The organism is Salmonella sp. SAL00672 (genome assembly GCF_046552175.1).
GTDB classification, from domain to species: Bacteria; Pseudomonadota; Gammaproteobacteria; order Enterobacterales; family Enterobacteriaceae; genus Salmonella; species Salmonella enterica.
This window is the reverse complement of the sequence record NZ_JBGDUQ010000002.1, coordinates 738,950-792,948: the sequence shown is the minus strand read 5'-3', so window position 1 is coordinate 792,948 and position 53,999 is coordinate 738,950. Positions and strand designations below refer to the sequence as shown.

Below are 53,999 nucleotides of genomic sequence, written 5' to 3'. Positions count from 1 at the left end.
ACAAGAGGTAAAATTTATGACAATGAACATTACCAGTAAACAAATGGAAATTACTCCGGCAATCCGCCAACATGTCGCAGACCGTCTCGCCAAACTGGAAAAATGGCAAACTCACCTGATTAATCCTCATATCATTCTGTCTAAAGAGCCACAGGGCTTTATTGCTGACGCCACCATTAATACACCGAACGGACATCTGGTCGCCAGCGCAAAACACGAAGATATGTACACCGCTATTAATGAATTGATCAACAAGCTGGAACGGCAGCTCAATAAAGTGCAGCATAAAGGCGAAGCCCGTCGTGCCACCGCATCGGTGAAAGATGCCAGCTTCGTCGAAGCAGAAGAAGAGTAGTCCCTTACATTGAGTGTATCGCCAACGCGCCTTCGGGCGCGTTTTTTGTTGACAGGATTAAAACAGTACGGGTACTGTACTTACGTACACAAAGGAAACAGTTATGAAGCTAACCCGGTTTTTCTTCGCATTCTTTTTTATCTTCCCCTGACCGGGAGGCGTTTCGTCATGTGATAAAGAATGCGAAGACGAACAAGAAGGCCTCCCCCACCGGGAGGCCTTTTTTATTGATAACAAAAAAGGCAACACTATGACATCGGAAAACCCATTACTGGCGCTGCGAGATAAAATCAGCGCTTTAGACGAAGAGTTACTGGCCTTACTGGCAAAACGACGCGCGCTGGCGATTGAAGTGGGACAAGCAAAACTACTGTCGCATCGTCCGGTTCGGGATATCGATCGTGAACGCGCGCTGCTGGACAGACTCATCCATCTCGGTAAAGCCCACCATCTCGACGCACACTACATTACCCGTCTGTTCCAGCTTATCATTGAAGACTCCGTGCTTACTCAGCAGGCGCTGCTGCAACAACATCTGAATAATACTCACCCTCATTCGGCACGTATTGCGTTTCTTGGGCCGAAAGGCTCCTATTCTCATCTCGCGGCGCGCCAGTATGCTGCACGCCATTTTGAGCAATTTATTGAGAGCGGTTGCGCAAAATTCACCGATATTTTTCATCAGGTCGAAACCGGCCAGGCCGATTACGCCGTGGTTCCGATAGAGAACACCAGCTCCGGCGCTATCAACGATGTGTACGACTTATTGCAACACACCAGTCTATCAATTGTCGGTGAGATGACCGTCACTATCGATCACTGCGTGCTGGTTTCCGGCGCTACGGATCTGAATACCATCGAAACGGTGTACAGCCATCCGCAGCCGTTTCAGCAGTGCAGTAAATTTTTGAGCCGCTATCCGCACTGGAAAATCGACTATACCGAGAGTACGTCGGCAGCGATGGAAAAAGTCGCGCAGGCAAACTCTCCGCGCGTCGCGGCGCTCGGCAGCGAGGCAGGCGGCATGTTGCACGGTTTACAGGTGCTGGAACGCATCGCCGCAAACCAGACGCAGAATATCACCCGCTTTCTGGTACTGGCGCGCAAAGCCATCAACGTTTCCGATCAGGTTCCGGCAAAAACCACTCTGTTAATCGCCACCGGGCAGCAAGCTGGCGCGCTGGTCGAAGCGCTGCTGGTGCTGCGTAACCACAATCTCATCATGACGAAACTGGAGTCGCGCCCCATTCACGGCAATCCGTGGGAAGAGATGTTTTATCTCGATATTCAGGCGAACCTGGAGTCGCAGGTAATGCAAAGCGCGCTAAAAGAGCTGGGCGAGATCACGCGCTCAATGAAAGTGCTTGGCTGCTATCCCAGCGAAAACGTCGTGCCGGTAGAACCTGCCTGACGTTCAATAAAACGGCTTTTCTTCATCCCTGCGACGGCTACCTGCAGGGTGAAGATGGCGCCGGAGAGCGGATAATCCGCCACTTCCTGAGCAGACATATTTTCTCTGGTAGTTGTAATAAACAGCGTTTTCATATCTGCGCCGCCAAAGCAAACCATCGTCGGACAACGTACCGGCAACCGGTACTCTTCCAGCTGCTCTCCTTGCGGTGAGAAACGCGCCACGCGCCAGCCGTCAAACATCGCGCTCCAGTAGCACCCTTCGCTATCCATCGCCGCGCCGTCGGGAAGTCCTTCTCCTTCGCCAAAATGGCGAAAAAGTTCACGCTTGCCCGGTTCGCCATGCTTATCAAGTAACGTGCGGTATATCACGCCATTCGGCGTATCGGAGGTATACATCCACTGGTTATCCGGGCTGAACGCCAGGCCGTTGTGTCCCTGGATATCGCACTGGATCACTTTTGCCGTCAGGTCATGATCGATCCGCATCAGCAACGCGCCATTATAGTCACCTGGCGCCCAGAACGTTCCGGCATAAAAACGTCCATCGCCATCAGTGCCGCCATCGTTGAAACGCGCCAGTTTCGTATTAGAGGGATTGTCGCAAATCTTACGCTGCAATAATCCATTTTTATCGGCCAGCCAGATAGCATGACGCATGGCCACAATAAATCCGCCCTGCTCACGCAAGGCAAAACAGCCCACCTCTTCCGGAAACGCCAGCACGCTATGCGTCCCACTCGCCGGATGGTAACGATGGATCTCCTGTTCCAGGATATCGGTCCAATACAGCGCGCTTTCATCCTCGCTCCATGTGGGGCATTCTGGTAAATGTCCGGCATAATCAAATAAAACGTGCGGCGTAGTCATAACGGTTCCTTAAACGAAAAAAGCCAGCAAAGCTGGCTTTTAGTATAGATGTCATCATTATGGTCGGCTGTCATTCGCCTGACGCAATAACACACGGCTTTCATTCTGGAAGCGTCTGGCATAATCGCCAAACCAGTGTTCAACTTTGCGAAAACTGTCGATAAAAGCCTGCTTATCACCCTGTTCCAGTAACCCGATCGCATCGCCAAAACGTTTATAGTAACGCTTGATAAGCGCCAGATTGCGCTCCGACGACATAATAATGTCCGCATACAGTTGCGGGTCCTGGGCGAACAGACGCCCGACCATCGCCAGCTCCAGTCGATAAATCGGCGATGATAGCGCCAGAAGCTGCTCAAGCTGGACGTTCTCTTCCGCCAGATGCAGCCCATAAGCGAAGGTAGCAAAGTGGCGCAACGCCTGGATAAAAGCCATGTTCTGATCGTGCTCGACAGCGCTAATTCGATGCAACCGCGCGCCCCACACCTGGATTTGCTCAAGGAACCACTGATACGCTTCCGGTTGACGCCCGTCACACCAGACCACCACCTGCTTCGCCAGGCTCCCGCTGTCCGGACCAAACATCGGATGCAAGCCCAACACGGGGCCATCATGGGCCGCCAACATTGCCTGCAACGGACCGCTTTTCACCGATGCCAGATCGACCAGAATACAGTCGGACGGCAGGGGCGGCAGTTGCGCTATGACCTGTTCAGTAACATGAATCGGCACGCTGACGATCACCATTCCGGCATCGGCGACAATGTCCCTGGCGCGCGGCCAGTCCTGCTGTTCCAGAATATGGACCTGATAGCCCGACAGCGTGAGCATTTTTTCAAACAGACGCCCCATCTGTCCGCCGCCGCCCACAATGACGACCGGACGCAGAGAAGGACAAAGCGTTTTGAACCCCTTATCATTTTCGCTGGAGTAAGATTCACGCATTACCCGGCGCAGGACATCTTCAATGAGATCGGGCGGGACACCGATCGCTTCTGCTTCCGCCCGTCGTGAAGCCAGCATAGAGGCCTCACGCTCCGGCACGTAAATAGGCAGGCCAAAACGGCTTTTCACCTCGCCGACTTTGGCAACCAGTTCCAGGCGCTTAGCCAGTAAATTCAACAACGCTTTATCGACATCATCTATTTGATCGCGTAATGCGGTCAATTCAGCAACCATAACAACCTCTTATGCGACGCGCACCGCCAGCTGGCCGCTCAAATCTTTATGAATTTCACGTAACAGGGCATCGGTCATCTCCCAGCTAATACAAGCATCGGTGACGGAAACGCCATACTTCATTTCGCTGCGCGGCTGTTCGGAAGACTGATTACCCTCATGAATATTACTTTCAATCATTAAGCCAATGATTGAACGATTGCCATCTTTAATCTGCGCAACCACAGATTCGGCAACGGCTGGCTGGCGGCGATAATCTTTATTGGAGTTACCATGACTGCAATCTACCATCAGCGAAGGACGTAGTCCCGCCTGTTCCATCTCTTTTTCACACTGAGCGACATCTGCCGGGCTATAGTTTGGCGCTTTGCCGCCACGCAGAATCACATGGCCATGCGGATTTCCCTGGGTTTGCAATAACGCAACCTGACCGGCCTGGTTAATGCCAACAAAGCGATGGGGTTGCGCAGCGGCGCGCATAGCGTTAATCGCTGTCGCCAGGCTGCCATCCGTGCCGTTTTTAAAGCCGACCGGCATAGAAAGACCAGACGCCATTTCGCGGTGGGTTTGCGATTCGGTTGTGCGCGCGCCTATCGCCGACCAGCTAAACAGATCGCCCAGGTATTGCGGGCTGTTCGGATCCAACGCTTCGGTCGCCAATGGCAACCCCATATTCACCAGTTCCACCAGTAGCTGACGCGCTATTTTCAACCCGGCTTCCACATCAAATGAGCCATCCATGTGAGGATCGTTAATCAGCCCTTTCCAGCCGACGGTAGTTCGCGGCTTTTCAAAATAGACGCGCATTACCAGATAGAGGCTATCGCTGACCTCTGCGGCAAGGGCTTTAAATCGACGGGCATATTCCAGAGCGGTTTCAGGATCGTGAATAGAACAAGGACCGCATACCACCAACAGACGCGGATCGCGCCCGGCAATAATGTCAGAAATGATTCCCCGGGACTGCGCTATCTGCGCTTCCTGCGCCAGGCTCAAGGGAAAGGCCGCTTTAAGCTGCTCCGGCGTCATTAATACCTGTTCATCGGTGATACGTACGTTATTCAGCGCGTCTTTTTGCATGATGGCGATCCTGTCTTTTCTTGTTTGCGATAGTTGATCCTCCACGAGGATGTTTAAACCATACCACAAAAAGTAAAGATTTCAATCCATATTACGTAAAATAAACTTTACACCATGCGCAATCATCGATTAAACCCCCTCATTTCGTATCAAAAACTTTACACAACAAGTGAATTATTTTATTCCCAGCCTCAGAAAAGCGGTAAAATGAGCGATGCTCGCTATTTTTTGATTATTTTTTCTCCGCACACATATTTTTACTTTCTGATATAGGGTGATTAATACCATTATCACAAGAATTTAATATCAGGGATATCACTTAAATTATTCATATTATCAATAAGACATAATGACGATATGGCAAAATAATGTTATTTTGCTACAAACAATCACGGATGTATTTTAATGCTTTACGACTGAAGATGGTGGGGACTTGTTAATGCGTTTTTCTCACCGATTTATCCTTCTATTATCGCTATTATTAGCAAGCTTGCCTCTGTATGCTCAACGCGTCACGGAAGAAGAGAAATCCGTACGCGCCATCGTCTCCGGTATCGTCAGTTATACACACTGGCCGGCGTTATCCGGGCCGCCAAGGCTATGCATATTTTCATCTGCGCGTTTTGTCAGGGTACTTAGCGAAGAGGCTGACTGGGCTTTCCCTTATCAACCGCTTGTCATCCGTACCACACAGGAAGCCCTGAGCGCCCGCTGTGATGGTTTTTACTTTGGCAATGAATCGCCAGCTTATCAGGTGGAGTTAACGCGTCATTATCCAGTTAATGCCTTGTTATTAATTGCCGAGCAAAATACCGAATGTATTATTGGCAGCGCATTTTGTCTGATCATTAACAATGATGAAGTCAAATTTTCCGTCAACCTGGACTCCCTCTCGCATAGCGGCGTGAGAGTGAATCCAGAAGTATTAATGCTTGCACGGAATCAAAAGCATGAATAAGGAATTTTCTCTGTCCAGACCAACATTTAAACGCACACTACGGCGGATTAGTATAATCAGCGTGCTGCTTACAATGACATTGATCTGGCTATTAATTTGCGTTGCGTCTGTCCTTACGCTCAAACAGTATGCGCAAAAAAATCTCGATTTGACCGCCGCCACAATGGCCCATAGCCTTGAAGCGGCACTGGTATTTTCCGATAACGCGGCCGCAGCGGAAACGCTCGCCACACTGGGACGCCAGGGACAATTTTCAGCGGCGGAGGTCCGCGATAAAAATGGCCGTACTATCGCCTCATGGCGCTATGATGCGCGAGCCGCAGACGATAAGCTCATCGGCTTAATTAGCCACTGGCTTTTTCCATTGCCGGTATCACAACCCGTCTGGCACAACGGCAGGGCCATCGGCGAAGTACGGCTTGTCGCCCGCGACAGCCTTATTGGTCATTTTATCTGGCTATCGCTGGCAGTGCTGACAGGATGTATTCTGCTGGCATCCGGCATTGCCCTGCTGCTCACGCGTTATTTGCACAATGGCGTTGTGGATGCGCTGCAAAATATTACTGAAGTTGTACACGACGTTCGCACTAACCGAAATTTTTCACGCCGGGTACCTGATGAGCGTATTGCGGAATTTCACCTGTTTGCGCAGGATTTCAATAGCCTTCTGGATGAGATGGAAGAATGGCAGCTACGGCTTCAGGCTAAAAATGCCCAGTTACTACGTACCGCGCTGCACGATCCGCTGACGGGGCTTGCCAATTGCGCGGCATTTCGCAGCTGTATTAACGCGCTGATGAAGGACAATTCCGCTCGTAGCAGTTCGGCATTGTTATTTCTGGATGGCGATAACTTTAAATATATTAATGATACCTGGGGACATGCGGCAGGCGACCGCGTACTTATAGAGGTTGCCAAAAGATTAGCGGAATTCGGTGGTAGCCGTTATCAAACTTACCGACTCGGCGGCGATGAATTTGCGATGGTGCTTTACGATGTACATTCGGAGTATGAAGTACAACGTATTTGCGCAGCGCTATCCCAGGCGTTTAATCGACCTTTTGAACTGCATAACGGCCAGCGGATAACGATGACCCTGAGTATTGGCTTTGCGCTGACATGGGAACATGCCACTGCCGAAAAACTACAAGAACTGGCCGATCGAAATATGTATCAGGCTAAACACCGGCGTGCGGAACGCTCGCTAAATTAAGGAACGGGCCTGGCCGTTTCTGACTCAGCGTTGAGACCACAGACCCGGCCTAATCATGCAACCGTCCATGGCGTGGAGCAACCCCATAAAAAAGGGGCCAGCGTAATGCCAGCCCCTTCTTTTCTACAAGCTTTCGGATGTTGCGAAAGCGCGTTCTTAGTTAAGACGCTCCTATTAACACCCCATCAAAAACATAAACTTACATTTAAAATCAATTAGTTAAAGTAATTTTAAATGCAGTGAATTGCAGTGTTATGCAACCTCTGCCGCCATATTGTCGCCAACATACAGCGATAACGGATTGAGGGTTACAGCTTGTTCAAGGTGGTCAGGAGCAAAGTGCGCATACTTCATTGTTTCTCGAATATTGGCGTGTCCGAGAATTTTCTGCAGCACCAGTATATTTCCGCCGTTCATCATAAAATGCGCACCAAAAGTATGACGCAAAACGTGAGTCTTCTGCCCTTCCGTTAGCTCAATGTTCGTTAGTTTGAGCATCTTTTTAAACTCCTGATAGCAGGGCTTAAACATTCTGCCCTGACGTTCGGACAACTCGTCGTACAGCCATTTAGGAATCGGAACCGTGCGATTCTTCTTACCTTTGGTTTTGGTGAACGTCAGTTTATGTGGAGAAAGTTGAGGGCGGGTCAATCTCTCCGCTTCCCCCCATCGAGCGCCGGTTGCAAGACACACCTTAACAATCATGGTGAGGTCTTCTTTGCCGTATTGCTCGCAGGCTCGAAACAGTTCCGGGAGCTGAGACAAAGTTAGCCAGGACATTTCTTTCTCAGCTTCTTTGAATACTCGAATCCCATCGAGCGGATTAGGCAGGCTCCACTCACCTAACCGGCGGAGCTCATTAAACACTGCTTCGAGATATTGCTGTTCGCGATTGACAGTTATCGGTTTGGCGATCCATTTTGCAGGGTCTTTGTGATATCCATTATCTATTTCACCACGAAGCCGTTTATCACGATAGTGAGCCCAATCTTTAGCAGTAAGGCGGGATGCGATAGGGTCACCAAGACCATTGCATACAATCTGTAATTTAGCCAATCGTGACTTGCTTGCAACTAAAGCCTGTCCATGCAGATTATGCCAAAGCTGGATTATCTCACTTAAACGCCGCCGGTCTTCTTTCTTGCCAAGCCACGGCTTATCCTCATTCTCACTTTTCGTAAATGCTTCGAATGCCTCGGCCTCACCTTTGGTATTGAATTGCCGACGTATACGCCGCCCTTCTCGACCATTTGGATAGAGTTCACACAACCATTTTCCACTTTTTTGTTTACTTACAGTCATTGCGATACCGAGGCTAAAAGAAAATTAATTACAAAGGGCTGTAGCGGCATCAATCACCGGTGAAATTGAAATTTTAACGCCGTCATACTCAGGGTCATCCTTCCATACGTCATCTAAGTTAGCCCCCTCCAGCTTTCCTGATTTAACAGCATCTACCGCCATGCCATTCAGAGGATATCTATCATCAGTTTTGATGTCATACACAAAAGCATAAGCACGGTTAACACATGATACCTTTGCCTTTTCAAAGGTTAGAGGCCACTTGTCACCATATGCAGCGCCGTCTATCTCTTTAAACTTCTCAGCGGCTATGGCTGAGGAAGAAAGTGCAATGCAGACCATCGCAAATATAAACCTTTTCATTACTGCTCCTTAAACATGCTTTTCCAAAGTAAAAATAACCGCACCTGATGGTGTGATATCTGAAAGATTACATTCAAACTCAGCAGACTTATTTGATAACCTGACCTTTCCACCTGGCAACCTGATTACGTCAAAAACATCGAGTGCGCCATCAATACCAATAAGCCAGCGACCATTTCCTATCTTCGAGTTAGAACTATCAACAAGCCAAGATGTGCTCACACCATCGATAAACACTAAATCATCAGTATTTGATGGAGCCATAGATATATCAGGAGTCCAGCGTCCGATATCTTTGAGTTCGCCCGCCTCGAGGCGGCACTTTCTAATCGTTAAAACATTTGCCGGTTCACCATCATTACTATTACGCATCTGGCCTTTTCCGGTTGATAACCATTCTAACGATACGCCAGTATCAAGGGCGCAAGTGACAACCACGTCACCGGGGAAAAAATCACGTCTAACCCAAGTGCTTATAGTGCCGGAAGATATACCTAATAAATCTCCAAGCTCTTTTTGCAGAGTAAAACCATACGCATCGAGAATCCGACGCAGAACCGCCCTCCCTCCATTTGCCATGATTTCATCATAGAGTTGCTTACCTTTAAGCTTAGTTTTCGCCACTTCAAATCTTGCATTTGCAAGCTCACCATTAATTAGCCATCGCAGGTCAGCTCCAGTATCAAGAGCACACTCAACGAAAACGTTGCTAGGGATTACGTTTCTAGCAAGCCAGCTACTCACGTTGTTTGCATGTATGCCAAGCCTTTCGGCTAGTTCCTTTTGCTGCTTAAAGCCGTATGCAGAAAGGACACGTTCCAATGCGGCAGACGCATTAACATCATTTTTAGACATATGACACCAACAAGAATTTTGTTTACAACCAAAATTTAGCGATCTATATTGGTGTTCATCGACCAAGATGCACACCACTGCACTACATTTCAAATAACAGGAGATAATGCGATATGTCAGATGCAAAATCAATCTCGACGCACGACACGCAAAACTCACAAAATCAAACTGTGCTGTTAGATCCAACACAATTTGATGCCATCGTTACCGCCATGCTGCCAGCTCTGCAGACAATGATTCGCTCCGCTATGTCAGACACAATGACAGTGAAAGACTTTGCTGCCACTCGCGGTGTAAGCGAGCGTCTGGTCTGGCAATGGCTCGATGAGGGCATCCTTTTAAAAGCTCCGACCAAAGACTTTTCCAACAAAGAGGAAGCAGCTAAACGAAGCCGCACCCTCGTAAACGTAAAAGCATGGCGTGACAAGCTGACTCAACAAGCGATTGATTGTCGCTACATCGACCAGCGCACCGCTCTTAACTGAACTTGATTATGCAAGTTGATGGAGATTTCAACATGTTTGATTTTCAGGTTTCCAAACATCCCCACTATGAGGAAGCGTGCCGGGCTTTTGCGCAGCGTCACAACATGGCGAAGCTGGCCGAGCGTGCGGGTATGAATGTTCAGACGTTACGCAACAAACTCAACCCGGAACAGCCTCACCAGTTCACGCCGCCTGAATTGTGGCTACTGACTGACCTGACCGAAGACTCAACCCTCGTTGATGGTTTTCTGGCACAGATTCATTGCCTGCCATGCGTGCCGGTTAATGAGCTGGCTAAAGACAAATTGCAGTCTTATGTCATGCGTGCAATGAGTGAACTCGGCGAACTGGCAAGCGGTGCGGTATCTGATGAACGTCTGACCTCTGCCCGTAAGCACAACATGATTGAAAGCGTTAACGCTGGCATTCGCATGTTGTCATTGTCGGCACTGGCGCTGCATGCACGTCTGCAGACTAATCCCGCTATGTCGAGCGTGGTCGATACCATGAGTGGTATTGGCGCATCGTTTGGTCTGATTTGAGGTGCGTATGCTGAAAAGTGAACCGTCATTCGCGTCTCTGCTCGTAAAGCAAAGCCCCGGCATGCACTACGGCCACGGCTGGATCGCAGGTAAGGACGGCAAGCGCTGGCACCCGAGCCGCTCACAGGCTGATTTACTGGCTGGCCTCTCTACTCAAAAGCAGGGGGAATCATGGCTATCGAAGCTGTTTTCGCGACTGTTCCGCTAAAAGCAGGTGAACGTCTGGCTGGTCTCAATCATGTGGCTGAATTGCGCGCGAGATATTGGGGCGATAGCTGGAAAGAGGTTGAGCGTTTTGTCGATGATATGCGCGATAAACGTGACCCACAATTTGAAGAAAATAATCGGGCGCTGGCCGCTATTTTCTTTTTGGCAAAAATACCGGCGGCTCGTCATGAGCTCGAATTAAGTGAGCTGACTACTGACGAGAAAAAAGCGCTTATTACAGCGATGAATCATTTTCGTGCAGTAGTGAGCTTATTTCCAAAACGGCTAACCATGCCGAATTAACCAACGGCAGAAATTAATGGCGTAAACCCGCCGGGTATTCTTTTGCCTAAATTCAGGAGGATTTATGAGTCGAGTTGTTTATTTTTCAACACCGAGAAATGCAGGAAAAAACACGCTGGATGAATTGTTTAAAGAAGCCAAAAAAGAAGAGCGTAAAGACCGCGCGCTCGCTGTTTCCATCCGCCTTGAGGCACTGGCTATCCATATCACCAAAGAGGGTATGAGTGGCACCGAAGCTGCCGAACTGCTGCGTCGTGAAGCAATCCGCTTTGAGAATGAATCACAGGAGCTGCACTAATGGCCGACGCAATGGATTTAGCACAACAGCGCGAGCAGGAAGACCGCGAGCGCCACATCAGCAACGCGCGCAGCCGTATCGCTGCGCCTTCCCGTTTTCTTTGCGAAGAATGTGACGCACCAATCCCGGAAGCTCGCCGCGCTGCGATTCCGGGCGTGGCTTTTTGCGTGACCTGCCAGAAAATCGCCGAACTTAAATCAAAACACTACAGGGGCGTATAAATGGCTAATAACCAGTTATCAGAGTGGCGCATGGCGCTGAATAAGGCCGTTGAAAACTATCAATCTGCCCATGCATGGTATGAAGAAAATCAGAGCAGCCTCTCAGTTATGCAGGATGTGGAAGAAGCGGAGGGGGTGATTGAAAAGCTGATAAGGCAGTACGGGGTACTCATCGTCTTAAATTTGCTTGATGAGATAGATGAGCTTAAAGAACTTCAGGAATACCGAAAGGCTCGTATTGTTCCAGATGGCTGGGTAGCAGTACCCGCAGAACCTACTGGCGATATGCTGGCGCGCATCAAGCTTTCTAAAGTTTGGACAACCGAAGCGCTAACCGCCAGATACAAAGATATGCTCCGTGCCGCTCCTCGCGCTCCATATATGGAGATAAACAAATGAGCATTCATATCACCATTGGCGACAAATGGGTTATTACCAGCGACCAGTATCAATTCATCCTTAATGAAAAAAAAGTCGTTAAGTCTGGTAAAAAAGCTGGCGAGGAGTGGCTCGACACTATCGGCTATTACCCTAAGATTAACCAGCTTATTTCCGGCCTGATTCATCACCATATTCAGCAGTCATCAATTACCACTCTTGACGCAATGGCCGCTGAAATCGAGCGTATCGGAGAAATGTGCGCCTCCTCAATCAAGGCGGCGGCATGAGAAAAACACATCAACTAAAAATTCGGCCTGAGTTTTTTCAGGCTGTCCTCAATGGAACGAAAAAAGCCGAATTTCGTCTTGCTGACCGTGATTTTGCTGTAGGGGATTTACTTTGCTTAAACGAGTATGGCCACTGCGAATATGATCCGCAAAAGGTCGGTTTTACCGGCGCTTTTGTCTACGTGCTGGTGACTCATGTAACTGACCTTAACGAGTGGGCTCCCGGATATGTGATGTTAAGCATACAGCGCAGGCAAATGGGGGAACTATGCGGGTAAGCGTTAACTATGCTTACCCGTGGAACGCTCCACGGTCGGCAATAGCCAGCCCATATCTTACCTATGACCAACAGTATCGCCGCGACCGTATGTTCGCGGCTTTGCTGCATGCGAAAAAGGTGCTTTCTCTCCAGCCTGAGTGCGTGCGTTTTGATGTTTATCGAACCGCTGCGGTGTTGGAGCAAAATCAGGGCAGTCAACGAGCCAATGCTTTTTTAATCAGCTTCTGCAAAAAGGCATTGCCGCGTCTTGAACTGGTCGCAAAAAAATACGAGTGCGCGGGTATTAACAGCAATGTATCAGCCGCTGTTTTTGGCAGTCATTTTGATACTGAACTTATGCAATATCTGGCGTCACGCATGGTCAATATGGTCGCCAGATTTAACCGCCTCCCGGACATGTCACGCGCCGATATCGACCTTTTGGCCGCTGATATCGCTAATTTCATTCGTGCTGAACTGGCTGACATTGATGACACCGGATTTAGCGAGCTTAAAACGCTGTACACCTGGTACATGCGCGCCGGTTTTATTTCTATGCAATTCAATGTTACCCCTCCGCATTGGGAGCGGGTGACAAAGAAATATGTCGGAGAAGATGAAATTGCCCCGGCCATCGCTCGCATGTTTAACGATGTGTGGTGGCGTGGTCGTCTGCGTCGCATTGCGGCTGCATGGCGCGAACATCTGCAAATTGCTGTCGGCAACGTCAGTAAGAAAAAGCATGCCTATGCGAGTAAAAACTGCGTGACTGACTGGCGTGAACAAAAGCGCCGCACTCGTGAATTTCTCAAAGGTCTGGATCTCGAAGACGAAGACGGCAACCGTATCAGCCTGATTGAAAAATTTGACGGCTCGGTCGCTAACCCTGCGATACGCCGCTGCGAGCTGATGACCCGCATCCGTGGGTTTGAAAATATCTGCAATGAACTCGGATACGTCGGGGAGTTTTACACCCTGACCGCACCGTCTAAATATCACGCCACGACTAAAGCGGGATACCGTAACAGCAAATGGAACGGAGCCAGCCCATCGGACACGCAGAGCTACCTAACCGGCCTTTGGGCGCGCATTCGTGCCAAGCTACATCGGGAAGAAATTCGCATTTTCGGCATACGTGTTGCCGAGCCTCATCACGACGGAACGCCGCATTGGCACATGCTTATATTCATGTTGCCAGAAGACGTCGAGCGCGTGCGCCTCATCATCCGCGATTATGCATGGGAGGAAGACCACCACGAACTTAAAAGTGATAAGGCTAAAAAAGCCCGCTTTCATGCTGAGGCTATCGACCCGGAGAAAGGCAGTGCTACCGGCTATGTCGCGAAATACATCTCTAAAAACATCGACGGTTATGCTCTCGATGACGAAACCGATGACGAAAGCGGTGAGCTGCTAAAAGAGACGGCACCCGCCGTTTCAGCATGGGCGGCTCGCTGGCATATCCGTCAGTTTCAGTTTATCGGCGGTGCTCCTGTGACGGTATATAGGGAGCTTAGAAAAATGGCTGACCCAGAAACGGCAAGGGTGCTTAGTGTTGAATTCGCCGAAGTACATGACGCCGCTCATTATGGCCGCTGGGCTGACTATGTTAACGCTCAGGGTGGGCCTTTCGTCCGTCGGGACGAATTACAGGTGCGCACTCTTTACGAGCCGCGAACAGAGCTTAATCAGTATGGTGAGGAAATAGTCTGTATCAAAGGTGTGTACGATTCCACCATTGGTGCAGGCACTCCGATTTTAACCCGGCTTACGCAGTGGAAAATTGTGCCGAAGCGTGCCGTTGATTTGGCCGTTGACGTTAAGGGCGCACCTGCGCCCTCTCGGAGTTCTGTCAATAACTGTACGGGAAGCGAAAGCGATCCACCGGAACTCGATTTATCTAAACCCCTAAGTCGACGTGAAAAACGAGAGCTGACAAACCGACTCAGGAAGCAAAAGCCAGCAATACGGCGAAAATTTATCCACGGAACGGATGAGCAAAACGCAGCTATAGCGAAAACTATCGACGAGATACATCTGACTACCGGCATCACAATCAGCCGGGGCGAAGCCCTGCACCTGATGGCCGGTGGTAAAAGTTGTTTTGATGGCAAATGGCTACGCGGAACGTCCAAAGGTGAAATATTTTCCGCAGCGCCATCGCATCAGGCTAAAGCCAGGAAAATCCTTAATCGTGTTGCTGCGATGGCTGAAGCAGCAAAAACCAATATCTGAGTAATTCACATCCATATCATGAACATACAACAATCACCCTGTTCATTTTTTTCTTCCCATCTTTTACCAATACGTGCTACTGTATAAATATACAGTACACCCTATGGGAGGGATTTCATGGTTGGCGAACATTTCAGCCGAACGCAGCAAAAGTGGGCTTGTGTGCAATTTATTGCCGAGGTATCTCTGATTGCAAACTGCAAGCCATCAGACTTAAAGCTCGCGCTCACTCTCATTGCAGACCTAGCAAACAGCGAAAATAACGAAACCGAAGATGATATTTTTTATAAGGCTGATTAGATTATGAGAATCAATATCACGTTGGATAAAGAACAAAAAATTAGTCAGGCAACATTGGATGCACTTGAGGCAGAACTGTACCGCAACCTTCAACCTATTTACCCAAAGACTGCTATCCGCATTCGCAAAGGCTCCGCAAATGGCGTTGAGCTAAGCGGTTTGAAACTGGACGAAGATAAAAAACGAGTAATGGAAATCATGCAGCAGGTATGGGAGGACGATAGCTGGCTGCATTAACAAACGCCGCCGGCGCCGAAACTTGCTTCCAGTGCTGGCGGGGTTGAACAACTCGCACCGCGAGGCGTTAGTTCTACCTTTCAAAGTTTCTCGATGTGTTATTGGTTACACACCCGTGATGAATGGGACGTTACCTTATCGGATTTTATAGTGGCGTCTTGAGGACACTAAATAAAATTCATTGAGGGCGATAATATGCATCGACTACCGGGCGAAATTCCGCAGCACAAAACTAAAAGCATAAAACTTATGGCTATCGTTCATCGTCTGCAGACGATAATGGTCAATGAAAACCTGACTCCAGCAGAGTTGGTCGGGTGTGCAGAAATCGTCAGGGATAACTATGGCAAACTGGATAATATCAGCAGACCGGCACATTATGCACCGCCACCACGTAGACCATAGCAAACGCCGTCGGCGCTGAAACTCGCTTTCAGTGCTGACGGGGTTGAACAACGAGCTACGCGAGGCGTTAGTGTTAATTTAGTTTTAATGAATGGTACTCTACCGAGTCGACCTTAGATTTGATATATGTACAATCATTTACAGAGAGTAATGCTGCTAGTAGGCGACATACCAGAGCCTGCATTTCTCGTAATATATCATCACCATATTGACCGCTATTAACACTGGAGAAACAAAGCGGTTGACCATAGAAAATAGCCTCATGAAAATTATCATTGCGGATAGTTGTAATATTTTTTTTGCCTGTGACCCATGAAGGCCGTGGTATGCCATAAGTTTCGCACAGCCACTTTAACCGCCTGGAGTGATTTAGCGTTTTTTCAGAGCACTTGTTTTTTTCTGCCCACGCTAAAGCAAAGCAACCATCCAATGCCATATAAAGATACTGGAATTTTTCAAAGGAAAGGTATTGTGGGTTGTGAGATAAAAATAGCGCGTGCATCACCGCCGCTATTTTTATTGGTGAGTTCTCAGTTTTTTGCTCGCTAGATATGTAATTGAGAGCCAATTCTATGATTGCTTTTTCAGAGCATCTGCCGAGAATAAAGTCTGTTAACTTAGCAGGCTTGATAGTGGTTGCATCTAAAAAACCAGCATCGGTGGTTGTTAATCTCATTCCACTGAAAAAAGACAGACACCACACAACAAAGTTGATAGTTTCTAGCGAGGATGTATTTTTTAATTTTAGCATGTGCGTTTTTGGCAATCCGAATACTCGGCAACTATAAGGCATTATGGATATGCCGCCATTAAAGTTATATACCTCTTGGTTTCCGGGGTATATCCAGCCATTAACAACATTTTTGTCATTGTTAACGCGCTCTACTTTCTCAGCGAGGCCGGGTAAAGTAAGTAAAGAAAAATTTTCAGACTCAATGTTAACTTCTACTGGATAGTATCCAAACTCAGATCCAATCTCATCGGGTTGCTGTTCGTCAACTTCACCTTGCATATCTTTCTCCGTTCAAAAATAGGCTCGATAATTATCGAGAGGATATCATGTTTGGAAATAGCTAATGTCCGTGATTTTTGTGAATTTAAGGTGATTTATCAATAAATAAGCTGTGCATGCAACAGGTGCATGGTTTTGCATGCTTCAGGCTTGCCCGTTCTGGCCCTGCGCCGCCAGAGCTGGCGCGGATCCAGAATGGTCATGCAACTGCATTAAAACCGACCCATAAAGCGGGCAGGCGTGGCGGGGAAAGCATTGCGCGCCAGCGGTGGTGCGTAATATTAAAAATTATCGTCTGAGCGCGTCGTGATGGCGCTTTCGTGGTCGCTGTCGGTTCGTTGGTGGGCTGGTGTGGTTGTGCGCGTGTGGCGCGTCTGAGGCGTGATGGTGGCGGGGTATGAAAAAGCCGCCAATACTGGCGGCTTGAGGGGGGATTATTCCGGGTTGTCGAGGGTGTACTCTTTGAACCTGATGACCTCCATACCGAGCCAGTCGTTTACCTCCCTGAACCTGTCCTGTAGCGGCGATAACTCGTTACGCACAAAGACCTTTGCCACCTTCTCAACGTCACCCATTGAGCCAATATTCTCAGGCTTGCCGCCCATGAGCTGGAACGGTACGCGGTGCGCATCCATCAGGTCGGCAGCGCTGGCTTTCTTGATGTTAAAAAAGTCATCCTTTGTGGCGACTTCGCTCAATGGCACGATTTTTATGCCGTCCGGTTTCCCGTTCGGTGAGTAGAAAAACAGGTTTTTAAAGTTGCCGAGCCCTTTAGAGTTACGCATTGCATCGCGCAGCGATTCGACGTCAGTCGCGCTTTGCGCCGGGTCAGTCACATACATGATGTAACCTGCGTGCGCGCCGTTCTGGTAATACTTGCGGCGGAACAGCGTTGCGGATTCATTCAGCCAGGCGGAATTAAGTGCGCTGAGATATTCAGGCAGGCCGTAAATCTCCTGATTAATATCAGGCTCCAGCAGGTGGAACACGGTATCGGGTGCGAATTCATGCGGCTGAGTGAAGTTTTCCACAAACCAGAAAACCGAATCATCGACCCCGCGTCGGGTGTATTTTGCCGGTGAAGTCAGCAGTTTGATTAACTGGCCGGTGACGCTGTGGCGCTGCTCAAGAAAGGCGTTACCGAATACCAGATAGTCGAGTGCAAAGCGGCTGAAATCCTGACGGGACAGCAGCGGGTGCGGAATGTAGGTGCTCGCGAGCACGTTGCGTTTAACGTAAATCGGTGAACTGTGATGCACTGCAGAGCGCAGGCTTTTTGCCAGCCCGGAGAAGCTGACCGGCGGCTCGTACCATTTGCCGTTACTGATGCACTCGACGTAATCCAGAATGTCGCGCTTATCGAGCACCGGCACCGGCTCACCGAAGGTGAACGCCTCCATTTTTTGCGGTGCGCTGGCTTTTAGTTGCTGTGGTGCGCGGGCTTTCTGCGCGGCGGCTTTACGGGATTTTTGCTTACCCATTAGTTGAACTCCAGAATAGATTTAGGCTGCATGCCGCTACCGGCAGAAAGCGGTTCGTTTAACAGGGCGTGCATGGTGGCCCATGCGATATCAGCGTGACTGGCCTCCTCGGTGCGACTGGCCTCATAGGTGGCGCTGCGCCCGCTGCTGGTCATGGTTTTGCGGATGGACATAAACGACTGTGTGACGTCAGTTGCACCGGCGTCGTACTCCAGACAGCCACGGCGAATCGTGTCTTTCGCCTTGAGCACCATTGCGGTTTTCATTTCTGGCGTGTAACGGATACCGCGAGCCGCCGGGTAGAATGAGCGCACCAACTGGAATACGCCGAGACCGAGGCCGGTCGCGTCAATGCCGATGTATTCGACGTTGTATTTCTCAGTGAGCCTGCGGATGCCTTCTGCCTGCGCGGCAAAGTCCATGCCTTTCCACTGGTGACGCTCCAGCATGCGAAACTTGCCACCCGAAACCACCGGCGGCGCGAGTACGACACATCCGGCACTGTCGCCGGTGTGGGACGGGTCGTAGCCAATCCAGACCGGGCGCGAGCCGAATGGATGGTCGGCGAACGGGGCGAAGTCCTCCCATGTTTCCATCACGTCGACCATGCAGCGCTGCAGCTCCTCGAACGGGAATACCGATGCCTTATCGTCGACAAACTCGCACATAAACAGGTTCTTAAAGTCCTCATCACTGTTTTCGCGTCTGAGCTGGTCGAGGTCGAACAGGGTGCAGCCACCGGCAAGGGCGTCCTCAATAGTGACAATCTGCCGCCACTGTCCGTCAGCGCAAAGAAGCCCACCGGCGAGCGCGCTGTGACTGATGTCGATTTCGATGCGGTCAGCGGCACTGGCGCGCCCCTTGTTGAACAGCTCGCCAGACCAGAAGGGGTAAGCGCCGTGCGCCAGCGTGGAAGGTGTCGAAAAGTAAGTTGAGCGCAGATGCTTTTGCGAGGCCATGCCCGATGCGACTTTGCGCAGCTTCTGAAAATTCGGGATCCAGAATATTTCATCGACATACAGGTCGCCGTTATGGCTCTGTGCGGTGTTGGAATTGGTGCCGAGAAAAATCAGCTTTGCGCCGTTGTTGCCGATGACAATCGGGTCGCCGGTCAGGTCGACGTCAACCAGTCGCGCAAACTGGATGATGTATTCCCGGAACACGTAAGCCTGAGTTTTACTGGCCGACAGAAAAATCTGGTTATGGCCGGTCTTGAGCGCGCGCAGCAGTGCCTCGCGGGAAAAGTAGAACGTCGCGCCAATCTGGCGGGATTTGAGAATATCGCGAATACGGTGCGCCAGTCCTGCCCGGTACCACTGCAACTGGTATTCGAAAGACTGGTCGAAGAAAATTTCTTCCAGCTTTGCGACAGCCTCATCGCTGAAAAAGTTCTTTTTCGGCCTCTTACGTTCCCCCTTGTTACGGTTGGCAACGTTGGGGTTAAGGTCGGCCTCGTTGCCGGTCTGGCTGTAGCGGTTAACGCGCGCCAGTCGCTCAATCTGCCGCCCAAGCAGGTCAATCTCTTTAAAGTCACCGCCTGACTTTTGCGGCTTGGCGATGAGCTGAATCAGCCTGGCCTCAAGGCTGCTTTCGACACGGGAAATCGGTGCGATGCCGTCCCAGCCGTCGCGCTGTTTCCAGCTCTGCACGGTCGGGCGCTTGACCTGCAGCATTTCGGCAATCTGTGGCACGGAAAAGCCCTGCCAGTAAAGCAGCGATGCCTGTCGTCGCGGGTCATGCAACAAGGTTGTATCGGTGGAAATGGTCATTGATGCCTCGCCGTAGTGGATTCAGGGCAAGGCTACTTAATGGCCGTCAGTGATTCGCTAAGGTGCTGTTGTGTGGGCGATTGTCCAGCCGTCGTTAGTGGTCTGGCGTGCCCTGAGTCTGGAAACTGGCGTTGACCAGTAACCCTAACCTCAGGACTCCTGACAATGGCAAAAAAAGTCTCAAAATTCTTTCGCATCGGCGTCGAGGGTGATACCTGCGACGGGCGCATTATCAGCGCCAGTGATATTCAGGAAATGGCCGAAACCTATGACCAGCGCGTCTACGGTTGCCGTATCAACCTTGAACACCTGCGCGGCCTGCTGCCTGATGGCATATTCAAGCGTTATGGCGATGTGGTCGAGCTGAAAGCCGAGAAAATTGACGACGATTCTGCGCTTAACGGCAAATGGGCGTTGTTCGCTAAAATCACCCCGACCGATGACCTTATTGCGATGAATAAAGCCGCGCAGAAGGTCTACACCTCAATGGAAATTCAGCCGAATTTTGCCAATACCGGCAAATGCTATCTCGTTGGTCTGGCTGTGACCGATGACCCGGCAAGCCTCGGCACCGAATACCTCGAATTCTGTCGCAATGCAAAACACAACCCGCTTAACCGCTTTAAGGCTAACCCTGAAAACCTGATTTCAGCGGCAACGCTTGCCGAGCTGGAGTTTGAAGACCAACCGGAAACGGTATTTACCGCCCTGACTGACAAAGTGAAAGCCATTTTCAGCCGTAAGCAGGTCAGCGACGATGCGCGCATGAATGATGTGCATGAGGCGGTGACCGCCGTCAGCGAGCATGTGCAGACCAACCTCACTGCGCAGGATAAGCGTCTTTCCGATATGGAAACCGTGCTAGCCACCTTTAAACAGGAGCTGACCGGCAAGGTTGAAGAAACCAGCCAGGCATTTTCCGCCCTGAAAACCACCCTCGATAAAACCGAAAGTTTCAGCCAGCCGCGACGCACGAAAGCCAGCGGCGGCGGTGGCGATGAGCTGCTGACCGACTGCTGATAAACCGCAGAACAGAAACCGGGCGGCAACCCCGCCCGATGCAGTGACTAACCGATAAATTCAAACAGGAAAGACTATGCGCCCGGAAACCCGTTTTAAGTTTAATGCCTATCTGACCCGCGTCGCTGAGCTGAACGGCATCAGCACTGATGATGTCAGTAAAAAATTCACCGTCGAGCCGTCCGTCACGCAAACGCTGATGAACAAAGTGCAGGAGTCATCCGCGTTTCTGCAGACGATTAATATTCTGCCGGTCGCAGAAATGAAGGGTGAGAAAATCGGCGTCGGTGTGACCGGTACTATCGCCAGCACGACTGATACCTCGGGCGATGATGAGCGTAAGACCGCAGACTTCACCGCGCTTGAATCCAACAAGTACGAGTGCGACCAGATTAACTTTGACTTCCACCTGAAATATAAAACCCTCGACCTGTGGGCGCGTTTTCAGGACTTCCAGCGCCGTATCCGCGACGCCATTGTCAAGCGTCAGGCGCTCGATTTCATCATGGCTGGTTTTAACGGTACCACCCGCGCCGCCACCTCTGACCGTACCAAAAATCCGATGCTGCAGGATGTGGCCGTCGGCTGGCTGCAGAAATACCGCAATGAAGCCCCGACACGTGTGATGAGCAATATCACCGATACTGACGGTAAGGTCGTTTCGGCAGTGATTCGCGTTGGTCGAAACGGTGACTATGAGAACCTCGACGCGCTGGTGATGGATGCCACCAACAACCTGATTGACGAGGTTTATCAGGATGACCCGAAACTCGTTGCCATCGTTGGCCGTAAGCTGCTGGCCGACAAATATTTCCCGCTGGTGAACAAGCCGCAGGAAAACAGCGAGGCGCTCGCGGCAGATATCATCATCAGCCAGAAGCGAATCGGCAACCTGCCTGCTGTGCGCGTGCCGTACTTCCCGGCGAATGCCGTACTGGTAACTACTCTGGAAAACCTCTCTATCTATTTCATGGATGAGAGCCACCGCCGCAGCATTGATGAAAACCCGAAAAAAGACCGCGTTGAAAACTACGAGTCGATGAATATCGACTATGTGGTCGAGGCGTATGCCGCCGGGTGCCTGCTGGAAAACATCACCCTGGGCGATTTCACCGCACCTGCAGCACCGGAAAGCGGAGCCTAAACCATGACGAGCCCCGCACAGCGTCACATGATGCGGGTCTCGGCCTCTCAAGCCGCGCAGCGGGAGCAAGCCCCGCTGCGCCATGCAACCGCCTATGAGCAGATGCTGGTTAAGCTGGCCGATGACCGCCGCACGTTAAAAAACATCCGTTCAAACGAACGTAAAGCCGAGAAAAAGCGCGAGCTGCTGCCGTTCTATGCGCCGTGGGTCGCCGGTGTGCTGGCTGATGGTCGTGGTGCGCAGGATGACATTGTTATGACCGTCATGCTGTGGCGTCTCGATGCCGGTGATATCGCTGGCGCTCTGGAAATTGCCCCCTACGCACTGAAATACGGCCTCACCTCTGACCATCGCCGCACAACACCTTACATGCTGGTTGAAGAAGTGGCGCTTGCCGCGCAGCGTCTGCGCGATGCCGGTGAGTCTGTCGACCTTTCCTGGCTGCAGACCACTATCGACCTGACCGACGGTGCTGACGTTCCCGATATGGTGCGCGCCCGTCTGCATAAGGTGACAGGCCTGACCCTGCGTGATGCCGGTATGAATGCAGAGGCGCTGGCGCAGTTTCAGCGCGCGATGCAGCTCGACCGCAATGCCGGTGTGCGCAAGGAGATTGAGCGGCTGGAACGCGCACTGAAGCCAAAAGCGGAGGCACCACCTCGTAAAACGACTAAACCGCGCACGCGCAAACCTGTCGCCAGACCGGCAGCAAAGCGCGGGCGTCCATCAAAGGCGGTAAAAACCGCCGGTTAACTGAACGCTCCCCGAGCCGGGCGGCACGCCGGTCAAAGCGGGTTTTGACCCTGACAGCGACCGGCGTCCACCGCCCAACCTGATGAGGTTGTCATGACGACAGTGATTCTGAACCAGCCCGACGAACCGCAGGACGTACCGGGCGTGGTGATTCCCGTACCGGAGACGGGCGATGCAGTAATTAAAAACACGTTCTTTTTCCCTGATGTGGATCCGAAGCGCGTGCGCGAGCTGATGCGGCTTGAGCAGACGGTTTCCGATGCGCGCCTGCGCCATGCCATCAGAACCGGCATGGCGGAAACCAATGCGGAGCTTTACGACTACCGGCTGCGCCAGACTGCCGCCGGGTTTAAGCATCTGGCCGACGTGCCTGCTGAGGAAATCGACGGCGAGAATGTGCGTATTTTCCACTATCTGAGCGCCGTAACGGCGATGGCAACCGCCACCCTGTATGAGCGCTATCGCGGTGTTGAAGCCACCGGCAAGGGTGACAAAAAAGCCGACAGCGTCGAAACCACCATTGATGACCTGTGGCGGGATATGCGCTGGTCGGTCGCGCGTCTGCAGGACAAACCGCGCTGCATCGTGGGCCAGCTCTGATGAAGGTCAGGTCGATGCAGGGCGACACCCTCGACGTGATTTGCGCCAGGTATTACGGGCGCACTGAGGGCGTTGTTGAAACGGTGCTGCAGGCTAATCCCGGCCTGTCTGAGCTGGGCGTCATTCTGCCGCATGGCACGGCAATTGACCTGCCCGATGTGCCGTATTCACCCGTAACTGAAACTATCAATCTTTGGGAGTAAACCATGACAGAAGGGGAAAAAGGCGTCCTGTCACTGTTTGTGATTGGGGCACTGATTGTGGTCGGAAAAGTGCTGGCAGGCGGTGAACCCATCACCCCGCGTTTGTTTATCGGGCGCATGTTGCTCGGCGGTTTTGTCTCAATGGTCGCCGGTGTTGTTCTGGTGCAGTTTCCTGATATGTCACTGCCCGCTGTGTGCGGTATTGGATCCATGCTCGGTATTGCCGGTTATCAGGTGGTGGAAATCGCCATTCAGCGCCGCTTTAAGTCACAGAAGGGGGAAGGCGATGCCGGTCATTAATACTCACCAGAATATCGCCGCCTTTCTGGACATGCTGGCGTATTCCGAAGGAACGGCGAACCATCCGCTGACGAAAAACCGTGGCTACGACGTCATTGTTACCGGCCTTGATGGCAGGCCAGAGATTTTCACCGATTACAGCGACCACCCTTTCGCACATGGCCGACCCGCGAAAGTGTTTAATCGCCGTGGCGAGAAATCCACGGCATCGGGGCGTTACCAGCAGCTTTATATGTTCTGGCCGCACTATAAAAAACAGCTCGCATTGCCTGATTTCAGCCCACTGTCGCAGGACAAGCTCGCGATCCAGTTAATCCGGGAGCGCGGTGCTATTGACGATATCCGGGCGGGGCGTATTGAGCGTGCTGTTTCCCGTTGCCGGAATATCTGGGCGTCATTGCCGGGTGCCGGTTACGGCCAGCGCGAGCACAGTCTCGAAAAGCTGGTTACCGTCTGGCGCACGGCTGGCGGGGTGGTGGCATGAAAGTCCTGATAACGCTGTTTGTGCTGGCCGTGCTCGGTCTGATGTGGTTGCGCCATGAGAATGGCAATTTATCCCGCTCCTTTGAGACGGCAAACCGCGTTGCGAGCGAGCAAAAGGCGACGATTGGCATGCTGAAAAATCAGCTCAGTGTCGCTGGCCAGCTCGCCCGACGTAATGAATCCGCGCAGGTGGCACTGCGCGAACAGCTCGCAAAGGCAGGCGCAGAAGCAAACCGCCGCGAGCAGACGATAACGAGGTTACTTGATGAAAATGAAGCCTTTCGCCGCTGGTATAACGCTCCTCTGCCTGATGCTGTGCGCAGGCTGCACACCCGCGCCGCCTGCGCCAGCGCCGGTGATTGTGGTCAGCGGATGCCCGAGGGTGAGCCTTTGCCCGATGCCGGGAAGTGATCCGAAAACTAATGGTGACCTGAGCGCGGATATCCGCCGCCTTGAGGGCGCGCTGACCGCCTGCGCGCTGCAGGTCAAAACCGTCAAACACTGTCAGGATGAACTCGATGCAGAAGCACAAAAGCCTGCGCAAGGCACTGATTAACGCCGTGCCGCAGCTCCGAAACAACCCCGATATGCTGCGCCTGTTCGCTGATAACGGGCATACGGATTCCCGACTGGAGAGCTCGCTGTCGTTTGAAAAGGTGTACGTGCTTAACGTGGTGGTGACTGACTTTACCGGCGACCTCGATTTGATATTTGTGCCGGTACAGGCATGGCTGCGTGAGCATCAGCCGGACATTATGACCACCGACGACGGGCGGGAGAAAGGATTCACATGGATGATTGATATCAATAACGACGATTCGCTCGATATCAGTATCAGCCTGAGACTCACCGAGCGCACGCTCGTCAAAGAGGTCGACGGCGCATTGCATGTCAGCTATGCCCCTGAGCCACCGCTGCCTGAGCCAGTGACGCGCCCGGTCGAGCTGTACGTTAACGGCGAGCTGGTGAGTAAGTGGGATGAGTGAGTTAACCGCGCTGCAGGAACGCATTGCCGGTCTGATTGCCAGCCTGTCACCGGCGGCGCGTCGTCAAATGGCGGCTGACATTGCAAAAAAACTGCGCGCCAGTCAGCAGCAGCGCATCAGGCGACAGCAGGCACCCGACGGCACCCCGTATGCCGCCCGAAAGCGCCAGCCGGTGCGAAGTAAGAAAGGCCGTATCAGGCGCGAAATGTTCGCCAGACTGCGCACTAACCGCTTTATGAAAGCCAAAGGCAGCGACAGTGAGGCGGTGGTGGAATTTACCGGCAGGGTACAGCGCATGGCGCGGGTGCATCAGTATGGCCTCAAAGACCGGCCAAATCGTCACAGCCGGGATGTGCAGTACGCGGCGCGCCCGTTGCTCGGTTTCACCCGCGACGATGAGCAGATGATTGAAGACATCATTATCAGGCATCTCGGTAAATAAATATTGTGTGAACCACCACCGGAGCCGTGCGAATTGGCGCGACTCCAGACCAGAGGCATCCTTGCACTATGAATACGTTATCCACAATACAGGAGCTCGCGCGCGCGATTCGCAACCTCATCCGCTCAGGTGTGGTGACTGAGGTCGATACCGCGCAGGGGCTGTGCCGCGTACAAAGCGGCGGGATCCAGACTGCATGGCTGAACTGGCTGACCACCCGCGCCGGTCGTTCGCGGACATGGTGGGCTCCCTCGGTCGGTGAGCAGGTGCTGCTGCTGGCAATTGGTGGCGAGCTTGATACTGCTTTCGTGCTGCCGGGGATTTTCTCCGACGATAACCCTGCCCCGTCAGCCTCGGCGGATGCGTGGCATGTGGTGTTCCCCGACGGCGCTGTTATGGAGTATGAGCCGGAAACCGGTGCACTGACGGTCAGCGGCATCAAGACTGCCGATGTGACGGCATCGGAGTCCATTACCGCCACCGTGCCGGTGGTACTGGTAAAAGCGGCAGAACGTATCACCCTCGACACCCCGGAGGTGGTATGCACCAACAAACTGACGACGGCCACGCTTGAGGTGCAGAAAGGAGGCACCATGCGTGGAAACATTGAACATACCGGCGGTACGTTTAAATCAAACGGCGTACAGGTCGATGACCACGGTCACGGCGGCGTGCAACGGGGCGGGAGCTGGACGGAGGACACCAGATGACGGCGCGTTATATGGGGATGAACCGCAATACCGGCCTCGGTATCAGTGACAGTGAACATATCAGCCAGAGCATGCGCGACATTCTGCTGACGCCGGTCGGCTCGCGGGTAATGCGTCGTGAATATGGCTCGCTCCTGTCTGCGTTGATTGATATGCCGCAAAACCCGGCGCTTAGGCTGCAAATCATGGTGGCATGCTATTCCGCGATCCAGAAGTGGGAGCCACGCATCAGGCTTACCTCCATCAGCTTTGAGCGAGGAGACACTGGCGAAATGTATGTCGATATTACCGGGATGCGTACCGATACTGGTGCGTCAGTTTCAACCACTGTTTCACTGAGTTAAACCACTATGGCAACTGTTGACCTGAGTCTGCTACCTGTTCCTGATGTGGTCGAGGAACTGGACTATGAAACTATCCTTGCGGAGCGCATTGCAACGCTGATTTCGCTCTATCCGGAAGACCAGCAGGAAGCCGTCGCCCGGACGCTCGCACTTGAGTCTGAGCCAATTGTTAAATTGCTGCAGGAAAACGCCTACCGCGAGGTTATCTGGCGTCAGCGTGTCAATGAAGCTGCACGCGCAGTGATGCTGGCTTATGCCATAGGCAGTGACCTCGATAATATCGGGGCGAATTTCAGTGTTGAGCGCCTTGTCGTCACGCCTGCTGATGACACCACCATTCCACCCACCCCGGCAGAAATGGAACTCGACGCCGATTATCGTCTGCGTATACAGCAGGCTTTTGAGGGACTGAGCGTGGCGGGGTCTGTCGGGTCGTACCAGTATCATGGCCGTAGTGCTGACGGGCGCGTCGGCGATATTTCAGTTATCAGCCCGTCGCCAGCCTGTGTGACGATTTCCGTGTTGTCTCGTGAAAACAACGGCGTCGCATCTGAGGAACTGCTTGCAATTGTGCGCAATGCCCTGAACGCAGAAGATGTCAGGCCGGTCGCTGACCGGGTGACGGTACAGTCAGCCGAAATTGTTAACTACCAGATTAACGCCACGCTTTATCTTTATCCCGGCCCGGAAAGTGAACCCATCAGGGCGGCGGCTGAGGCAAAGCTGAAAGCCTATATCAGCGCGCAGCACCGCCTCGGGCGCGATATCCGTAAATCAGCGATTTATGCCGCCCTGCATGTTGAGGGTGTTCAGCGGGTGGAGCTGGCGGCACCGGTCGCGGATATTGTTCTCGATAACACACAGGCGTCCTTTTGCACTGACTACAGCCTTGTAATCGGGGGCTCTGATGAATGACTCACGATTGCTGCCGGTAGGCTCATCGCCACTGGAGGTTGCCGCCGCAAGGGCATGTGCCGAGATTGAAAGAACGCCGGTCAACATCCGCGCGTTGTGGAACCCTGACACCTGTCCGGAAAATTTGCTGCCGTGGCTGGCGTGGGCGTTTTCTGTCGACCGGTGGGATGAGAACTGGCCGGAGGGAACAAAACGTGCCGTTATCCGTGATGCATATTTCATTCACTGCCACAAGGGGACTATCGGCGCAATCCGTCGGGTAGTGGAGCCTCTCGGCTATGTCATCAATGTAACGGAATGGTGGGAAAGCAGCGACCCGCCCGGCACATTCCGGCTTGATATCGGGGTGCTTGAAAGTGGCATTACCGAGGAAATGTATTTCGAAATGGAACGACTGATTGCGGATGCAAAACCAGCCAGTCGTCATCTGACTGGCCTGAATATTGTCCAGGACATTCCCGGTTATTTGTATACCGGCGGCGTGTCCTGCGATGGCGATATTATTACGGTTTACCCGGGATAAGTGAGGAATAATGAGCACGAAATTTAAAACCGTTATCACCACTGCCGGAGCCGCTAAGCTTGCTGCGGCCACCATGCCGGGCGGTAAGAAAATAAATCTTAACGTTATGGCTGTTGGTGACGGCGGTGGAAAACTGCCGGTGCCTGATGCCGGTCAGACGCAGCTTGTTAATGAGGTCTGGCGTCACACTCTGAATAAAATCAGCCAGGACAACCGGTACAGTAATTACATTGTGGCCGAGCTGGTTATTCCGCCGGAGGTGGGCGGCTTCTGGATGCGTGAGCTTGGCCTTTACGACGATGAAGGGACGCTGATTGCTGTTGCCAATATGGCCGAAAGCTACAAGCCAGAACTGGCTGAGGGCTCAGGGCGTGCGCAGACATGCCGCATGGTCATTATTGTCAGCAGTGTCGAGTCTGTGGCGCTGTCCATTGACTCAACGATGGTGATGGCGACGCAGGATTATGTCGACGACAGGCTCGCCGAACATGAAAAATCCCGTCGTCATCCTGATGCCACTCTTAAAGAAAAAGGGTTTACTCAGCTCAGTAACGCGACAGACAGCGAGTCTGAAACGCTCGCAGCGACGCCGAAAGCTGTCAAGACAGCGTATGACCTTGCTAATGCGAAATATACAGCTCAGGACGCCACCACAACGCGTAAAGGCATTGTGCAACTCAGCAATGCCACTGACAGTGTGTCTGAGACGCTTGCCGCGACACCGAAAGCGGTCAAGGTGGCATATGACCTTGCTAACGCGAAATATACAGCTCAGGACGCCACTACAGCGCGTAAAGGGATTATCCAGCTCAGCAATGCCACTGACAGCACGTCTGAGACGCTGGCCGCAACGCCGAAAGCGGTTAAAGCGGCTATGGATAATGCGAACGGACGCGTCCCGTCAGACCGTAAGGTCAATGGGCATCCATTATCCGGGGATATCACCCTGTGGGCGTCAGATGTGAAGGCTATTTCCGCAGATGCCATTGGACAGATTACCGATAACGGCACGATGGCATCAGCTAATACTCCAGGATGGTGGCGGGTGGCGGTGTCGAATTCTGATACGGTCGCTGATTTTCCGACCTATCCGGATGGCAGCAAGCTGTACAGCTACGGATATATGTTTGTTGAGAAAATTGGAGAAGTCTGGTTTCAGCACTATTACGCGCATATGGGCGCGAACGCAAAGCGCCAGGACTGGGGAACGGAACCGAATACCAGCCGCCAGTGGGTTATTGACTACAACACCGTAAATAAACCTTCAGCCAGTGATGTGGGTGCATTGCCGATTACCGGGGGGCGGCTTAACGGCCCACTGGGTATTGGTACTGACAATGCACTGGGCGGTAATTCGATTGTATTCGGCGATAACGATACAGGGTTTAAGTGGCACAGTGACGGCGTTCTGGGTATTTATGCCAATAGTGCCCAGGTCGGTTATATCGACAATTCCGGGCTGCACATGCTGGCAGATATGCGCGCTACTGGTGTCGTGCGCACCGGCAACGGAAAAACACTGACGTTATCGAGTGGTAACAATTCTGCACTGAATGCTGGTTTAAGTCTGTGGGGAGGTGGAGAACGTCCAACAGTCATTGAGCTGAGCGATGAACAGGGATGGCATTTATACAGTCAACGAAATACGGACGGAAGTATTTCATTTACTGTTAACGGTATCGTCTACTGTAACGCGTTAAATATAGGTGGCGCTATTTATCAGAATAACGGTGATATCTTTGGTTCGTTATGGGGAAATGGCTGGTTAAGTACATGGATTCACAACAATGTAGTAAAAGCGGTCAGACTTGGCCCCGTGGCGCTTTCTGGCGGTCTGTGGCGTGATTTTCAGCTTGGCGGCGGACAGGTGGTGACGGGGTTCCATACTGACGGTAGCTGGGAAATGGAAGGTGGTGATGACAAGGTTTATTACCGTCCCATTCAGTATCTGGTTGGTGATACGTGGGTGACAGCCCCAAGTGTATAAGAAGGAATAATTATGACAGCGGCAAAAAATAAAAAGAACAAGCAGTTTTTAAATATTAAAAATTTCATTCCGTATACACCGGAACCAGACGATACATTATTCGCCGGTGCGGCGCATCTACAATCAGAGGATGGTCAGGACTGGTATGCATGCCAGCAATTATTTTCAGAAGACACGCTGAAAATTACCTACGACGATAACGATGTTATTACGTGTATCACGCGCGATATTTCCGGTTTATGGCCTGCTGGCCAGAGCGTGGCGGAGCTACCTGATACGGATGAAAACCGTCTCGCTGATATTTCAGGCGGCTGGCAGTTTAAAGACGGTAAAGTCGTTCAACGGGTTTATTCGCCGGAAGAGCTGCGTAAAAAGGCGGAGGCTGAAAAAGTTCGCCGCCTTGCTGAGGCTGAATCAGCCATTGCACCGCTGGCGCGGGCAGTAAAACTAAAAATTGCCACAGATGAAGAGTTTAAACGGCTGGAAGCATGGGAACTCTACAGCGTAATGGTAAACAGGGTGGATACATCTGCGCCTGACTGGCCGGATATACCACGCTAAATATTCAGGTGGGTTTATTACCCGCCTTTTCTTTTTCCTGTCGTTGTGCCATCAACCTGACAGCCGGTACAAATAGCCCCCTCTTGTGTACTGACCTGAAAATATACTCACCCCTTAACCACGGAGTTAACCGGATGAGTGATTTTCACCACGGCACGCAGGTCATCGAAGTTAATGACGGTACGCGTGTTATTTCCACAGTAGCGACTGCGGTCGTCGGCATGGTTTGTACAGCCAGCGATGCAGATGCCACGCTATTTCCCCTCAATGAACCGGTACTGATTACCAATGTGCAAAGTGCCATTGCGAAAGCCGGTAAAAAAGGCACGCTGGCTGCATCACTGCAGGCCATTGCAGACCAGTCAAAACCCGTCACTGTTGTTGTACGCGTTGAAGATGGAACCGGAGATGACGAGGAAGCTGCGCTCGCACAGACTGTTTCCAACATTATCGGAGGTACGGATGAGAACGGTAAATACACCGGTATCAAGGCTCTCCTGACTGCTCAGGCCGTCACCGGCGTCAAGCCGCGTATTCTTGGGGTGCCGGGGCTGGATACTAAAGAGGTCGCGGTCGCGCTTGCGTCGGCTGCCATTAAGTTACGTGCATTTGCTTACGTCAGCGCATGGGGCTGTAAGACTATTTCCGAAGCGATGGAATATCGTAAGAATTTCAGCCAGCGCGAGCTGATGGTTATCTGGCCTGATTTCCTCGCGTGGGACACCGTCAAAAATACCACCGCAACGGCTTACGCCACGGCGCGCGCACTCGGCCTGCGCGCCTATATCGACCAGGCAGTCGGCTGGCACAAAACCCTGTCTAACGTTGGTGTACAGGGCGTTACCGGCATCAGCGCCTCAGTGTTCTGGGATTTGCAGGCATCCGGCACCGATGCTGACCTGCTCAACGAGGCCGGGGTTACAACGCTGGTACGCAAGGACGGTTTCCGCTTCTGGGGTAACCGCACCTGCTCGGATGACCCGCTTTTTCTGTTTGAGAACTACACCCGCACCGCACAGGTACTGGCCGACACGATGGCGGAGGCGCACATGTGGGCGGTCGACAAGCCCATTACCGCCACGCTCATTCGTGACATTGTTGACGGCATTAACGCCAAATTCCGCGAGCTGAAATCAAACGGCTACATCGTGGAGGGTAAATGCTGGTTCGATGAGGAATCGAACGACAAGGAAACCCTCAAGGCCGGGAAACTGTATATCGACTACGACTATACACCGGTTCCGCCACTGGAAAGCCTGACCCTGCGCCAGCGTATCACCGATAAATATCTGGTGAATCTGGCCGAATCGGTCAACAGCTAAGGAGCCTGAAATAACATGGCACTACCCCGTAAACTCAAATATCTGAATATGTTCAATGACGGCCTCAGCTACATGGGTGTTGTTGAATCCGTGACACTGCCGAAACTGACCCGCAAGCTCGAAAACTATCGCGGCGGCGGTATGAATGGCGCGGCAGCGATTGACCTCGGCCTCGACGATGATGCGCTCACCGTCGAATGGTCTGTCGGTGGCCTGCCTGATGTGGCGCTGTGGGCGCAGTACGCCGCCCCGGGTGCTGATGCTGTGCCGCTGCGTTTTGCCGGTTCTTACCAGCGCGACGATACCGGCGAAATCGTGGCGGTCGAGGTGGTCATGCGTGGCCGTCATAAAGAAATCGACGGCGGCGAGAATAAGCAGGGTGAAAACACCTCGACCAAACTGTCGACTGTCTGCACCTACTACCGCCTCACGATTGATGGCAGCGACGTCATCGAAATCGACACCGTCAACATGGTCGAGAAGGTGAACGGCGTCGACCGTCTGGAACAGCACCGCCGCGCAATCGGGCTGTAATTCCCTGACCGGTCAGCACTGCTGGCCGGTTATTAATCCCATTTAGAACAGAGAAAAACATCATGGCAAAAGCACCACGTAAAACCGCTGAATTTATTGATACGGCTGGCAATGAAATTGACACCGTAAACCCGAACGTCGTGACCCTGGACAAACCGATTAAGCGCGCCGGTCAGACGATTGATAAAGTCACCCTGATTGAGCCGAACGCCGGTACCCTGCGCGGCGTCAGTCTGGCAGCGGTGGCGCAGTCCGAAGTCGACGCCCTGATTAAGGTGCTGCCCCGCATGACCTACCCCGCGCTCACCGCGCAGGAGCTTACCGCGATGAACCTGCCTGATATGTTGTCGCTGGCCGCTAAGGTGATTGGTTTTTTGTCACCGGCTTCGGCGGAATAGACTTCCCGCCAGACCTGTCGACTGATGACCTGATGGCGGATATCGCAGTGATATTCCACTGGCCGCCATCAGAACTCTGTTCCCTGAGCCTGAGCGAGCTCATCACATGGCGCGAAAAGGCGCTGCAGCGTAGCGGAAACCACAATGAGTAATAACCTGAGGCTTGAGGTATTGCTGAAAGCGGTCGACCAGGCGACCCGACCGCTTAAATCCATCCAGACCGCGAGTAAAACCCTGTCGGGTGATATTCGCAACATACAAAAGGGTCTGCGCGACCTGAACGGTCAGGCGTCGAAAATCGACGGCTTTCGTAAGGCAAGCGCGCAACTGGCCGTGACTGGTCAGGCGCTTGACAAGGCAAAGCGCGAAGCCGGTGAGCTGGCTGTGCAGTTTAAAAACACCACCAGTCCGACCCGCGCACAGGCGCAGGCGCTCGAAGCGGCAAAACGTGCCGCCTCTGAGCTGCAGATGAAATATAACAGCCTGAGAACATCGGTACAGCGCCAGCGTTCCGAGCTGATACAAGCCGGTATCAATACCCGCACCCTGTCTGCCGATGAACGTCGACTCAAAACCTCCATCAGCGAAACGACGGCGCAGCTTAACCGACAGCGTGAGGCACTGGCGCGCATCAGTGCGCAGCAGGCGAAATTAAGCCGGGTGAAAGAACGATATAAATCAGGTAAAGAGCTTGCCGGTAACATGGCTGCTGCAGGTGCTGCCGGGGTCGGTATTGCGACGGCGGGAACGATGGCCGGGGTTAAATTACTGATGCCCGGTTATGACTTTGCACAGAAAAATTCCGAGCTGCAGGCTGTGCTCGGGGTAGAAAAGCAGTCGCCAGAAATGCAGGCGCTACGTAAACAGGCGCGCCAGCTCGGTGACAATACCGCCGCTTCTGCTGATGATGCAGCCAGTGCGCAGATTATCATTGCAAAAGGTGGTGGTGATGCGGCAGCTATAGCGGCTATGACACCTGTGACTCTCAACCTGTCACTTGCGAACAGAAAAACAATGGAGGAAAACGCGCAACTGTTGATGGGGACAAAAGCCGCCTTTCAGCTTTCTAATGATGCGGCTGCGCATATCGGTGATGTTCTTTCAACCACGATGAACAAAACCACCGCTGATTTTCAGGGACTAAGTGACTCATTAAGTTATCTTGCCCCTGTTGCGAAAAATGCTGGAGTGAGTCTTGAACAAGCGGCGGCGATTACCGGCACGCTGCATGACAACAATATCAGGGGGTCAATGGCTGGGACGGGCGGCGCTGCTGTTATAACGAGACTACAGGCGCCCACAGGCAAAGCATACGATGCTCTCAAAGAGTTAGGGGTTAAAACCTCGGACAGCAAAGGCAATACGCGCCCGTTATTTACCATTCTGAAAGAGATGCAGGCCAGTTTTAAGCGCAACAATCTTGGTACCTCACAAAAGGCCGAGTACGTAAAAACGATATTCGGCGAGGAGGCTATGAAGTCTGCAAGTGTCCTTATGGCGGCAGCAGCAAGCGGAAAACTCGATAAGCTAACTGCCACGATAAAGGATTCAGACGGTAAAACCGAGGAACTGGTCAAGGTTATGCAGGATAACCTCGGCGGCGACTTTAAAGAGTTTCAATCTGCTTATGAGGCCGTCGGAACCGACCTTTACGACCAGCAAGATAGCTCGTTGCGTCAGCTAACTCAGACAGCAACGCGATATGTGCTAAAACTCGATAACTGGATCAAAGACAACAAGGAATTAGCGGAAACTATCGGCATTATCGCCGGTGGCGCACTTGCTCTGATTGGCATTATCGGCGGCATTGGTCTCGTTGCGTGGCCGGTTGTCATGGGGGTTAACGCCATTATCGCTGCTGCTGGCGTACTGGGTACGGTCTTTACTGTCGCCGGTAGTGCCATTGTGACCGCACTCGGTGCGATTACCTGGCCGATTGTGGCCGTCGGGGCGGCGATTGTGGCCGGGGCGTTACTCATCCGTAAATATTGGGAGCCTATCAGCGCATTTTTCTCTGGGGTGATTGAGGGCATCATGAGTGCTTTTGCTCCGGTCGGGGAAATGTTTGCGCCACTGGCACCCATTTTTGATGGACTCGGTGAGAGGCTGCGCGGAGTCTGGCAATGGTTTAAAGACCTGATTGCACCGGTGAAGGCCACACAGGAGACGCTCGATAGCTGCAAAAATGTCGGCGTTATATTTGGTCAGGCACTGGCTTCGGCCTTGATGGCTCCGCTCAATGTTTTTAACAAGCTGCGCAGCGGTGTCGACTGGCTTCTCGAAAAGCTCGGCATTATCAACAAAGAGTCAGGCAACATCGACCAGACCGCCGCCAGAACCAATGCCGCCATGCAGGGTAATTCCTACATCCCGGCAACCAGCACATATGGCGGCTATCAGGCTTATCAGCCCGTTACCGCACCGGCGGGGCGCTCTTACATTGACCAGAGCAAAAGCGAATACAACATCACTCTGCCGGGTGGTGTTGCGCCGGGGCATCAGCTTGACCGCCAGTTACGCGACACGCTCGAACAGATTGAACGTGATAAACGTGCGCGCCAGCGTGCCAGTATGACCCACGATTTCTGAGGAAGGATAAAACGATGATGCTTGCGCTGGGAATGTTTGTTTTTGAACTCCGTACTCTGCCTTATCAGTCAATGCAGCATTCGAAAGATTACCGCTGGGCGTCTAATGACCGGGTCGGTAAACCGCCTGCATATCAGTTTCTCGGCGAGGGGGAAACCGCAATACAGCTTGCCGGTACACTTTACCCTGCCATTACCGGCGGTCATATATCCCTGCTGGCTGTGGAACTGATGGCCGATGAGGGCAGGGCGTGGCCGCTGATTGAGGGGACTGGCAAAATCCTCGGGATGTATATCATCGATAAGGTGTCGACCACGCACGCCGAGTTTTTCAGCGATGGCGCGGCAAGAAAGATTGATTTCACGCTTTCGCTAAAACGGGTCGATGAATCACTGACGGCAATGTTTGGCGACCTGAATAAACAGGCGAGCGAGCTTCTCGGCTCTGCCGGTAATCTGACCGATAAGCTGCAGGGTGCGCTCGGAGGGCTGACCACATGATTACAGGCATGACCATTGACGCCGGCGCCAGTCTTGCACCGGCATTTATGCTAACGCTGAACAGCCAGGACATTACCAGCAATTTTAGTGACCGGCTGATTTCTCTCACCATGACCGACAACCGGGGGTTTGAGGCTGACCAGCTCGACATTGAGCTCGACGACACCGACGGCAAAGTCGAGTTACCCCTGCGCGGGGCGGTGCTGACGCTGTGGCTTGGCTGGCAGGGTTCGGCGCTACTGAATAAAGGCGATTTTACGGTCGATGAGATTGAGCACCGGGGCGCGCCTGATACCCTGACCATCCGGGCGCGTAGCGCAGACTTTCGCGGAACGCTCAATTCACGACGTGAAGAATCATGGCACGATACCACCCTCGGTGAGCTGGTAAGCACCATTGCAAAGCGTAACAAACTGACGGCCAGCGTCGCGGATTCGCTGAAACAAATCCCGGTACCGCATATCGACCAGTCGCAGGAATCCGACGCGGTATTTCTTACCCGGCTGGCTGACCGAAACGGAGCGACTGTATCGGTTAAAGCGGGAAAGCTCCTTTTTCTGAAAGCCGGTAGTGCGCTGACGGCCAGCGGTAAGCCCATTCCACAAATGACGCTGACCCGCAGTGACGGCGACCGCCATCAGTTTGCCATTGCCGACCGCGGAGCTTATACCGGTGTAACAGCTAAATGGTTGCACACCAAAGACCCGAAGCCGCAAAAACAGAAAGTGACGCTGAAACGCCAGCCAAAAGAGAAGCACCTTCGCGCACTGGAACACCCGAAAGCAAAGCCGGTTAGCAAAAAGACGAAGTCCAGAAAAGAGCCGGAGGCTCGCGAAGGTGAGTATATGGTCGGTGAGGCCGATAACGTGCTGGCACTGACGACGGTCTACGCTTCCAGAGCGCAGGCGATGCGCGCCGCTCAGGCTAAGTGGGATAAGCTGCAGCGAGGCGTTGCGGAGTTTTCAATTACGCTGGCGCTTGGTAGGGCTGATTTATTCCCTGAGACACCGGTGCGCGTGTCAGGCTTTAAGCGCGTCATAGACGAGCAATCTTGGTTAATCAGTAAGGTGACTCACAATATGAATAAAAGTGGCTTCACGACGGGCTTAGAGCTTGAGGTTAAGCTCACTGATGTGGAGTATAGCTCAGAAGAAAGCGAAAGCTAAAAAAGCAAATCAAAACTTGAAAATGCAAATTTAGAGTTTATTATTCCCTCAGATACGCCAGCAGGGGGAATAATTATGATGCACTGCCCGTTATGCCAAAACGCTGCACATGCTCGCACTAGCCGATACCTTAGCACCGAAACGAAAGAACGTTATCACCAGTGCCAAAACATAAATTGCGGATGTACATTTATCACTTTTGAGACACTATCAAGATTCATTGTGAAACCGGGGACTGTTGATCCTGCTCCGCCCCACCCCATCAGAAACCAACAACAGCAACTTTGGCTTTGAACCTGCTTCGGCAGGTTTTTTTATATCTGTCGCCATCGCAGCAATCTCTGCCGCCAATTTGCCGCCACCGCTAATAAAAAAGGGGCTGGCAAGTCGCCAACCCCTTGTTTTATAACACGCTTTGGATGTAGCGTGAATACGTTCTTAGTTAAGACGCTCTTTGATACGAGCCGCTTTACCAGTACGCTCACGCAGGTAGTACAGTTTAGCTTTACGAACAGCACCACGACGTTTAACAGCAATGCTGTCAACTACCGGAGAGTGAGTCTGGAAGACACGCTCAACGCCTTCGCCGTTGGAAATTTTACGAACAGTGAATGCAGAGTGCAGACCGCGGTTACGAATAGCGATAACCACGCCCTCAAATGCCTGCAGACGTTTCTTGGTACCTTCAACAACCCATACTTTCACTTCCACGGTATCGCCCGGACGGAAGGAAGGTACGTTCTGCTTCATCTGCTCTTGTTCAAGTTGCTTAATAATGTTGCTCATAATTTAATCTCTTATCCTGGGTAAACTGATATTCGGGGGCCTATGCCATCCCATCATGTTTATGCTGCTGTTGTGCGTGTTCTGTTTTGAACTCCGCCAGCAACCTTGCTTGCTCTTCAGTCAGAGCCAGGTTTTCCAGAAGTTCAGGTCTTCTAAGCCAGGTTCGGCCCAGCGACTGTTTCAAACGCCAGCGACGTATCTCGGCATGGTTTCCCGACAGCAATACTGGCGGTACTTCCATCCCCTCTAACACTTCAGGGCGCGTATAGTGCGGACAATCCAGCAACCCATCAGCAAACGAATCTTCGATTGCTGATGCCTCATGCCCCAGAACCCCCGGTATAAACCGGGCGACGGAGTCAATCAGCGTCATTGCCGGTAGTTCGCCACCGCTGAGAACGTAATCGCCAATTGACCATTCTTCGTCAATTTCGGTCTGAATTACGCGCTCATCTACGCCTTCGTAGCGACCACACACCAGAATGAGTTTCTGATTCGTGGCCAGCTCGCTAACGCCCGCTTGATCAAGCTTGCGTCCCTGAGGCGACAGATAAATCACTTTAGCGCCTTCACCTGCCGCGGCTTTTGCTGCGTGAATGGCGTCCCGCAAGGGTTGCACCATCATTAACATCCCTGGTCCGCCGCCGTAAGGACGATCGTCCACGGTACGGTGCCGGTCATGCGTGAAGTCGCGAGGACTCCAGCTTTGGATGTTCAGCAGGCCTTTTTTTACTGCCCGGCCAGTTACCCCGTAATCGGTAATTGCGCGGAACATTTCAGGAAACAGGCTAACGATGCCAATAAACACAAGCCAATCCCCATAACGCCATTTATTACCGTTTATTCGGTGGTTTAAAAACCAGGATCCCAGTCTACTTCGATAGTACGAGTAGCGAGATCGACTTTCTTGATAACCTGCCCATCGAGGAACGGTACTAGTCGTTCCTTGATACCAAATGCATCTTTCAGGTTCGCCTTAATGACGAGAACGTCATTCGACCCGGTTTCCATCATGTCGATAACTTTACCGAGATCGTAGCCTTCAGCGGTGACTACCTGGCAGCCCATCAGGTCTTTCCAGTAGTAGTCTCCCTCCTCAAGCGCAGGAAGTTGCGAGGAATCCACGACAATTTCGCAATTTGTCAGAAGATTCGCGGCATCTCGATCGTCAACGCCTTTCAGCTTGATGATCAGATCCTGATTGTGGTGCTTCCAGCTTTCCAGCTGTACCTGCTGCCACTGACCCGCCTTCTGGATAAACCAGGGCTGATAGTCAAAAATGCTTTCGGCGTCTTCAGTGGAGGAAAACACTCTGAGCCAACCACGGATACCGTATGAAGAACCCATTTTCCCCAGTACAACCGGTTCAGCGGGTACTTGTGCGGCGAGTTGCTTGCTCATCATGACCACCGTGACAGATTAAGCTGCTTTTTTTACTTCTTTGATCAGCGCCGCAACGCGATCGGAAATGGTTGCGCCCTGGCCAACCCAGTGAGCGATGCGATCCAGATCCAGGCGGGTGCCTTCTTCTTTTTCGCTAGCGATTGGGTTGAAGAAACCAACGCGCTCAATGAAGCGACCGTTGCGTGCATTACGGCTGTCGGTGACAACAACCTGGTAGAACGGACGCTTTTTAGCGCCGTGACGAGCTAAACGAATAGTTACCATAACATCCTCTTGTGTGAATAAAACAACCGGGCCCCATCGAGGAACGGAGCCCGGCGTCATATTAAAAGCCCGAAAATTTTACTGATTTCTGGGAAAAAAGCAATCAACATGTGATGAAGCTTGATTCCAGGGCGTGACCGTTGCAGCCAGTTTGGCGTCGGCGTGCGCGCAGAAAGCGGAGCGTACACGCAGTACGTGAGCATTTACTCGCTCCGCTCGCCCTTCGGGCCGCCCTAAAGGGCGTTCAAAACACTATCGTGTTTTGTCGAGCACACTCCGGCGTCAAAATGGCAAATAAGGTAGCCCGATATATTTATCTACCCGGGAAGCCTGGCGGCATCATCCCCTTCATACTCCGCATCATCTTCGCCATCCCGCCCTTCTTCATCTTCTTCATCATGCGCTGCATGTCGTCGAACTGTTTCAGAAGGCGGTTAACGTCCTGCACCTGCATCCCACAGCCCTGCGCGATACGACGCTTGCGGGAACCTTTGATGATTTCCGGCTTCGCGCGCTCTTTCAGCGTCATCGAATTGATGATCGCTTCCATACGCACCAGCACCTTGTCATCCATCTGCGATTTAACGTTGTCCGGAATCTGCCCCATGCCCGGTAATTTGCCCATCAGACTGGCCATACCGCCCATGTTTTTCATCTGTTTGAGCTGTTCCAGGAAGTCGTTCAGGTCGAAACCGTCGCCTTTCTTCAGTTTGGTCGCCAGCTTCTCAGCCTGTGCGCGGTCAACTTTGCTTTCGATATCTTCGATAAGAGACAGCACGTCGCCCATGCCGAGAATACGCGAGGCGATACGATCCGGATGGAACGGCTCCAGCGCGTCGGTTTTCTCGCCGACACCGAGGAATTTAATCGGCTTGCCGGTGATATGACGAATAGAGAGCGCCGCACCGCCGCGAGCATCACCATCAACTTTGGTCAGCACCACGCCGGTTAACGGCAGCGCTTCGTTAAAGGCTTTTGCGGTATTCGCCGCATCCTGACCGGTCATCGCATCGACGACAAACAGCGTTTCTACTGGCTTGATAGAAGCGTGGACCTGTTTGATTTCGTCCATCATCGCTTCGTCAACGTGCAGACGACCGGCGGTATCCACCAGCAGCACGTCGTAGAATTTGAGCTTCGCTTCTTTCAGCGCGGCGTTGACGATATCAACCGGTTTCTGGCCGACATCAGACGGGAAGAAATCCACGCCAACCTGCTCAGCCAGCGTTTCGAGCTGTTTGATCGCCGCCGGGCGATAGACGTCGGCAGAGACGACCAGCACTTTCTTCTTGTGCTTCTCGCGCAAGAATTTACCCAACTTACCGACGCTGGTGGTTTTACCCGCCCCCTGCAGACCCGCCATCAATACTACGGCTGGCGGCTGCGCAGCTAAATTCAGCGTCTGGTTCTCTTCGCCCATCGCCGCAACCAGTTCGCTACGGACAATCTTGACGAACTCCTGCCCTGGGGTCAGGCTCTTGTTAACTTCATGACCAACCGCTTTCTCTTTTACGCGATTGATGAACTCACGCACTACCGGCAGCGCAACGTCAGCCTCCAGCAGCGCCATGCGCACTTCGCGCAGCGTCTCTTTAACGTTGTCTTCAGTAAGGCGCCCACGGCCACTGATATTGCGCAGCGTGCGCGACAAACGATCGGTTAAATTATCAAACATTGTCTCTCGCCTGGGGTGGAAACGGTTGGTCGCCGCAGCGACACAGTTACAGAATTTCGCCACAGTATACCATGAAGCCGTCTTTGTTGTTATGCAACGGTTGGAGCTGCGGTCACGTAACGCTATACTGCTTCTCTTTCTCACTGGTCAACTGTCGACACAACTATGCCCGTTTTTGCTTTACTTGCCCTTGTCGCCTACTCCTTCAGCCTCGCGCTGATCGTTCCCGGACTGTTGCAAAAAAACAGCGGCTGGCGGCGTATGGCTATTCTTTCTGCGGTCATCGCGCTGGTGTGCCATGCTGTCGCGCTGGAATCGCGTATTCTGCCCGGCGGCGACAGTGGACAAAACCTGAGCCTGCTGAATGTCGGTTCGCTGGTCAGTCTGATGATCTGCACGGTGATGACCATTGTCGCGTCGCGTAATCGCGGCTGGCTACTTCTGCCCATTGTCTATGCTTTTGCGCTGATTAACCTGGCCTTCGCCACGTTCATGCCTAATGAATATATTACGCATCTGGAAGCGACCCCAGGCATGATGGTGCACATCGGTCTGTCGCTTTTCTCTTACGCGACGCTGATAATCGCCGCGCTGTATGCGCTACAACTGGCGTGGATCGACTATCAGTTGAAGAACAAAAAGCTGGCGTTTAGTAATGAAATGCCGCCATTGATGAGCATTGAGCGCAAAATGTTTCATATCACGCAGATTGGCGTCGTACTGCTGACCCTTACTCTGTGTACCGGCCTGTTTTACATGCATAACCTGTTCAGTACTGAAAATATTGATAAAGCCGTGCTCTCTATTGTGGCATGGTTTGTCTATATCGTTCTGCTGTGGGGGCATTACCATGAGGGCTGGCGGGGTCGGCGGGTCGTGTGGTTTAACGTCGCAGGCGCGGGTATTCTGACGCTGGCCTATTTTGGTAGCCGCATATTACAGCAATTTGTAAGCTAAGCTTTTAAAGGAGTTTCCCCTGGAACACATCTCCACCACCACGCTGATTATCATATTAATCATCATGGTGGTCATCTCGGCCTATTTTTCCGGTTCCGAAACTGGAATGATGACGCTAAACCGTTACCGTTTACGCCATATGGCGAAGCAAGGTAATCGCTCGGCAAAACGGGTAGAAAAATTACTGCGTAAACCCGACCGACTGATAAGCCTGGTGCTGATCGGCAATAACCTGGTCAACATTCTTGCCTCGGCGCTCGGCACGATTGTGGGTATGCGGCTTTACGGCGACGCTGGCGTGGCTATCGCCACCGGGGTACTGACGTTTGTCGTGTTAGTTTTTGCCGAAGTCCTGCCCAAAACTATCGCCGCGCTCTATCCGGAAAAAGTGGCCTATCCCAGCAGCTTCCTGCTGGCGCCGTTACAGATACTGATGATGCCGCTGGTGTGGTTACTTAACACCATCACCCGCCTGCTGATGCGTCTGATGGGAATTAAAACGGACATCGTGGTTAGCGGGTCGTTAAGCAAAGAGGAATTACGCACTATCGTGCATGAATCCCGTTCGCAAATCTCTCGCCGCAATCAGGATATGCTGCTGTCGGTTCTCGACCTGGAAAAGGTCAGCGTGGATGACATCATGGTGCCGCGTAATGAAATTATCGGGATCGATATCAATGACGACTGGAAGTCTATCGAGCGGCAGCTCACCCACTCGCCGCACGGACGCATTGTGCTCTATCGCGATTCGCTGGATGACGCCATCAGTATGCTGCGCGTGCGTGAAGCCTGGCGGTTAATGGCCGAGAAAAAAGAGTTCACCAAAGAGATGATGCTGCGCGCCGCCGATGAAATCTATTACGTCCCGGAAGGTACGCCGCTCAGTACACAACTGATTAAATTTCAGCGCAATAAAAAGAAAGTCGGACTGGTCGTCAACGAATATGGCGATATCCAGGGGCTGGTCACCGTGGAAGATATTCTCGAAGAGATCGTCGGCGACTTCACCACATCGATGTCGCCGACACTGGCGGAAGAGGTCACGCCGCAAAACGACGGTTCGGTCATTATTGACGGTACCGCCAACGTCCGGGAAATCAATAAAGCGTTTAACTGGCACCTGCCGGAAGATGACGCGCGCACCGTCAATGGGGTGATTCTGGAGGCGCTGGAGGAAATTCCGGTTGCTGGCACGCGCGTGCGCATTGAGCAGTACGATATCGATATTCTCGATGTACAGGAAAATATGATTAAGCAGGTAAAGGTTGTACCGGTAAAACCGCTGCGCGAGAGTGTGGCGGAGTAACACAATGGCGAACTCCGGTTCGCCTTTTTTATCGCCGTCTTTTAAGATTCCATCAATTCCTGCCATTTACTTAACAATGCAATAATGTCTTTTCAGGCATTCAGAAAGGATATTGATGTTATGTCAGAAAATTATGTAATTGAATGGGATAAGAATTTTGCAGACGACCTCAACGTCGTCGCCAACGTTTTTTTATCGCACAACCCAACCTTATGGCCCACTATTTTCTCTCAACTTTCGACGCAACCTGAAATCTTTGAAGACGAAGATGAAGACGAATATGGGTTGCAGGACGTCCTGGATTGTAGCGGTGGCGATCTCGGAAATAACGAGCTGGCACAGGCATTTTTACAAGTTCTACGCGGCGAAGGATTTATTCACCTCGTTGACTGGAAAGGTGAAGATGAAGAAGGCGAACTGGCTAATTTTGCCGCAGATCGCTTTTATGAACTCACAAAAAACCTGACGGATTCTGAGGAATTAAGAAATCTTCTTGTCGAAATAACCCAAGAGGATGAAATCTCCGATGTCTGTGAAGCCGGGGACCGTTACCTTGACGAGATCTTTGAACGCATCCAGACCGAACTCAATAAGAGGGGCTTCCAGATTTTTGATCTGAATGAAGGATCTGACACCTATAATGTGGTCGTTCTGCCAATGAGCGAATATAAAAAAATAGAGGACTTCAACACGCCGTAGCTGGAAGTGCAGGATTTTTTAAGCTAAAAAAATGGCCGACTTTACATCGGCCATCAAACTTTTACTTCGCCTTCGCTACAGTCACCATCGCCGCGCGAATGGTACGACCGTTCAGCGTATAGCCTTTCTGCATAATACCCAGCACATTGCCTGCCGGAACCTCTTCCGACTCCACCATCGCAATCGCCTGATGCACGTTCGGGTCCAGCGGCACGTTGGTCTCAGCAATCACTTCCACGCCGAATTTACGCACCACATCCAGCATAGACTTCAGCGTCAGCTCAATCCCTTCGACCATTGCCGCCATATCCGGATTGGCTTTGTCTGCGACTTCCAGCGCGCGATCCAGGCTATCGATGACCGGCAGCAATTCGTTGACGAACTTCTCGAGAGCGAATTTATGCGCTTTTTCGATATCCTGTTCAGTACGACGGCGCAGGTTTTCCATTTCCGCTTTGATGCGCAACACGGTGTCGCGTTCGCGAGTCTGGGCTTCTGCAAGCTGAACTTCCAGATTCGCAATTTTTTCATCGCGCGGATCCACCTGCTCAGCAGAATCGTTTGGTTCAACTGCCTCAACCTCTTCGTGCTGATCCATGATAATTTCTTCCGGGGCTTGCCCCTCAGGCGTTTTCTGTTCTTTACTACTCATGAATTTCTCCGCGTTTTTTTCGCATTCATCTCGCTAACTTCGCTTATTATGGGGATCAGATTCAGGGTTTCAAGGGAAGTACTCACATTGTCATCAATCTTCGCTACAAGGACCTCAGAAAAATGAATAATCATTTCAAGTGTATTGGCATTGTGGGGCATCCGCGTCATCCCACCGCACTCACGACACATGAAATGCTCTACCGTTGGCTATGCGATCAGGGTTATGAGGTCATTGTGGAGCAACAAATCGCCCACGAATTACAGCTAAAAAATGTGCCAACCGGCACGCTGGCGGAAATTGGTCAACAGGCGGATCTGGCGGTAGTTGTGGGCGGCGACGGCAATATGCTTGGCGCAGCGCGTACGCTGGCGCGTTATGACATCAATGTGATTGGCATTAACCGCGGTAATCTTGGCTTCCTGACCGATCTCGATCCGGACAACGCCCTACAACAATTATCTGATGTGCTGGAAGGGCGCTATATCTCCGAAAAACGTTTTCTGCTGGAAGCGCAGGTCTGCCAACAGGAGCGCCAGAAGCGTATCAGCACAGCCATTAATGAAGTGGTGCTGCATCCGGGAAAAGTGGCGCATATGATCGAATTCGAGGTTTATATTGATGAAACCTTCGCTTTTTCACAGCGATCTGATGGTCTGATCATTTCTACGCCGACCGGCTCCACCGCCTATTCGCTCTCCGCAGGCGGCCCTATTCTGACCCCTTCACTGGATGCCATCACCCTGGTGCCGATGTTCCCGCATACCTTGTCGGCGCGCCCGTTAGTCATTAACAGCAGTAGCACGATTCGTCTGCGTTTTTCGCATCGCCGTAGCGATCTGGAAATTAGCTGCGACAGTCAGATAGCGCTGCCTATTCAGGAAGGAGAAGATGTGCTGATTCGCCGCTGCGACTACCATCTCAACCTGATACATCCCAAAGACTATAGCTATTTCAATACATTAAGCACAAAACTCGGTTGGTCAAAAAAATTATTCTAATTTTACGTTAGCCTCTTTACTGTATAAAAAACCAGTTTATACTGTATTTAATTACAGTCATGGTTTTTCATACAGGAAAACAGCTATGTTGGCGCAACTGACCATCAGCAATTTTGCTATCGTTCGTGAGCTTGAGATCGATTTTCAGAGCGGAATGACCGTCATTACTGGTGAAACCGGCGCGGGTAAATCTATTGCGATTGATGCCCTGGGTCTGTGTCTGGGCGGTCGCGCTGAGGCCGATATGGTCCGTACCGGAGCGACCCGCGCCGATTTGTGTGCCCGCTTTGCGCTGAAAGACACGCCTGCGGCATTGCGCTGGCTGGAAGAAAACCAGCTTGAAGAAGGTCGCGAATGCTTACTTCGCCGCGTTATCAGCAGCGATGGTCGCTCACGGGGCTTTATTAACGGCACCGCTGTGCCCCTGTCTCAATTGCGCGAGCTCGGTCAGTTGCTGATTCAAATTCACGGTCAACATGCGCACCAGCAGCTTACCAAACCCGAACAGCAAAAATCGCTGCTGGATAGCTATGCCAACGAAGCCGCTTTAGCGCAGCAGATGGCTGCTCGCTACCAATTATGGCATCAAAGCTGCCGCGATCTCGCCCATCACCAGCAACAAAGCCAGGAACGCGCCGCGCGCGCGGAACTGCTGCAATATCAGTTAAAAGAGTTGAACGACTTTAATCCGCAGGCCGGCGAATTCGAGCAAATTGACGAAGAGTACAAACGGCTGGCCAACAGCGGGCAGTTGCTTACGACCAGCCAGAACGCTCTGGCGCTACTCGCGGACGGCGAAGACGTTAACCTGCAAAGCCAGTTATATAGCGCAAAACAACTGGTTAGCGAGCTGGTAGGTATGGACAGCAAGCTTTCCGGCATCCTGGATATGCTGGAAGAAGCCACTATCCAACTCACCGAAGCCAGCGATGAATTACGCCACTATTGCGAGCGTCTGGATTTAGACCCCAATCGCCTGTTTGAGCTTGAACAGCGCATCGCTAAACAAATTTCGCTGGCGCGAAAACATCACGTCAGCCCGGAAGCGCTGCCGCAGCTTTATCAGTCACTGCTCGAAGAACAGCAGCAGCTCGACGATCAGGCCGATTCGCTGGAAACGCTGACGCTGGCGGTTAATAAGCATCACCAACAAGCGCTGGAAACGGCGCAAGCGCTGCATCAACAGCGTCAGTTTTACGCCCAGGAGCTGGGGCAGTTGATCACTGAAAGTATGCATTTACTTTCGATGCCGCACGGTCTGTTTACTATCGACGTGAAATTTGATGAGCATCATCTGAGCAACGACGGCGCCGATCGCGTGGAGTTTAAAGTGACGACAAACCCAGGTCAGCCGCTGCAGCCTATCGCTAAAGTCGCGTCTGGCGGTGAACTGTCGCGCATTGCGCTGGCTATTCAGGTGATTACCGCGCGCAAAATGGAAACGCCGGCGCTAATTTTTGACGAGGTCGATGTTGGCATCAGCGGCCCAACCGCCGCCGTGGTCGGTAAACTCCTGCGTCAGCTTGGCGAATCCACTCAGGTGATGTGCGTCACTCACCTGCCACAGGTAGCCGGGTGCGGTCACCAGCACTTCTTTGTCAGTAAAGAAACAGACGGGGCAATGACCGAAACCCATATGCAACCTTTGGATAAACGTGCGCGTTTACAGGAACTGGCCCGCCTGTTGGGAGGAAGTGAAGTTACGCGTAATACGCTGGCAAACGCAAAAGAACTGCTGGCGGCGTAAACTTTTTTATCTCCCGAAGGTCTGAGTTCACAACAAAAACGCCGTAAGACCCGACAGCAAAAGGTTTTAAAGTGATGAAAGGTCTATTATCATCGGCATATTAATATGAGCCACGTACTGCTCAGGCCCGAAAAGGAACCCAATCACTATGCGCTGTAAAACGCTGACTGCTGCCGCAGCAGTACTCCTGATGTTGACCGCAGGCTGTTCCACTCTGGAGCGAGTGGTTTACCGACCTGACATCAATCAGGGGAACTATCTTACACCTACGGATGTCGCCAAAGTGCGTGTTGGTATGACGCAACAACAGGTTGCGTATGCTTTAGGCACGCCGATGATGACCGATCCTTTTGGTACGAACACCTGGTTTTATGTCTTCCGCCAGCAGCCAGGACATGAGAACGTGACGCAGCAGACTCTGACGCTCACCTTTAACAGCAGCGGCGTGTTAACCAATATTGATAACAAACCGGCGTTGACGAAGTAATTTTGTGATACCGCCTGATGAGGTTACGTTCATCAGGCCTGCAAACCTCTCCCCCGCCATTTGGTACGAATTTGCCTGATGGCGCTACGTTTATCTGGCTTACAGGCACGCCTGTGCTTCAGGTGTGGTACGGCTTTCACACCGTTATCCGGCAAAAGAGGCTAATTATCTACCAGCCGATTTTTCGGCGCGCTGGCGGCGTAATGCTTTTGGATCGGCGATTAAGGGACGGTAAATTTCAACCCGATCGCCATCCTGCACCGTATCGGTGAGTTTTACCGGACGACTGTAGATACCTACTTTATTTTTCGCCAGATCGATATCCGTGCGCAATTCCAGCAAGCCGGAAGCGCGAATCGCCTCTTCGACCGTCGCGCCCTCCTCCAGCGTTACGCGCTGCAAATACTGCTTTTCCGGCAGCGCATAAGCCACTTCAACCACAAGTTTATCCGGCACGGTAAACCTCTTTGGCGCGAACCGTAAACGCCTGCACCATGTTGGACGCTAACTCTTTGAATATACGACCAAACGCCAGCTCAATGAGTTTATTGGTAAACTCAAAATCAAGCTGAAACTCAATACGGCACGCCTCGGGGCTGAGCGGGGTAAATTTCCAGCCGCCGATCAGCTTTTTAAAGGGGCCATCCACCAGATGCATCAGAATGCTCTGGTTACGCGTTAGCTGATTACGCGTCGTAAACGTCTTGCTGATACCCGCCTTCGACACGTCAACAGCCGCCGTCATCTGTGCTGACGATGACTCCAGGACGCGACTACCAACACACCCAGGCAAAAACTGGGGATACGATTGCACGTCATTCACTAACTGATACATCTGTTCCGCACTGTAGGGGACTAAAGCAGTCCGACTAATCTGAGGCATAGCAATTCCCATCAACATAAATCGTGTAAATAATACCACTTATCAGCGAGTAAAAAAAATGCTGTCCCCAACCGTCATGCCTTAATTGTGCGTGCATAGCCCAACTCATGCTAAGATAGATTTTTGCACCTCATCAGGACGTAATGGGGTGTTTTCGATATCAGATTACCTATGAATTCACGACACTTATGACGAAGAAAAAAGCACATAAACCGGGCTCAGCCACCATCGCGCTGAATAAGCGCGCCCGGCACGAATACTTTATCGAAGAAGAGTTCGAGGCTGGTCTCGCCCTGCAAGGCTGGGAAGTAAAATCTCTGCGCGCAGGAAAAGCCAATATCGGCGACAGTTACGTTATCCTCAAAGATGGCGAGGCCTGGCTGTTTGGCGCAAACTTTACGCCGATGGCGGTCGCCTCGACACATGTTGTATGCGACCCAACCCGAACCCGCAAACTGTTGTTAAATCAGCGTGAGCTTGATTCGCTGTATGGCCGTATTAATCGTGAAGGTTATACTGTCGTCGCGCTTTCTCTGTACTGGAAAAATGCCTGGTGCAAAGTGAAGATCGGCGTGGCGAAAGGTAAAAAACAACATGATAAACGTTCCGATCTTAAAGAACGTGAGTGGCAACTGGATAAAGCACGCATTATGAAAAATGCAGGCCGATAATAGACATTTTTTGTGACCAGCTTCTCAGTATGAAGCTGGTCAATGTTCATATCTCATGCATGCCTCGAAAATATATTCTCTGTGTCTGACGCTTATCAATAGCAATAAATACCACAACAAGAATATATTCTTTGTTTAAAAATTTTTATAGTCTAATAACACAATACTTCAAATGATTTTTATAAAATTTAATATTGCTGAATACCTTCACAAAAAGTATTGTTTTTATGTTAAAAGAGAAAAAGAAGAAAAAATTAAAATTCATTATAAAACATAAAGATAAATAAAAAATTATCATGTATTGTTAGCCCACCCTACATCTCCTTAACACAAACTCCGTTATATTTCAGACGCACTAACACCTTTATCAATAGATCTTAATTTGCAGAAAGATTTTTTTCTGACTATATCATCTAATACGAAAGCACTAGTCAGGCACAAAAAACAAAGGGTTATTCGGCGAGAAAACCAGACCTCCACCTACGCTCATAAAAAAGAATATGGCTACGGAAATTCATCTCTCACGATGAACGGGAAGGCTCGTCTACGCATTTTGCCCTGAACGTTGTGCCCGTTAATTAATACACAGAGCAAATCCATCAGGAGCTGATTTATGCGTCTACTCGCCGTGGTTTCGAAATTGACTGGCGTCTCCACCACTGTGGAATCCTCAGCGGTCACTCTTAACGCCCCGTCAATTGTTAAATTATCAGTGGCCCGGGAGGAAATTAGTCAACTTACGCGCATTAATCAGGATCTGGTGGTGAGGCTCCATTCCGGCGAAACGATCACGATTAAAAACTTTTACGTTACCAACGATCTGGGCGCAAGCCAGTTAGTACTGGCGGAAAACGATGGCACGTTATGGTGGGTAGAAAATCCGCAAGCCGGGCTACATTTTGAACAAATCGCTGATATTAATGAGCTGCTGGTCACTTCTGGCGCTTCCCATGAAGCAGGCGGCGCCGTTTGGCCGTGGGTACTGGCTGGTGCGGTGGCGGCTGGCGGCATTGCCGCTATCGCGTCTTCCGGCGGCGGCGATTCCCACCATCATTCGGATGGCGATAATCCGCCCCCCGATAACACCAATCCTGACGGTAATCCCCCTGATAACAGCAATCCCGGCGGCAGTAACCCTAACGGCAATACTCCAGGTAGCAGTAATCCTGTAGATACTACCCCGCCTCTCGCTCCCGGCAACTTGTTGATTTCAGCGGACGGAAAAACGGTGAGCGGCGAGGCCGAAGCGGGCAGTACCATTACCATCAAAGATCCTTCAGGCAACGTCGTTGGCGAGGGCAAAGCGGATAGCGACGGTAAATTTAGTATTGATCTGACAGCGCCACAGCTTAGCGGCGAACAACTTACCGTGACCGCGACTGACAATGCCGGCAATACCGGCCCATCCGCAACCATTGATGCGCCCAACATTCCTCTCCCCGATACACCAGCTATCACCGCCGCTATCGATGATGCCGCTCCCCTCACCGGCACGCTGAGCAATAATCAGTTTACGAACGACAATACCCCCACTCTGGAGGGCACCGGCAGCGCAGGCACAGTCATCCATATTTACGCCAATGGTCAGGAAATAGGCTCCACAACGGTTGATGCCAGCGGAAACTGGCATTTTGCCATTACCAGCGCGCTAGCGGATGGGGAAAATCATTTCACCGCCATTGCGACTAACGTTAAAGGCGAAAGTAGCGAATCAGCCCGCTTTACGCTGACTATCGACACACTCAGCCCCGATGCCCCACGCGTTGAACTGATTGCCGATAACACCGGTTTGCTCACCGGGCCGCTACAGAATAATGACCGGACTGACGAGGCAAAACCGCTATTTTCCGGGCAGGGAGAGGCAGGCAATACCATCACGATTAAAGAAGGTTCAACCGTTATCGGCAGCGCTACCGTAGACGAAAATGGACGCTGGACCTTTACGCCGACTACGCCGTTAAGCGATGGCGAACATACCTTTACCGTCGAACAAAGCGACAAAGCCGGAAACACGAGCCGCGTGACGACAACGCCTACTATCATTGTGGACACCACACCGCCTGACGCCGCTATCATTGATAATGTTGCGAAAGACGGCACAACCGTTAGCGGCACCGCTGAAGCTGGCAGTACTGTGTCGATCTATGACCCGGCGGGAAATTACCTGGGCTCCACGATTACCGGAGAAAATAACCACTTCAGCATCACGCTGAATCCGGCTCAGACCCACGGCGAGCGTCTGGAAGCGCGTATTCAGGACGCCGTCGGTAACATCGGCCCCGCCACGGAGTTTACCGCTTCTGACTCACAGTATCCTGCCCAGCCGACTATCCTTACCGTGACGGATGACGCTGGCGTCGTTACCGGGCTGCTGAAAAATGGCGATGCCACAGATGATAACCGCCCAACCCTCAGCGGTACTGCTGAACCAGGCAGTACGATATCGATTAACGATAATGGCTTTCCTGTACCGACCTTTCCGCCCATTGTCGCTGACGCTGACGGCAAATGGAGCTTTACCCCCTCGCTGGCGCTTGCCGATGGCGACCATGTCTTTACCGCTACCGCGACCAACGATCGCGGCACCAGCGGGCAGTCCGTCTCCTTTACCATTGATATCGACACGCAGCCGCCGGTGCTGGAAGGCCTGGCGGTTAGCGACGTCGGCGACAGACTCACCGGCACTACGGAAGCTGGCAGCACTGTGGTTATCAAAGATAGCCTGGGAAATACGCTCGGTAGTGGAACGGCAGGCGACGACGGTACCTTCTCAATAGGTATTAGCCCGGCGAAAATTAACGGCGAAACATTAAGCATTAGCGTTACCGATAAAGCCGCGAATAGCGGTCCGGTAGAAACGCTGAACGCGCCGGATAAAACTGCGCCTGCGGCACCGGACGGTCTTACCGTGGCGACCGACGGTCTGTCCGTAAGCGGTCAGGCGGAAGCCGGGGCAACGGTCACTATCCGCGACAGTAGCAACACCGTACTTGGCAGCGCCGTCGCTAATGGCAACGGACAATTTATCGTTCCGCTGAATACGGCGCAGACTAACGGCCAGGCGCTTATCGCTACCGCCACCGATGTCGCGAAAAACGAAAGCGCCGCCGCGACGGTTATCGCGCCGGACAGTACCGCGCCGGAAATGCCGAAAAACGTGGTAATTAGTGAGGATGGCACCAGTATCAGCGGCACCGCCGAACCGGGTAGCGCCATCACGATCGCCACGCCGGACGGCAAGCCGCTTGGCAGCGGCAAAGCAGATGGCGAAGGTCATTTTACCCTTCCCCTCGTCCCCGCACAGACCAACGGCGAACAGGTTACCGTCACCGCCACCGACAGCGCCAACAACGTCAGCCCGCCAACCACAGCGCAAGCGCCCGATATCACCGCCCCGGATAAGCCCATTATCACTCAGGTGTTGGACGATGTTGAAAGCTTCACCGGGCCGCTGGTGAACGGACAAACCACCAACGACAACCGTCCCACCCTTAGCGGTACGGCGGAGGCTGGCGCGCGTGTCGAAGTCTTTGATAACGGCGTTTCGCTGGGACTCGCCACGCTACAGCCCAACGGCGGCTGGACGTTTACGCCGTCGCAAAATTTAGGTGAAGGCGCGCATCGACTGACCGTAATCGCAACCGACGCTAAAGGCAATGCAAGTCCGGCCGCGTCATTCGACCTGGTGGTCGATACGCAATCGCCGCAGCAACCGGTAATCACCTTCATTACAGATGATGCGCCGGGTATTCTCGGTAGCGTCGCGCATCTGGGGCTCACTAACGACAGCACGCCAACGATTAACGGTACAGGTGAACCGGGTTCCACAGTACACCTGTATCAGAATGGCGCCCGGATAGCGGATATTATCGTCGGTAATTCCGGCGTCTGGAGCTACGCCTACACCACGGCCTCGCCACTGGCGGACGACACCTACACCTTTACCGTGACGGCCAGCGACAGTAACGGCAACACCACGC

68 protein-coding genes, 2 pseudogenes and 1 other annotated feature (1 of these 71 cut by a window edge) are annotated in these 53,999 nt (G+C 52.1%); of the genes and pseudogenes, 53 read left to right on the top strand and 17 right to left on the bottom strand.

From position 1 onward, the window contains the following. Window positions 1-16 precede the first annotated feature (16 nt). From raiA to pheA, 3 genes are all read left to right on the top strand, one after another. A complete protein-coding gene (gene raiA / locus ACLJTG_RS09740; RefSeq protein WP_000178449.1) occupies window positions 17-355 on the top strand; it encodes a ribosome-associated translation inhibitor RaiA in 339 nt (112 codons plus the stop codon). A 102-nt stretch (window positions 356-457) separates the two neighbouring features. Continuing rightward, window positions 458-583: a sequence feature (Phe leader region), on the top strand. After that, window positions 459-506 (top strand): pheA operon leader peptide PheL, encoded by a 48-nt coding sequence (gene pheL / locus ACLJTG_RS09735; RefSeq protein ID WP_010989056.1) that lies wholly within the window; start codon window positions 459-461, stop codon window positions 504-506. (Overlaps the previous feature by 48 nt.) A 22-nt stretch (window positions 584-605) precedes the next feature. Then, the gene (gene pheA, locus ACLJTG_RS09730; protein ID WP_000200080.1) at window positions 606-1,766 is read left to right on the top strand and encodes a bifunctional chorismate mutase/prephenate dehydratase; all 1,161 of its coding nucleotides are present in this window, start codon (window positions 606-608) and stop codon (window positions 1,764-1,766) included. On the opposite strand, the gene ACLJTG_RS09725 is transcribed toward pheA, so the two are convergent. The 3 genes from ACLJTG_RS09725 to aroF are packed head-to-tail and all read right to left on the bottom strand — an operon-like array spanning window position 1,727 to window position 4,894. Continuing rightward, window positions 1,727-2,635 carry an SMP-30/gluconolactonase/LRE family protein gene (locus ACLJTG_RS09725; RefSeq protein ID WP_061423835.1) on the bottom strand — a complete coding sequence of 303 codons (909 nt, stop codon included), beginning with the start codon at window positions 2,633-2,635 and terminating at the stop codon, window positions 1,727-1,729. The two genes, pheA and ACLJTG_RS09725, sit on opposite strands and share 40 nt — an antisense overlap. Window positions 2,636-2,692: 57 nt before the next feature. Further along, window positions 2,693-3,814, bottom strand: a complete 1,122-nt coding sequence (gene tyrA, locus ACLJTG_RS09720; protein WP_000225184.1) for a bifunctional chorismate mutase/prephenate dehydrogenase — start codon at window positions 3,812-3,814, stop codon at window positions 2,693-2,695. A gap of 9 nt (window positions 3,815-3,823) precedes the next feature. Further along, window positions 3,824-4,894 carry a 3-deoxy-7-phosphoheptulonate synthase AroF gene (aroF, locus tag ACLJTG_RS09715; RefSeq protein ID WP_001168062.1) on the bottom strand — a complete coding sequence of 357 codons (1,071 nt, stop codon included), beginning with the start codon at window positions 4,892-4,894 and terminating at the stop codon, window positions 3,824-3,826. 439 nt (window positions 4,895-5,333) lie between these two features. Here aroF and ACLJTG_RS09710 point away from each other — a divergent pair, with 439 nt between their 5' ends. Continuing rightward, window positions 5,334-5,852: a YfiR family protein gene (locus ACLJTG_RS09710; protein ID WP_001212379.1), complete on the top strand. Its 519-nt coding sequence runs from the start codon at window positions 5,334-5,336 to the stop codon at window positions 5,850-5,852. Next, window positions 5,845-7,065 carry a diguanylate cyclase DgcN gene (gene dgcN / locus ACLJTG_RS09705; RefSeq protein WP_410958957.1) on the top strand — a complete coding sequence of 407 codons (1,221 nt, stop codon included), beginning with the start codon at window positions 5,845-5,847 and terminating at the stop codon, window positions 7,063-7,065. Before ACLJTG_RS09710 ends, dgcN begins: the two co-directional genes overlap by 8 nt. A 252-nt stretch (window positions 7,066-7,317) precedes the next feature. Here the strand turns inward: dgcN and ACLJTG_RS09700 are convergent, their stop codons facing one another. From ACLJTG_RS09700 to ACLJTG_RS09690, 3 genes are read right to left on the bottom strand one after another with little or no spacing between them, the layout of a single operon-like run. Further along, complete coding sequence (locus ACLJTG_RS09700) at window positions 7,318-8,367, bottom strand: site-specific integrase (RefSeq protein WP_023888577.1); 1,050 nt, start codon at window positions 8,365-8,367, stop codon at window positions 7,318-7,320. A 24-nt stretch (window positions 8,368-8,391) separates the two neighbouring features. Then, window positions 8,392-8,730: a DUF2511 domain-containing protein gene (locus ACLJTG_RS09695; RefSeq protein WP_131065847.1), complete on the bottom strand. Its 339-nt coding sequence runs from the start codon at window positions 8,728-8,730 to the stop codon at window positions 8,392-8,394. A gap of 9 nt (window positions 8,731-8,739) precedes the next feature. Next, window positions 8,740-9,585 carry a phage repressor protein CI gene (locus ACLJTG_RS09690; RefSeq protein WP_023888575.1) on the bottom strand — a complete coding sequence of 282 codons (846 nt, stop codon included), beginning with the start codon at window positions 9,583-9,585 and terminating at the stop codon, window positions 8,740-8,742. Window positions 9,586-9,698: 113 nt separating this feature from the next. Here ACLJTG_RS09690 and ACLJTG_RS09685 point away from each other — a divergent pair, with 113 nt between their 5' ends. The 13 genes from ACLJTG_RS09685 (at window position 9,699) to ACLJTG_RS09625 (ending at window position 15,745) form a co-directional block, all read left to right on the top strand. Beyond that, entirely contained in the window at window positions 9,699-10,070 is a 372-nt protein-coding gene (locus ACLJTG_RS09685) for a hypothetical protein (protein ID WP_001749808.1), read from the top strand. A gap of 32 nt (window positions 10,071-10,102) precedes the next feature. Next, entirely contained in the window at window positions 10,103-10,612 is a 510-nt protein-coding gene (locus tag ACLJTG_RS09680) for a phage regulatory CII family protein (RefSeq protein ID WP_080246902.1), read from the top strand. A gap of 7 nt (window positions 10,613-10,619) precedes the next feature. Further along, the gene (locus ACLJTG_RS09675; protein ID WP_131065848.1) at window positions 10,620-10,820 is read left to right on the top strand and encodes a phage filamentation protein Fil family protein; all 201 of its coding nucleotides are present in this window, start codon (window positions 10,620-10,622) and stop codon (window positions 10,818-10,820) included. Continuing rightward, window positions 10,784-11,122, top strand: a complete 339-nt coding sequence (locus ACLJTG_RS09670; RefSeq protein WP_131065849.1) for a DUF5347 domain-containing protein — start codon at window positions 10,784-10,786, stop codon at window positions 11,120-11,122. Before ACLJTG_RS09675 ends, ACLJTG_RS09670 begins: the two co-directional genes overlap by 37 nt. 64 nt (window positions 11,123-11,186) lie before the next feature. Then, a complete protein-coding gene (locus ACLJTG_RS09665; protein WP_131065850.1) occupies window positions 11,187-11,420 on the top strand; it encodes a DUF2732 family protein in 234 nt (77 codons plus the stop codon). Next, complete coding sequence (locus ACLJTG_RS09660) at window positions 11,420-11,641, top strand: TraR/DksA family transcriptional regulator (protein WP_131065851.1); 222 nt, start codon at window positions 11,420-11,422, stop codon at window positions 11,639-11,641. Before ACLJTG_RS09665 ends, ACLJTG_RS09660 begins: the two co-directional genes overlap by 1 nt. Beyond that, window positions 11,642-12,040, top strand: a complete 399-nt coding sequence (locus ACLJTG_RS09655) for a hypothetical protein (RefSeq protein WP_131065852.1) — start codon at window positions 11,642-11,644, stop codon at window positions 12,038-12,040. After that, window positions 12,037-12,309 carry a DUF5405 family protein gene (locus tag ACLJTG_RS09650; RefSeq protein WP_023888571.1) on the top strand — a complete coding sequence of 91 codons (273 nt, stop codon included), beginning with the start codon at window positions 12,037-12,039 and terminating at the stop codon, window positions 12,307-12,309. Before ACLJTG_RS09655 ends, ACLJTG_RS09650 begins: the two co-directional genes overlap by 4 nt. Then, window positions 12,306-12,587 carry a DUF3850 domain-containing protein gene (locus tag ACLJTG_RS09645; RefSeq protein ID WP_023888570.1) on the top strand — a complete coding sequence of 94 codons (282 nt, stop codon included), beginning with the start codon at window positions 12,306-12,308 and terminating at the stop codon, window positions 12,585-12,587. Before ACLJTG_RS09650 ends, ACLJTG_RS09645 begins: the two co-directional genes overlap by 4 nt. Continuing rightward, entirely contained in the window at window positions 12,578-14,803 is a 2,226-nt protein-coding gene (locus ACLJTG_RS09640) for a replication endonuclease (RefSeq protein ID WP_410958955.1), read from the top strand. Before ACLJTG_RS09645 ends, ACLJTG_RS09640 begins: the two co-directional genes overlap by 10 nt. Window positions 14,804-14,920: 117 nt before the next feature. Then, window positions 14,921-15,103 carry a hypothetical protein gene (locus ACLJTG_RS09635; protein ID WP_000232650.1) on the top strand — a complete coding sequence of 61 codons (183 nt, stop codon included), beginning with the start codon at window positions 14,921-14,923 and terminating at the stop codon, window positions 15,101-15,103. Between the two features lie 3 nt (window positions 15,104-15,106). Beyond that, window positions 15,107-15,340, top strand: coding sequence for a DinI family protein (locus ACLJTG_RS09630; protein ID WP_001222154.1), 234 nt, complete (start codon window positions 15,107-15,109; stop codon window positions 15,338-15,340). A 195-nt stretch (window positions 15,341-15,535) separates the two neighbouring features. Continuing rightward, the gene (locus tag ACLJTG_RS09625) at window positions 15,536-15,745 is read left to right on the top strand and encodes a hypothetical protein (RefSeq protein ID WP_001749801.1); all 210 of its coding nucleotides are present in this window, start codon (window positions 15,536-15,538) and stop codon (window positions 15,743-15,745) included. Window positions 15,746-15,818: 73 nt separating this feature from the next. Here the strand turns inward: ACLJTG_RS09625 and ACLJTG_RS09620 are convergent, their stop codons facing one another. From ACLJTG_RS09620 to ACLJTG_RS09610, 3 genes are all read right to left on the bottom strand, one after another. After that, on the bottom strand, window positions 15,819-16,757 hold the full coding sequence (locus ACLJTG_RS09620; protein ID WP_410958954.1) for a hypothetical protein: 939 nt from the start codon (window positions 16,755-16,757) through the stop codon (window positions 15,819-15,821). A gap of 434 nt (window positions 16,758-17,191) precedes the next feature. Next, a complete protein-coding gene (locus ACLJTG_RS09615) occupies window positions 17,192-18,238 on the bottom strand; it encodes a phage portal protein (protein ID WP_000517958.1) in 1,047 nt (348 codons plus the stop codon). After that, entirely contained in the window at window positions 18,238-20,007 is a 1,770-nt protein-coding gene (locus ACLJTG_RS09610; protein ID WP_000156056.1) for a terminase ATPase subunit family protein, read from the bottom strand. The genes ACLJTG_RS09615 and ACLJTG_RS09610 overlap by 1 nt, the downstream gene beginning before the upstream one ends. A gap of 165 nt (window positions 20,008-20,172) precedes the next feature. Between ACLJTG_RS09610 and ACLJTG_RS09605 the strand changes: the two genes are divergently transcribed. The 27 genes and pseudogenes from ACLJTG_RS09605 (at window position 20,173) to ACLJTG_RS09475 (ending at window position 37,781) form a co-directional block, all read left to right on the top strand. After that, window positions 20,173-21,027, top strand: a complete 855-nt coding sequence (locus ACLJTG_RS09605; protein ID WP_410958953.1) for a GPO family capsid scaffolding protein — start codon at window positions 20,173-20,175, stop codon at window positions 21,025-21,027. 76 nt (window positions 21,028-21,103) lie between these two features. Further along, on the top strand, window positions 21,104-22,171 hold the full coding sequence (locus ACLJTG_RS09600) for a phage major capsid protein, P2 family (protein ID WP_001534863.1): 1,068 nt from the start codon (window positions 21,104-21,106) through the stop codon (window positions 22,169-22,171). 3 nt (window positions 22,172-22,174) lie between these two features. After that, the gene (locus ACLJTG_RS09595) at window positions 22,175-22,924 is read left to right on the top strand and encodes a terminase endonuclease subunit (protein ID WP_062958174.1); all 750 of its coding nucleotides are present in this window, start codon (window positions 22,175-22,177) and stop codon (window positions 22,922-22,924) included. Window positions 22,925-23,017: 93 nt separating this feature from the next. Beyond that, a complete protein-coding gene (locus tag ACLJTG_RS09590) occupies window positions 23,018-23,524 on the top strand; it encodes a head completion/stabilization protein (RefSeq protein WP_000214255.1) in 507 nt (168 codons plus the stop codon). Beyond that, on the top strand, window positions 23,524-23,727 hold the full coding sequence (locus tag ACLJTG_RS09585; protein ID WP_218506206.1) for a tail protein X: 204 nt from the start codon (window positions 23,524-23,526) through the stop codon (window positions 23,725-23,727). Before ACLJTG_RS09590 ends, ACLJTG_RS09585 begins: the two co-directional genes overlap by 1 nt. A 3-nt stretch (window positions 23,728-23,730) precedes the next feature. Then, on the top strand, window positions 23,731-24,027 hold the full coding sequence (locus tag ACLJTG_RS09580) for a phage holin family protein (protein ID WP_000134659.1): 297 nt from the start codon (window positions 23,731-23,733) through the stop codon (window positions 24,025-24,027). Further along, window positions 24,014-24,511, top strand: a complete 498-nt coding sequence (locus tag ACLJTG_RS09575) for a glycoside hydrolase family 104 protein (protein ID WP_001144116.1) — start codon at window positions 24,014-24,016, stop codon at window positions 24,509-24,511. The genes ACLJTG_RS09580 and ACLJTG_RS09575 overlap by 14 nt, the downstream gene beginning before the upstream one ends. Next, complete coding sequence (gene lysB, locus ACLJTG_RS09570) at window positions 24,508-24,921, top strand: Rz-like lysis system protein LysB (RefSeq protein ID WP_000866102.1); 414 nt, start codon at window positions 24,508-24,510, stop codon at window positions 24,919-24,921. The genes ACLJTG_RS09575 and lysB overlap by 4 nt, the downstream gene beginning before the upstream one ends. Beyond that, entirely contained in the window at window positions 24,821-25,066 is a 246-nt protein-coding gene (lysC, locus tag ACLJTG_RS09565; protein ID WP_410958952.1) for an Rz1-like lysis system protein LysC, read from the top strand. The genes lysB and lysC overlap by 101 nt, the downstream gene beginning before the upstream one ends. Continuing rightward, the gene (locus ACLJTG_RS09560) at window positions 25,029-25,496 is read left to right on the top strand and encodes a phage tail protein (RefSeq protein ID WP_001169074.1); all 468 of its coding nucleotides are present in this window, start codon (window positions 25,029-25,031) and stop codon (window positions 25,494-25,496) included. Before lysC ends, ACLJTG_RS09560 begins: the two co-directional genes overlap by 38 nt. Next, the gene (locus ACLJTG_RS09555) at window positions 25,489-25,938 is read left to right on the top strand and encodes a phage virion morphogenesis protein (protein WP_410958951.1); all 450 of its coding nucleotides are present in this window, start codon (window positions 25,489-25,491) and stop codon (window positions 25,936-25,938) included. Before ACLJTG_RS09560 ends, ACLJTG_RS09555 begins: the two co-directional genes overlap by 8 nt. A 68-nt stretch (window positions 25,939-26,006) precedes the next feature. Beyond that, window positions 26,007-26,648 carry a phage baseplate assembly protein V gene (locus ACLJTG_RS09550; protein ID WP_020845004.1) on the top strand — a complete coding sequence of 214 codons (642 nt, stop codon included), beginning with the start codon at window positions 26,007-26,009 and terminating at the stop codon, window positions 26,646-26,648. Further along, window positions 26,645-26,992, top strand: a complete 348-nt coding sequence (locus ACLJTG_RS09545; protein WP_000127177.1) for a GPW/gp25 family protein — start codon at window positions 26,645-26,647, stop codon at window positions 26,990-26,992. The genes ACLJTG_RS09550 and ACLJTG_RS09545 overlap by 4 nt, the downstream gene beginning before the upstream one ends. A gap of 6 nt (window positions 26,993-26,998) precedes the next feature. Beyond that, complete coding sequence (locus ACLJTG_RS09540) at window positions 26,999-27,907, top strand: baseplate assembly protein (protein ID WP_020845005.1); 909 nt, start codon at window positions 26,999-27,001, stop codon at window positions 27,905-27,907. Beyond that, window positions 27,900-28,430, top strand: a complete 531-nt coding sequence (locus tag ACLJTG_RS09535; protein WP_015973904.1) for a phage tail protein I — start codon at window positions 27,900-27,902, stop codon at window positions 28,428-28,430. Before ACLJTG_RS09540 ends, ACLJTG_RS09535 begins: the two co-directional genes overlap by 8 nt. A gap of 10 nt (window positions 28,431-28,440) precedes the next feature. Further along, window positions 28,441-29,013: pseudogene (locus ACLJTG_RS09530) on the top strand (phage tail protein); the annotation flags it as partial. An 84-nt stretch (window positions 29,014-29,097) separates the two neighbouring features. Further along, window positions 29,098-29,166: pseudogene (locus tag ACLJTG_RS09525) on the top strand (tail fiber protein); the annotation flags it as partial. Further along, complete coding sequence (locus ACLJTG_RS09520; protein ID WP_410958960.1) at window positions 29,167-30,417, top strand: phage tail protein; 1,251 nt, start codon at window positions 29,167-29,169, stop codon at window positions 30,415-30,417. Between the two features lie 12 nt (window positions 30,418-30,429). Continuing rightward, a complete protein-coding gene (locus tag ACLJTG_RS09515) occupies window positions 30,430-30,978 on the top strand; it encodes a tail fiber assembly protein (RefSeq protein WP_020845008.1) in 549 nt (182 codons plus the stop codon). A 134-nt stretch (window positions 30,979-31,112) separates the two neighbouring features. Continuing rightward, window positions 31,113-32,300: a phage tail sheath protein gene (locus ACLJTG_RS09510; protein ID WP_001279033.1), complete on the top strand. Its 1,188-nt coding sequence runs from the start codon at window positions 31,113-31,115 to the stop codon at window positions 32,298-32,300. Between the two features lie 15 nt (window positions 32,301-32,315). Beyond that, entirely contained in the window at window positions 32,316-32,834 is a 519-nt protein-coding gene (locus tag ACLJTG_RS09505) for a phage major tail tube protein (RefSeq protein ID WP_001207675.1), read from the top strand. Window positions 32,835-32,896: 62 nt separating this feature from the next. Then, a complete protein-coding gene (locus tag ACLJTG_RS09500) occupies window positions 32,897-33,232 on the top strand; it encodes a phage tail assembly protein (RefSeq protein ID WP_001029726.1) in 336 nt (111 codons plus the stop codon). A 14-nt stretch (window positions 33,233-33,246) separates the two neighbouring features. Then, entirely contained in the window at window positions 33,247-33,384 is a 138-nt protein-coding gene (locus ACLJTG_RS09495) for a GpE family phage tail protein (RefSeq protein WP_322741397.1), read from the top strand. Continuing rightward, complete coding sequence (locus ACLJTG_RS09490; RefSeq protein WP_410958950.1) at window positions 33,377-35,821, top strand: phage tail tape measure protein; 2,445 nt, start codon at window positions 33,377-33,379, stop codon at window positions 35,819-35,821. Before ACLJTG_RS09495 ends, ACLJTG_RS09490 begins: the two co-directional genes overlap by 8 nt. Before the next feature lie 14 nt (window positions 35,822-35,835). Next, the gene (locus ACLJTG_RS09485) at window positions 35,836-36,321 is read left to right on the top strand and encodes a phage tail protein (RefSeq protein WP_001749785.1); all 486 of its coding nucleotides are present in this window, start codon (window positions 35,836-35,838) and stop codon (window positions 36,319-36,321) included. Continuing rightward, the gene (locus ACLJTG_RS09480; protein WP_023888554.1) at window positions 36,318-37,487 is read left to right on the top strand and encodes a phage late control D family protein; all 1,170 of its coding nucleotides are present in this window, start codon (window positions 36,318-36,320) and stop codon (window positions 37,485-37,487) included. The genes ACLJTG_RS09485 and ACLJTG_RS09480 overlap by 4 nt, the downstream gene beginning before the upstream one ends. A 75-nt stretch (window positions 37,488-37,562) precedes the next feature. Further along, window positions 37,563-37,781: a DNA-binding transcriptional regulator gene (locus tag ACLJTG_RS09475; protein ID WP_000972010.1), complete on the top strand. Its 219-nt coding sequence runs from the start codon at window positions 37,563-37,565 to the stop codon at window positions 37,779-37,781. A gap of 144 nt (window positions 37,782-37,925) precedes the next feature. On the opposite strand, the gene rplS is transcribed toward ACLJTG_RS09475, so the two are convergent. The 5 genes from rplS to ffh all read right to left on the bottom strand — a co-directional run bounded on the left by rplS (window position 37,926) and on the right by ffh (window position 41,616). Beyond that, window positions 37,926-38,273, bottom strand: a complete 348-nt coding sequence (gene rplS / locus ACLJTG_RS09470) for a 50S ribosomal protein L19 (protein WP_000065257.1) — start codon at window positions 38,271-38,273, stop codon at window positions 37,926-37,928. A 40-nt stretch (window positions 38,274-38,313) separates the two neighbouring features. Continuing rightward, window positions 38,314-39,081 carry a tRNA (guanosine(37)-N1)-methyltransferase TrmD gene (trmD, locus tag ACLJTG_RS09465; protein WP_000469807.1) on the bottom strand — a complete coding sequence of 256 codons (768 nt, stop codon included), beginning with the start codon at window positions 39,079-39,081 and terminating at the stop codon, window positions 38,314-38,316. A 44-nt stretch (window positions 39,082-39,125) separates the two neighbouring features. Continuing rightward, window positions 39,126-39,674, bottom strand: a complete 549-nt coding sequence (gene rimM / locus ACLJTG_RS09460; RefSeq protein WP_000043266.1) for a ribosome maturation factor RimM — start codon at window positions 39,672-39,674, stop codon at window positions 39,126-39,128. A gap of 18 nt (window positions 39,675-39,692) precedes the next feature. After that, window positions 39,693-39,941, bottom strand: a complete 249-nt coding sequence (gene rpsP / locus ACLJTG_RS09455; protein WP_000256453.1) for a 30S ribosomal protein S16 — start codon at window positions 39,939-39,941, stop codon at window positions 39,693-39,695. Between the two features lie 313 nt (window positions 39,942-40,254). Next, the gene (gene ffh, locus ACLJTG_RS09450; protein ID WP_000460052.1) at window positions 40,255-41,616 is read right to left on the bottom strand and encodes a signal recognition particle protein; all 1,362 of its coding nucleotides are present in this window, start codon (window positions 41,614-41,616) and stop codon (window positions 40,255-40,257) included. A gap of 165 nt (window positions 41,617-41,781) precedes the next feature. On the opposite strand from ffh, the gene ACLJTG_RS09445 reads away from it, so the two are divergent. From ACLJTG_RS09445 to ACLJTG_RS09435, 3 genes are all read left to right on the top strand, one after another. Further along, window positions 41,782-42,573: an inner membrane protein YpjD gene (locus ACLJTG_RS09445; protein ID WP_001537507.1), complete on the top strand. Its 792-nt coding sequence runs from the start codon at window positions 41,782-41,784 to the stop codon at window positions 42,571-42,573. A 19-nt stretch (window positions 42,574-42,592) separates the two neighbouring features. Then, on the top strand, window positions 42,593-43,879 hold the full coding sequence (locus ACLJTG_RS09440; RefSeq protein WP_127172650.1) for an HlyC/CorC family transporter: 1,287 nt from the start codon (window positions 42,593-42,595) through the stop codon (window positions 43,877-43,879). Between the two features lie 120 nt (window positions 43,880-43,999). Then, window positions 44,000-44,578 (top strand): cytoplasmic protein, encoded by a 579-nt coding sequence (locus ACLJTG_RS09435; RefSeq protein WP_410958949.1) that lies wholly within the window; start codon window positions 44,000-44,002, stop codon window positions 44,576-44,578. Between the two features lie 61 nt (window positions 44,579-44,639). Here ACLJTG_RS09435 and grpE read toward each other — a convergent pair whose 3' ends face one another. Further along, window positions 44,640-45,230 (bottom strand): nucleotide exchange factor GrpE, encoded by a 591-nt coding sequence (gene grpE / locus ACLJTG_RS09430; protein ID WP_001518875.1) that lies wholly within the window; start codon window positions 45,228-45,230, stop codon window positions 44,640-44,642. A gap of 122 nt (window positions 45,231-45,352) precedes the next feature. Between grpE and nadK the strand changes: the two genes are divergently transcribed. The 3 genes from nadK (at window position 45,353) to bamE (ending at window position 48,465) form a co-directional block, all read left to right on the top strand. Next, window positions 45,353-46,231, top strand: a complete 879-nt coding sequence (nadK, locus tag ACLJTG_RS09425; RefSeq protein WP_001059160.1) for an NAD(+) kinase — start codon at window positions 45,353-45,355, stop codon at window positions 46,229-46,231. A gap of 85 nt (window positions 46,232-46,316) precedes the next feature. Further along, window positions 46,317-47,978: a DNA repair protein RecN gene (gene recN, locus ACLJTG_RS09420; protein ID WP_000880965.1), complete on the top strand. Its 1,662-nt coding sequence runs from the start codon at window positions 46,317-46,319 to the stop codon at window positions 47,976-47,978. Window positions 47,979-48,126: 148 nt separating this feature from the next. Further along, window positions 48,127-48,465 carry an outer membrane protein assembly factor BamE gene (gene bamE, locus ACLJTG_RS09415; protein WP_001203445.1) on the top strand — a complete coding sequence of 113 codons (339 nt, stop codon included), beginning with the start codon at window positions 48,127-48,129 and terminating at the stop codon, window positions 48,463-48,465. A gap of 165 nt (window positions 48,466-48,630) precedes the next feature. Here the strand turns inward: bamE and ACLJTG_RS09410 are convergent, their stop codons facing one another. Together ACLJTG_RS09410 and ACLJTG_RS09405 are read right to left on the bottom strand one after the other, a co-directional pair. After that, window positions 48,631-48,921, bottom strand: coding sequence for an RnfH family protein (locus tag ACLJTG_RS09410; RefSeq protein ID WP_001112990.1), 291 nt, complete (start codon window positions 48,919-48,921; stop codon window positions 48,631-48,633). Then, complete coding sequence (locus tag ACLJTG_RS09405; protein WP_023221108.1) at window positions 48,911-49,348, bottom strand: type II toxin-antitoxin system RatA family toxin; 438 nt, start codon at window positions 49,346-49,348, stop codon at window positions 48,911-48,913. The genes ACLJTG_RS09410 and ACLJTG_RS09405 overlap by 11 nt, the downstream gene beginning before the upstream one ends. Before the next feature lie 188 nt (window positions 49,349-49,536). Here ACLJTG_RS09405 and smpB point away from each other — a divergent pair, with 188 nt between their 5' ends. Further along, window positions 49,537-50,019: an SsrA-binding protein SmpB gene (gene smpB, locus ACLJTG_RS09400; protein WP_001518569.1), complete on the top strand. Its 483-nt coding sequence runs from the start codon at window positions 49,537-49,539 to the stop codon at window positions 50,017-50,019. Window positions 50,020-50,632: 613 nt separating this feature from the next. Beyond that, window positions 50,633-53,999, top strand: the beginning of a protein-coding gene (gene bapA, locus ACLJTG_RS09395) for a biofilm-associated protein BapA (RefSeq protein WP_369557193.1). It continues 8,108 nt past the right edge of the window; only the first 3,367 of its 11,475 coding nucleotides appear in the window; the start codon lies at window positions 50,633-50,635; its stop codon lies beyond the right edge, outside the window.

Excerpts from the sequence above, each read along its gene's own strand:
- ACLJTG_RS09650 (WP_023888571.1), top strand. The coding sequence starts at position 12,037 with ATGAGCATTCATATCACCATTGGCGACAAATGGGTTATTACCAGCGAC.
- ACLJTG_RS09710 (WP_001212379.1), top strand. The coding sequence starts at position 5,334 with ATGCGTTTTTCTCACCGATTTATCCTTCTATTATCGCTATTATTAGCA.
- ACLJTG_RS09480 (WP_023888554.1), top strand. The coding sequence starts at position 36,318 with ATGATTACAGGCATGACCATTGACGCCGGCGCCAGTCTTGCACCGGCA.
- ACLJTG_RS09605 (WP_410958953.1), top strand. The coding sequence starts at position 20,173 with ATGGCAAAAAAAGTCTCAAAATTCTTTCGCATCGGCGTCGAGGGTGAT.
- ACLJTG_RS09680 (WP_080246902.1), top strand. The coding sequence starts at position 10,103 with ATGTTTGATTTTCAGGTTTCCAAACATCCCCACTATGAGGAAGCGTGC.
- ACLJTG_RS09545 (WP_000127177.1), top strand. The coding sequence starts at position 26,645 with ATGACGGCGCGTTATATGGGGATGAACCGCAATACCGGCCTCGGTATC.
- ACLJTG_RS09670 (WP_131065849.1), top strand. The coding sequence starts at position 10,784 with ATGGCTATCGAAGCTGTTTTCGCGACTGTTCCGCTAAAAGCAGGTGAA.
- ffh (WP_000460052.1), bottom strand. The coding sequence starts at position 41,616 with ATGTTTGATAATTTAACCGATCGTTTGTCGCGCACGCTGCGCAATATC.
- bamE (WP_001203445.1), top strand. The coding sequence starts at position 48,127 with ATGCGCTGTAAAACGCTGACTGCTGCCGCAGCAGTACTCCTGATGTTG.
- ACLJTG_RS09540 (WP_020845005.1), top strand. The coding sequence starts at position 26,999 with ATGGCAACTGTTGACCTGAGTCTGCTACCTGTTCCTGATGTGGTCGAG.
- ACLJTG_RS09615 (WP_000517958.1), bottom strand. The coding sequence starts at position 18,238 with ATGGGTAAGCAAAAATCCCGTAAAGCCGCCGCGCAGAAAGCCCGCGCA.
- rpsP (WP_000256453.1), bottom strand. The coding sequence starts at position 39,941 with ATGGTAACTATTCGTTTAGCTCGTCACGGCGCTAAAAAGCGTCCGTTC.
- nadK (WP_001059160.1), top strand. The coding sequence starts at position 45,353 with ATGAATAATCATTTCAAGTGTATTGGCATTGTGGGGCATCCGCGTCAT.
- ACLJTG_RS09665 (WP_131065850.1), top strand. The coding sequence starts at position 11,187 with ATGAGTCGAGTTGTTTATTTTTCAACACCGAGAAATGCAGGAAAAAAC.
- ACLJTG_RS09560 (WP_001169074.1), top strand. The coding sequence starts at position 25,029 with ATGCAGAAGCACAAAAGCCTGCGCAAGGCACTGATTAACGCCGTGCCG.
- ACLJTG_RS09620 (WP_410958954.1), bottom strand. The coding sequence starts at position 16,757 with ATGCAAGGTGAAGTTGACGAACAGCAACCCGATGAGATTGGATCTGAG.
- rplS (WP_000065257.1), bottom strand. The coding sequence starts at position 38,273 with ATGAGCAACATTATTAAGCAACTTGAACAAGAGCAGATGAAGCAGAAC.
- aroF (WP_001168062.1), bottom strand. The coding sequence starts at position 4,894 with ATGCAAAAAGACGCGCTGAATAACGTACGTATCACCGATGAACAGGTA.
- ACLJTG_RS09700 (WP_023888577.1), bottom strand. The coding sequence starts at position 8,367 with ATGACTGTAAGTAAACAAAAAAGTGGAAAATGGTTGTGTGAACTCTAT.
- ACLJTG_RS09405 (WP_023221108.1), bottom strand. The coding sequence starts at position 49,348 with ATGCCTCAGATTAGTCGGACTGCTTTAGTCCCCTACAGTGCGGAACAG.
- ACLJTG_RS09625 (WP_001749801.1), top strand. The coding sequence starts at position 15,536 with ATGCATCGACTACCGGGCGAAATTCCGCAGCACAAAACTAAAAGCATA.
- ACLJTG_RS09515 (WP_020845008.1), top strand. The coding sequence starts at position 30,430 with ATGACAGCGGCAAAAAATAAAAAGAACAAGCAGTTTTTAAATATTAAA.
- ACLJTG_RS09575 (WP_001144116.1), top strand. The coding sequence starts at position 24,014 with ATGCCGGTCATTAATACTCACCAGAATATCGCCGCCTTTCTGGACATG.
- grpE (WP_001518875.1), bottom strand. The coding sequence starts at position 45,230 with ATGAGTAGTAAAGAACAGAAAACGCCTGAGGGGCAAGCCCCGGAAGAA.
- ACLJTG_RS09490 (WP_410958950.1), top strand. The coding sequence starts at position 33,377 with ATGAGTAATAACCTGAGGCTTGAGGTATTGCTGAAAGCGGTCGACCAG.
- ACLJTG_RS09505 (WP_001207675.1), top strand. The coding sequence starts at position 32,316 with ATGGCACTACCCCGTAAACTCAAATATCTGAATATGTTCAATGACGGC.
- ACLJTG_RS09580 (WP_000134659.1), top strand. The coding sequence starts at position 23,731 with ATGACAGAAGGGGAAAAAGGCGTCCTGTCACTGTTTGTGATTGGGGCA.
- ACLJTG_RS09485 (WP_001749785.1), top strand. The coding sequence starts at position 35,836 with ATGATGCTTGCGCTGGGAATGTTTGTTTTTGAACTCCGTACTCTGCCT.
- lysB (WP_000866102.1), top strand. The coding sequence starts at position 24,508 with ATGAAAGTCCTGATAACGCTGTTTGTGCTGGCCGTGCTCGGTCTGATG.
- ACLJTG_RS09475 (WP_000972010.1), top strand. The coding sequence starts at position 37,563 with ATGATGCACTGCCCGTTATGCCAAAACGCTGCACATGCTCGCACTAGC.
- dgcN (WP_410958957.1), top strand. The coding sequence starts at position 5,845 with ATGAATAAGGAATTTTCTCTGTCCAGACCAACATTTAAACGCACACTA.
- ACLJTG_RS09555 (WP_410958951.1), top strand. The coding sequence starts at position 25,489 with ATGAGTGAGTTAACCGCGCTGCAGGAACGCATTGCCGGTCTGATTGCC.
- ACLJTG_RS09435 (WP_410958949.1), top strand. The coding sequence starts at position 44,000 with ATGTCAGAAAATTATGTAATTGAATGGGATAAGAATTTTGCAGACGAC.
- ACLJTG_RS09695 (WP_131065847.1), bottom strand. The coding sequence starts at position 8,730 with ATGAAAAGGTTTATATTTGCGATGGTCTGCATTGCACTTTCTTCCTCA.
- ACLJTG_RS09655 (WP_131065852.1), top strand. The coding sequence starts at position 11,642 with ATGGCTAATAACCAGTTATCAGAGTGGCGCATGGCGCTGAATAAGGCC.
- ACLJTG_RS09690 (WP_023888575.1), bottom strand. The coding sequence starts at position 9,585 with ATGTCTAAAAATGATGTTAATGCGTCTGCCGCATTGGAACGTGTCCTT.
- lysC (WP_410958952.1), top strand. The coding sequence starts at position 24,821 with ATGCTGTGCGCAGGCTGCACACCCGCGCCGCCTGCGCCAGCGCCGGTG.
- ACLJTG_RS09635 (WP_000232650.1), top strand. The coding sequence starts at position 14,921 with ATGGTTGGCGAACATTTCAGCCGAACGCAGCAAAAGTGGGCTTGTGTG.
- pheA (WP_000200080.1), top strand. The coding sequence starts at position 606 with ATGACATCGGAAAACCCATTACTGGCGCTGCGAGATAAAATCAGCGCT.
- ACLJTG_RS09660 (WP_131065851.1), top strand. The coding sequence starts at position 11,420 with ATGGCCGACGCAATGGATTTAGCACAACAGCGCGAGCAGGAAGACCGC.
- tyrA (WP_000225184.1), bottom strand. The coding sequence starts at position 3,814 with ATGGTTGCTGAATTGACCGCATTACGCGATCAAATAGATGATGTCGAT.
- ACLJTG_RS09675 (WP_131065848.1), top strand. The coding sequence starts at position 10,620 with ATGCTGAAAAGTGAACCGTCATTCGCGTCTCTGCTCGTAAAGCAAAGC.
- ACLJTG_RS09630 (WP_001222154.1), top strand. The coding sequence starts at position 15,107 with ATGAGAATCAATATCACGTTGGATAAAGAACAAAAAATTAGTCAGGCA.
- ACLJTG_RS09445 (WP_001537507.1), top strand. The coding sequence starts at position 41,782 with ATGCCCGTTTTTGCTTTACTTGCCCTTGTCGCCTACTCCTTCAGCCTC.
- ACLJTG_RS09590 (WP_000214255.1), top strand. The coding sequence starts at position 23,018 with ATGACGACAGTGATTCTGAACCAGCCCGACGAACCGCAGGACGTACCG.
- ACLJTG_RS09510 (WP_001279033.1), top strand. The coding sequence starts at position 31,113 with ATGAGTGATTTTCACCACGGCACGCAGGTCATCGAAGTTAATGACGGT.
- recN (WP_000880965.1), top strand. The coding sequence starts at position 46,317 with ATGTTGGCGCAACTGACCATCAGCAATTTTGCTATCGTTCGTGAGCTT.
- ACLJTG_RS09600 (WP_001534863.1), top strand. The coding sequence starts at position 21,104 with ATGCGCCCGGAAACCCGTTTTAAGTTTAATGCCTATCTGACCCGCGTC.
- raiA (WP_000178449.1), top strand. The coding sequence starts at position 17 with ATGACAATGAACATTACCAGTAAACAAATGGAAATTACTCCGGCAATC.
- ACLJTG_RS09500 (WP_001029726.1), top strand. The coding sequence starts at position 32,897 with ATGGCAAAAGCACCACGTAAAACCGCTGAATTTATTGATACGGCTGGC.
- ACLJTG_RS09550 (WP_020845004.1), top strand. The coding sequence starts at position 26,007 with ATGAATACGTTATCCACAATACAGGAGCTCGCGCGCGCGATTCGCAAC.
- ACLJTG_RS09535 (WP_015973904.1), top strand. The coding sequence starts at position 27,900 with ATGAATGACTCACGATTGCTGCCGGTAGGCTCATCGCCACTGGAGGTT.
- ACLJTG_RS09610 (WP_000156056.1), bottom strand. The coding sequence starts at position 20,007 with ATGACCATTTCCACCGATACAACCTTGTTGCATGACCCGCGACGACAG.
- ACLJTG_RS09640 (WP_410958955.1), top strand. The coding sequence starts at position 12,578 with ATGCGGGTAAGCGTTAACTATGCTTACCCGTGGAACGCTCCACGGTCG.
- rimM (WP_000043266.1), bottom strand. The coding sequence starts at position 39,674 with ATGAGCAAGCAACTCGCCGCACAAGTACCCGCTGAACCGGTTGTACTG.
- smpB (WP_001518569.1), top strand. The coding sequence starts at position 49,537 with ATGACGAAGAAAAAAGCACATAAACCGGGCTCAGCCACCATCGCGCTG.
- ACLJTG_RS09585 (WP_218506206.1), top strand. The coding sequence starts at position 23,524 with ATGAAGGTCAGGTCGATGCAGGGCGACACCCTCGACGTGATTTGCGCC.
- ACLJTG_RS09645 (WP_023888570.1), top strand. The coding sequence starts at position 12,306 with ATGAGAAAAACACATCAACTAAAAATTCGGCCTGAGTTTTTTCAGGCT.
- ACLJTG_RS09725 (WP_061423835.1), bottom strand. The coding sequence starts at position 2,635 with ATGACTACGCCGCACGTTTTATTTGATTATGCCGGACATTTACCAGAA.
- ACLJTG_RS09595 (WP_062958174.1), top strand. The coding sequence starts at position 22,175 with ATGACGAGCCCCGCACAGCGTCACATGATGCGGGTCTCGGCCTCTCAA.
- ACLJTG_RS09685 (WP_001749808.1), top strand. The coding sequence starts at position 9,699 with ATGTCAGATGCAAAATCAATCTCGACGCACGACACGCAAAACTCACAA.